Annotated in this window: 55 protein-coding genes (2 of these 55 cut by a window edge); 36 read left to right on the top strand and 19 right to left on the bottom strand. The window is 60.8% G+C overall.

Annotated features, from left to right (window positions below; genetic code table 11):
- Positions 1 to 712 carry the beginning of a peptidoglycan glycosyltransferase/peptidoglycan DD-transpeptidase MrcA gene (gene mrcA, locus ACJ8HN_RS22885; RefSeq protein WP_033654851.1) on the bottom strand. Its footprint begins 1,847 nt before the window's first position, so only the first 712 of its 2,559 coding nucleotides appear in the window; its start codon is at positions 710 to 712; its stop codon lies off the left edge, out of view.
- A 121-nt stretch (positions 713 to 833) separates the two neighbouring features.
- Between mrcA and pilM the strand changes: the two genes are divergently transcribed.
- From pilM to trpS, 12 genes are all read left to right on the top strand, one after another.
- On the top strand, positions 834 to 1,667 hold the full coding sequence (pilM, locus tag ACJ8HN_RS22890) for a pilus assembly protein PilM (RefSeq protein ID WP_060706871.1): 834 nt from the start codon (positions 834 to 836) through the stop codon (positions 1,665 to 1,667).
- Complete coding sequence (locus ACJ8HN_RS22895) at positions 1,667 to 2,206, top strand: PilN domain-containing protein (protein WP_033636303.1); 540 nt, start codon at positions 1,667 to 1,669, stop codon at positions 2,204 to 2,206. Before pilM ends, ACJ8HN_RS22895 begins: the two co-directional genes overlap by 1 nt.
- Positions 2,199 to 2,693: a hypothetical protein gene (locus ACJ8HN_RS22900; protein WP_442524006.1), complete on the top strand. Its 495-nt coding sequence runs from the start codon at positions 2,199 to 2,201 to the stop codon at positions 2,691 to 2,693. Before ACJ8HN_RS22895 ends, ACJ8HN_RS22900 begins: the two co-directional genes overlap by 8 nt.
- On the top strand, positions 2,686 to 3,048 hold the full coding sequence (locus tag ACJ8HN_RS22905; protein ID WP_342176683.1) for a HofP DNA utilization family protein: 363 nt from the start codon (positions 2,686 to 2,688) through the stop codon (positions 3,046 to 3,048). Before ACJ8HN_RS22900 ends, ACJ8HN_RS22905 begins: the two co-directional genes overlap by 8 nt.
- Positions 3,045 to 4,289, top strand: a complete 1,245-nt coding sequence (gene hofQ, locus ACJ8HN_RS22910) for a DNA uptake porin HofQ (protein WP_048322009.1) — start codon at positions 3,045 to 3,047, stop codon at positions 4,287 to 4,289. The genes ACJ8HN_RS22905 and hofQ overlap by 4 nt, the downstream gene beginning before the upstream one ends.
- A gap of 349 nt (positions 4,290 to 4,638) precedes the next feature.
- Positions 4,639 to 5,160: a shikimate kinase AroK gene (gene aroK / locus ACJ8HN_RS22915; RefSeq protein WP_004391482.1), complete on the top strand. Its 522-nt coding sequence runs from the start codon at positions 4,639 to 4,641 to the stop codon at positions 5,158 to 5,160.
- A gap of 106 nt (positions 5,161 to 5,266) precedes the next feature.
- On the top strand, positions 5,267 to 6,367 hold the full coding sequence (gene aroB / locus ACJ8HN_RS22920) for a 3-dehydroquinate synthase (protein ID WP_033649322.1): 1,101 nt from the start codon (positions 5,267 to 5,269) through the stop codon (positions 6,365 to 6,367).
- A 156-nt stretch (positions 6,368 to 6,523) separates the two neighbouring features.
- Positions 6,524 to 7,534, top strand: a complete 1,011-nt coding sequence (locus ACJ8HN_RS22925) for an SPOR domain-containing protein (RefSeq protein WP_442524008.1) — start codon at positions 6,524 to 6,526, stop codon at positions 7,532 to 7,534.
- An 84-nt stretch (positions 7,535 to 7,618) separates the two neighbouring features.
- A complete protein-coding gene (gene dam, locus ACJ8HN_RS22930; protein ID WP_004930319.1) occupies positions 7,619 to 8,431 on the top strand; it encodes an adenine-specific DNA-methyltransferase in 813 nt (270 codons plus the stop codon).
- 51 nt (positions 8,432 to 8,482) lie between these two features.
- Positions 8,483 to 9,160 carry a ribulose-phosphate 3-epimerase gene (gene rpe, locus ACJ8HN_RS22935; RefSeq protein ID WP_004930320.1) on the top strand — a complete coding sequence of 226 codons (678 nt, stop codon included), beginning with the start codon at positions 8,483 to 8,485 and terminating at the stop codon, positions 9,158 to 9,160.
- A complete protein-coding gene (locus ACJ8HN_RS22940) occupies positions 9,153 to 9,851 on the top strand; it encodes a phosphoglycolate phosphatase (protein WP_004930322.1) in 699 nt (232 codons plus the stop codon). Before rpe ends, ACJ8HN_RS22940 begins: the two co-directional genes overlap by 8 nt.
- A gap of 2 nt (positions 9,852 to 9,853) precedes the next feature.
- Positions 9,854 to 10,861, top strand: coding sequence for a tryptophan--tRNA ligase (gene trpS / locus ACJ8HN_RS22945; protein ID WP_025304534.1), 1,008 nt, complete (start codon positions 9,854 to 9,856; stop codon positions 10,859 to 10,861).
- Positions 10,862 to 10,911: 50 nt separating this feature from the next.
- Here trpS and cysG read toward each other — a convergent pair whose 3' ends face one another.
- The 4 genes from cysG to nirB are packed head-to-tail and all read right to left on the bottom strand — an operon-like array spanning position 10,912 to position 16,055.
- On the bottom strand, positions 10,912 to 12,315 hold the full coding sequence (gene cysG / locus ACJ8HN_RS22950) for a siroheme synthase CysG (RefSeq protein ID WP_442524010.1): 1,404 nt from the start codon (positions 12,313 to 12,315) through the stop codon (positions 10,912 to 10,914).
- A gap of 50 nt (positions 12,316 to 12,365) precedes the next feature.
- Positions 12,366 to 13,166 carry a nitrite transporter NirC gene (gene nirC, locus ACJ8HN_RS22955; RefSeq protein WP_442524011.1) on the bottom strand — a complete coding sequence of 267 codons (801 nt, stop codon included), beginning with the start codon at positions 13,164 to 13,166 and terminating at the stop codon, positions 12,366 to 12,368.
- A 16-nt stretch (positions 13,167 to 13,182) separates the two neighbouring features.
- Positions 13,183 to 13,509, bottom strand: a complete 327-nt coding sequence (gene nirD, locus ACJ8HN_RS22960; protein WP_063991685.1) for a nitrite reductase small subunit NirD — start codon at positions 13,507 to 13,509, stop codon at positions 13,183 to 13,185.
- Positions 13,506 to 16,055, bottom strand: a complete 2,550-nt coding sequence (gene nirB / locus ACJ8HN_RS22965; protein WP_442524012.1) for a nitrite reductase large subunit NirB — start codon at positions 16,053 to 16,055, stop codon at positions 13,506 to 13,508. Before nirB ends, nirD begins: the two co-directional genes overlap by 4 nt.
- Before the next feature lie 303 nt (positions 16,056 to 16,358).
- Between nirB and ACJ8HN_RS22970 the strand changes: the two genes are divergently transcribed.
- Both ACJ8HN_RS22970 and ACJ8HN_RS22975 read left to right on the top strand, forming a co-directional pair.
- Entirely contained in the window at positions 16,359 to 17,627 is a 1,269-nt protein-coding gene (locus tag ACJ8HN_RS22970; RefSeq protein WP_442524018.1) for a cytosine deaminase, read from the top strand.
- Between the two features lie 346 nt (positions 17,628 to 17,973).
- On the top strand, positions 17,974 to 19,542 hold the full coding sequence (locus ACJ8HN_RS22975) for a phosphodiester glycosidase family protein (protein ID WP_442524013.1): 1,569 nt from the start codon (positions 17,974 to 17,976) through the stop codon (positions 19,540 to 19,542).
- A gap of 48 nt (positions 19,543 to 19,590) precedes the next feature.
- Here the strand turns inward: ACJ8HN_RS22975 and ACJ8HN_RS22980 are convergent, their stop codons facing one another.
- The 5 genes from ACJ8HN_RS22980 to ACJ8HN_RS23000 form a co-directional block, all read right to left on the bottom strand.
- Positions 19,591 to 20,613, bottom strand: a complete 1,023-nt coding sequence (locus tag ACJ8HN_RS22980; protein ID WP_442524014.1) for a YdcF family protein — start codon at positions 20,611 to 20,613, stop codon at positions 19,591 to 19,593.
- Positions 20,614 to 20,968: 355 nt separating this feature from the next.
- A complete protein-coding gene (gene tsgA / locus ACJ8HN_RS22985) occupies positions 20,969 to 22,153 on the bottom strand; it encodes an MFS transporter TsgA (RefSeq protein WP_033636290.1) in 1,185 nt (394 codons plus the stop codon).
- Positions 22,154 to 22,344: 191 nt separating this feature from the next.
- Entirely contained in the window at positions 22,345 to 23,325 is a 981-nt protein-coding gene (locus tag ACJ8HN_RS22990) for a LacI family DNA-binding transcriptional regulator (protein WP_033654859.1), read from the bottom strand.
- Between the two features lie 73 nt (positions 23,326 to 23,398).
- Complete coding sequence (locus ACJ8HN_RS22995) at positions 23,399 to 24,706, bottom strand: 6-phospho-beta-glucosidase (protein ID WP_442524015.1); 1,308 nt, start codon at positions 24,704 to 24,706, stop codon at positions 23,399 to 23,401.
- Positions 24,703 to 25,041 carry a PTS lactose/cellobiose transporter subunit IIA gene (locus tag ACJ8HN_RS23000; RefSeq protein WP_047571717.1) on the bottom strand — a complete coding sequence of 113 codons (339 nt, stop codon included), beginning with the start codon at positions 25,039 to 25,041 and terminating at the stop codon, positions 24,703 to 24,705. The genes ACJ8HN_RS22995 and ACJ8HN_RS23000 overlap by 4 nt, the downstream gene beginning before the upstream one ends.
- A gap of 353 nt (positions 25,042 to 25,394) precedes the next feature.
- On the opposite strand from ACJ8HN_RS23000, the gene ppiA reads away from it, so the two are divergent.
- From ppiA to btsR, 3 genes are all read left to right on the top strand, one after another.
- Complete coding sequence (gene ppiA / locus ACJ8HN_RS23005; RefSeq protein WP_033636286.1) at positions 25,395 to 25,964, top strand: peptidylprolyl isomerase A; 570 nt, start codon at positions 25,395 to 25,397, stop codon at positions 25,962 to 25,964.
- A gap of 156 nt (positions 25,965 to 26,120) precedes the next feature.
- Positions 26,121 to 27,806 (top strand): sensor histidine kinase, encoded by a 1,686-nt coding sequence (locus ACJ8HN_RS23010; protein WP_033636285.1) that lies wholly within the window; start codon positions 26,121 to 26,123, stop codon positions 27,804 to 27,806.
- Entirely contained in the window at positions 27,806 to 28,531 is a 726-nt protein-coding gene (gene btsR, locus ACJ8HN_RS23015) for a two-component system response regulator BtsR (protein WP_033654861.1), read from the top strand. Before ACJ8HN_RS23010 ends, btsR begins: the two co-directional genes overlap by 1 nt.
- Before the next feature lie 116 nt (positions 28,532 to 28,647).
- Here btsR and ACJ8HN_RS23020 read toward each other — a convergent pair whose 3' ends face one another.
- Complete coding sequence (locus tag ACJ8HN_RS23020) at positions 28,648 to 28,809, bottom strand: type II toxin-antitoxin system RelE/ParE family toxin (RefSeq protein ID WP_223915493.1); 162 nt, start codon at positions 28,807 to 28,809, stop codon at positions 28,648 to 28,650.
- Between the two features lie 17 nt (positions 28,810 to 28,826).
- Positions 28,827 to 29,096, bottom strand: coding sequence for a hypothetical protein (locus ACJ8HN_RS23025; RefSeq protein WP_033654862.1), 270 nt, complete (start codon positions 29,094 to 29,096; stop codon positions 28,827 to 28,829).
- Positions 29,097 to 29,306: 210 nt separating this feature from the next.
- On the opposite strand from ACJ8HN_RS23025, the gene ACJ8HN_RS23030 reads away from it, so the two are divergent.
- The 3 genes from ACJ8HN_RS23030 to argD all read left to right on the top strand — a co-directional run bounded on the left by ACJ8HN_RS23030 (position 29,307) and on the right by argD (position 32,830).
- Positions 29,307 to 30,833 carry a helicase HerA-like domain-containing protein gene (locus ACJ8HN_RS23030; protein WP_039569209.1) on the top strand — a complete coding sequence of 509 codons (1,527 nt, stop codon included), beginning with the start codon at positions 29,307 to 29,309 and terminating at the stop codon, positions 30,831 to 30,833.
- A gap of 72 nt (positions 30,834 to 30,905) precedes the next feature.
- Positions 30,906 to 31,481, top strand: coding sequence for an aminodeoxychorismate synthase component II (locus ACJ8HN_RS23035; RefSeq protein ID WP_033654864.1), 576 nt, complete (start codon positions 30,906 to 30,908; stop codon positions 31,479 to 31,481).
- A 131-nt stretch (positions 31,482 to 31,612) separates the two neighbouring features.
- Entirely contained in the window at positions 31,613 to 32,830 is a 1,218-nt protein-coding gene (argD, locus tag ACJ8HN_RS23040) for a bifunctional acetylornithine/succinyldiaminopimelate transaminase (protein ID WP_033654865.1), read from the top strand.
- A 40-nt stretch (positions 32,831 to 32,870) separates the two neighbouring features.
- Here the strand turns inward: argD and ACJ8HN_RS23045 are convergent, their stop codons facing one another.
- Positions 32,871 to 34,949, bottom strand: coding sequence for a YccS/YhfK family putative transporter (locus ACJ8HN_RS23045; protein ID WP_197772260.1), 2,079 nt, complete (start codon positions 34,947 to 34,949; stop codon positions 32,871 to 32,873).
- Positions 34,950 to 34,999: 50 nt separating this feature from the next.
- Positions 35,000 to 35,632, bottom strand: a complete 633-nt coding sequence (crp, locus tag ACJ8HN_RS23050) for a cAMP-activated global transcriptional regulator CRP (RefSeq protein ID WP_004090925.1) — start codon at positions 35,630 to 35,632, stop codon at positions 35,000 to 35,002.
- Between the two features lie 382 nt (positions 35,633 to 36,014).
- Between crp and ACJ8HN_RS23055 the strand changes: the two genes are divergently transcribed.
- The gene (locus ACJ8HN_RS23055) at positions 36,015 to 36,422 is read left to right on the top strand and encodes an OsmC family protein (protein ID WP_033654867.1); all 408 of its coding nucleotides are present in this window, start codon (positions 36,015 to 36,017) and stop codon (positions 36,420 to 36,422) included.
- Between the two features lie 38 nt (positions 36,423 to 36,460).
- Here the strand turns inward: ACJ8HN_RS23055 and ACJ8HN_RS23060 are convergent, their stop codons facing one another.
- From ACJ8HN_RS23060 to ACJ8HN_RS23070, 3 genes are all read right to left on the bottom strand, one after another.
- Positions 36,461 to 37,330 (bottom strand): phosphoribulokinase, encoded by an 870-nt coding sequence (locus ACJ8HN_RS23060; protein WP_033636275.1) that lies wholly within the window; start codon positions 37,328 to 37,330, stop codon positions 36,461 to 36,463.
- A 151-nt stretch (positions 37,331 to 37,481) separates the two neighbouring features.
- On the bottom strand, positions 37,482 to 37,715 hold the full coding sequence (locus ACJ8HN_RS23065) for a YheU family protein (RefSeq protein WP_004930376.1): 234 nt from the start codon (positions 37,713 to 37,715) through the stop codon (positions 37,482 to 37,484).
- Positions 37,712 to 38,692 carry a hydrolase gene (locus ACJ8HN_RS23070; protein WP_033649307.1) on the bottom strand — a complete coding sequence of 327 codons (981 nt, stop codon included), beginning with the start codon at positions 38,690 to 38,692 and terminating at the stop codon, positions 37,712 to 37,714. Before ACJ8HN_RS23070 ends, ACJ8HN_RS23065 begins: the two co-directional genes overlap by 4 nt.
- Before the next feature lie 118 nt (positions 38,693 to 38,810).
- Here ACJ8HN_RS23070 and ACJ8HN_RS23075 point away from each other — a divergent pair, with 118 nt between their 5' ends.
- The 6 genes from ACJ8HN_RS23075 to tauD all read left to right on the top strand — a co-directional run bounded on the left by ACJ8HN_RS23075 (position 38,811) and on the right by tauD (position 43,771).
- Positions 38,811 to 39,413, top strand: coding sequence for a LysE family translocator (locus ACJ8HN_RS23075; RefSeq protein ID WP_041036974.1), 603 nt, complete (start codon positions 38,811 to 38,813; stop codon positions 39,411 to 39,413).
- Positions 39,414 to 39,423: 10 nt separating this feature from the next.
- A complete protein-coding gene (locus ACJ8HN_RS23080; RefSeq protein ID WP_033649305.1) occupies positions 39,424 to 40,206 on the top strand; it encodes a PhzF family phenazine biosynthesis protein in 783 nt (260 codons plus the stop codon).
- Positions 40,207 to 40,320: 114 nt separating this feature from the next.
- A complete protein-coding gene (gene tauA, locus ACJ8HN_RS23085) occupies positions 40,321 to 41,316 on the top strand; it encodes a taurine ABC transporter substrate-binding protein (protein WP_033649304.1) in 996 nt (331 codons plus the stop codon).
- A 9-nt stretch (positions 41,317 to 41,325) separates the two neighbouring features.
- Complete coding sequence (tauB, locus tag ACJ8HN_RS23090; RefSeq protein ID WP_038878069.1) at positions 41,326 to 42,093, top strand: taurine ABC transporter ATP-binding subunit; 768 nt, start codon at positions 41,326 to 41,328, stop codon at positions 42,091 to 42,093.
- Positions 42,090 to 42,926, top strand: coding sequence for a taurine ABC transporter permease TauC (tauC, locus tag ACJ8HN_RS23095; protein ID WP_442524016.1), 837 nt, complete (start codon positions 42,090 to 42,092; stop codon positions 42,924 to 42,926). The genes tauB and tauC overlap by 4 nt, the downstream gene beginning before the upstream one ends.
- Complete coding sequence (gene tauD / locus ACJ8HN_RS23100; RefSeq protein WP_033654872.1) at positions 42,923 to 43,771, top strand: taurine dioxygenase; 849 nt, start codon at positions 42,923 to 42,925, stop codon at positions 43,769 to 43,771. The genes tauC and tauD overlap by 4 nt, the downstream gene beginning before the upstream one ends.
- A gap of 3 nt (positions 43,772 to 43,774) precedes the next feature.
- Here the strand turns inward: tauD and ACJ8HN_RS23105 are convergent, their stop codons facing one another.
- On the bottom strand, positions 43,775 to 45,688 hold the full coding sequence (locus ACJ8HN_RS23105; RefSeq protein WP_197808081.1) for an ABC transporter ATP-binding protein: 1,914 nt from the start codon (positions 45,686 to 45,688) through the stop codon (positions 43,775 to 43,777).
- Positions 45,689 to 45,817: 129 nt separating this feature from the next.
- Here ACJ8HN_RS23105 and kefG point away from each other — a divergent pair, with 129 nt between their 5' ends.
- From kefG to ACJ8HN_RS23140, 7 genes are all read left to right on the top strand, one after another.
- Positions 45,818 to 46,369 carry a glutathione-regulated potassium-efflux system ancillary protein KefG gene (gene kefG / locus ACJ8HN_RS23110; protein ID WP_033645385.1) on the top strand — a complete coding sequence of 184 codons (552 nt, stop codon included), beginning with the start codon at positions 45,818 to 45,820 and terminating at the stop codon, positions 46,367 to 46,369.
- A 2-nt stretch (positions 46,370 to 46,371) separates the two neighbouring features.
- Positions 46,372 to 48,180 (top strand): glutathione-regulated potassium-efflux system protein KefB, encoded by a 1,809-nt coding sequence (gene kefB, locus ACJ8HN_RS23115; protein WP_033636264.1) that lies wholly within the window; start codon positions 46,372 to 46,374, stop codon positions 48,178 to 48,180.
- Between the two features lie 14 nt (positions 48,181 to 48,194).
- Positions 48,195 to 48,398, top strand: coding sequence for a YheV family putative zinc ribbon protein (locus tag ACJ8HN_RS23120; protein ID WP_041036966.1), 204 nt, complete (start codon positions 48,195 to 48,197; stop codon positions 48,396 to 48,398).
- Between the two features lie 112 nt (positions 48,399 to 48,510).
- Entirely contained in the window at positions 48,511 to 49,098 is a 588-nt protein-coding gene (slyD, locus tag ACJ8HN_RS23125; protein WP_033654873.1) for a peptidylprolyl isomerase, read from the top strand.
- A 92-nt stretch (positions 49,099 to 49,190) separates the two neighbouring features.
- Complete coding sequence (locus tag ACJ8HN_RS23130; RefSeq protein ID WP_033654874.1) at positions 49,191 to 50,219, top strand: LacI family DNA-binding transcriptional regulator; 1,029 nt, start codon at positions 49,191 to 49,193, stop codon at positions 50,217 to 50,219.
- A 122-nt stretch (positions 50,220 to 50,341) separates the two neighbouring features.
- Positions 50,342 to 51,781: a Na+/H+ antiporter NhaC gene (nhaC, locus tag ACJ8HN_RS23135; RefSeq protein WP_033636262.1), complete on the top strand. Its 1,440-nt coding sequence runs from the start codon at positions 50,342 to 50,344 to the stop codon at positions 51,779 to 51,781.
- A gap of 1 nt (position 51,782) precedes the next feature.
- On the top strand, positions 51,783 to 52,955 hold the full coding sequence (locus ACJ8HN_RS23140; RefSeq protein WP_033654875.1) for a MalY/PatB family protein: 1,173 nt from the start codon (positions 51,783 to 51,785) through the stop codon (positions 52,953 to 52,955).
- Between the two features lie 15 nt (positions 52,956 to 52,970).
- Here ACJ8HN_RS23140 and ACJ8HN_RS23145 read toward each other — a convergent pair whose 3' ends face one another.
- Entirely contained in the window at positions 52,971 to 53,198 is a 228-nt protein-coding gene (locus tag ACJ8HN_RS23145; RefSeq protein WP_004930414.1) for a SlyX family protein, read from the bottom strand.
- Positions 53,199 to 53,554: 356 nt separating this feature from the next.
- On the opposite strand from ACJ8HN_RS23145, the gene fkpA reads away from it, so the two are divergent.
- Both fkpA and ACJ8HN_RS23155 read left to right on the top strand, forming a co-directional pair.
- On the top strand, positions 53,555 to 54,394 hold the full coding sequence (gene fkpA / locus ACJ8HN_RS23150) for an FKBP-type peptidyl-prolyl cis-trans isomerase (RefSeq protein ID WP_016930330.1): 840 nt from the start codon (positions 53,555 to 53,557) through the stop codon (positions 54,392 to 54,394).
- A 373-nt stretch (positions 54,395 to 54,767) separates the two neighbouring features.
- Positions 54,768 to 55,426, top strand: partial view of a helix-turn-helix transcriptional regulator gene (locus ACJ8HN_RS23155; protein WP_004930418.1) — the 5' portion only. The gene runs 64 nt beyond the window's last position; the window shows 659 of its 723 coding nt (coding positions 1-659); it begins with the start codon at positions 54,768 to 54,770; its stop codon lies off the right edge, out of view.

Raw genomic sequence — 55,426 nt, forward strand, 5'->3', positions numbered from 1 at the left:
CCTGCGTGATGTAGTGTTCGTCCAGCATGCGCGACAGCACCACGTTGCGACGGGCAACGGCGCGATCGTGCGAATAGAGCGGGTTGAAGGTGGACGGCGCTTTCGGCAGGCCGGCGATGGTCGCCATTTCGCTCAGGGTCAGCTGACTGACGTCTTTGCCGAAATAGACCTGCGCGGCGGCGCCCACGCCGTAGGCGCGGTAACCCAGATAGATCTTGTTCAGATACAGCTCAAGGATTTCATCTTTGGTGAGCATCTGCTCGATGCGCACCGCCAGGAAAGCTTCCTTGATTTTACGCATCAGGGTGCGTTCCGGGCTTAAGAAGAAGTTACGCGCCAGCTGTTGGGTAATGGTACTGGCCCCCTGTGAAGCGTGGCCGGAGACCAGCGCGATGGAGGCGGCGCGGAAGATGCCGACCGGATCGACGCCGTGGTGATCATAGAAGCGGCTGTCTTCGGTGGCGATGAATGCGTGCACCATCACCGGCGGAATTTGATCCAGTTTCAGCGGAATGCGGCGCTTCTCGCCGTATTGGGCGATCAGTTCGCCATCGGCGCTGTAGACCTGCATCGGTATCTGCAGCCGCACATCTTTCAGCGTTGCGACGTCGGGCAGCTGTGGCTCGACATATTTGTACAAGCCAAAAATCGAGGCTGCTCCCAGCACGATGCAACATACTGCAAGGATTAGAAAATACTTTACGAACTTCACCTGAGATTTCCCATTTCTAAGTCATTTGGGCAGTTTATAAACAACCGCGCGGTAGTATAAAGGCAAGCCTGCGACATGGATATGTTCTTTTATCATCTGATGTTATGGAGGCTTGCGAAACATGTTCCCTCAAGCATGGCAGGTAGGGCTGGATATACAAATCGACTGCGTGCGGGCGGTGGCGGCCCAACGCCGCCGCAACGGCTGGCAGTTGCGCCACTGGTGGCAGCAGGCGCTGCCGCAGGCGGTTTTGCGCGATGGCTGCCTGCAACCTTCCGAATTCCTGATCCGGGCGCTGCGGCAATGGCGCGTCCAGCTGCCGCGACATATTTCCTTACGCATTGCTCTGCCGGCGCAACGCGTGTTACAGCAGCGCATGACGCAGCCGGACGCGCGGCTGCGCGAGCCGGAACGCAGCGACTATATCGGTGGCCACGGTTTGAAGCAGTTCCTGCTCGACGGCCAGACGTTGGTGCTCGACTATCGCGCCGCGCCGGCGGATGAGGCGGCGCTGCTGTTGACCGCTGCGCGGCGGCAGGAGCTGCAGCAGTGGCTGCATTGTCTGCGTCAGGCTGGCCTGCATCCGCAAGCGGTCGATATCACCCCCTGTGCGCTGCGGATGATGGCGACGGCGGCAGGCGTGCCGCCCGCTGCGGGGCTGATGCACCGTCTCGAACGAGAATGGCTGTGGGTGGCGCCGGCCGACGGCGCGTTCGCTTTTGGTCTGGCGCCGGGCGACGATGACGCGCAGGCGCTGCGGGCGCTGCAAGCCCAGATGCCGCTGGGCGACGATCGGCCGGTCTATGCCGGCGGCGTGCTGGCGGGAGCCTTGCCCGCCGGTTGCCTTGGTTGGTCGCCGCTCAGCGCCTTCACGCAGCTGCGTCCGCCGTTGCCTGCGCATCCTTCGGCGTTCGCGTTGGCCGGTGGTCTGGCACTGCGCGAGGAGGATCGCTGATGTATCAGGTCAACTTTCTGCCCTGGCGCCAGCGCCGCGAGCGGCGGCGCGGCTATTTCTGGCTGGGCGTGCTGCTGTTGCAGGTAGCGGCGCTGCTGCTGGCACTGTTCCTGATCGCCGGCCAGCTGCGGCATCAACAGGCGCAGCGGCAGGCGCGGCTGGCGATGCTGGGTGAAGAGCTGGCGGCATTGACGTTGCTCGTCCGCCAGCAGCAGCAAGAGCGGGCGCAGCGAGCGTTGCACAGTGTCCGCGCCGAACGGCAGGCGAGCAACGCCCAACATAACCGGCGTTATTTGCAGCTGCTGCAGCAATTGTCCTCCAGCGTTCCTCCCCCGCTGTGGCTCACGGCGCTGGACAGCGATGCGGCGAACGGCCTGCGGCTGCGTGGATTGAGCCGCTCTCCTGCGGCCATCACGCAGTTCGAACGACGGCTGGCGGGGATGCCTGCGTTGCCACGGCTGCGTTTGGCTGAGGTGGCGCAACGCGAAGACGGCCTGTACTCCTTTCACCTGGCGGCGCGCTGGGGGCGTGATGGATAGCCGTTTGTCATCCGGGCTGCGCTTCTGGCTGAGATTGCCGGGTTGGCTATTGCTGGTGGCACAAGGGCTGGGCATTGGCGCGTTGGCGCTGTTGGGCGGCGGCTGGATGCTGCAAGACGAATGGCGTCAGCGGGAAAGCGCGGCGGAGCGGCAACAGCGCCTGTTGCAACAGATCGCTATGGTGCAACGCCAACTGGACGAGGTGCCGCAAACCGCTATCCCTGCGGCGCCGCTTGCGCCGATCGCCACCGGCGATCTGGCGAGCGTGCTGCAACGAGCGGGGGGCGCCCTGTTGCGCTGGCAGCGGCAGGAAAAACCGCCGCGGCAAACGCTGAGCTTGCGCATTGACTACGCCGGTTTGCTGGTGCTGCTGGAGGCGCTGCCCGCCGATTTGCGCCTCCAGCAGCTGAGCGTGGAGACACCGCCGCAGGGCATGACGGCGCGGTTGGTTTTACAGGATACCGCCGAGGAGCAGGCCGATGAGTAAAAAACCTGGCCGTTGGTGGTGGCTGCTATGGCCGTGGGCCTTATGCGCTGAGCCGCGCGATCCGTTTGCGCCGCCTCCGCTGCCTGCTTGTGCCCAAACGGAGGCATCGCCGGCGGGCTGGCGACTGAAAGGCGTCATCGGGCACCCGGCGCTGCGCTATGGCTGGGTGGTGACGCCGGCGGGGCAATGGCTACGCCTGCGGCCGCAGCAGCGGGTGCTGGCCGAGCGCTGGCAGGTGACGCAGGTGCAGGCGCGCAGCCTGACGTTAACGGCGCTGGCGGCCGAACCGGATTGCCCGGCGAGCCAGGGTGACATCTCGCTCATGATGGACAACAACAAGGATGGCAAACCATGAAAGGACGCGCTGGATTGGGCGTGGCGCTGTGGTGCCTGGCGCTCGGCGCCGCGCAGGCGCAGGATAAACAGCGGGTTTCCCTGGAGTTTCAGGATGCGCCGGTGACGGTCATCCTGCAGGCGCTGGCGGATTATCGGCAGATGAACCTGATCGCCGCGCCCGGCGTGAGCGGCAACCTGACGCTGCGGCTGGAGAATGTGCCCTGGCCTCAGGCGCTGGCGCTGACTCTGCGTATGGGCAAGCTGACGATGACGCGGGAGGGGAGCGTGATGCTGATCGCCCCGGAGCCGGACGCGCAGGAAAAAAAACAGCAGCGAGAAGCGCTGGCGCAGCGGCAACCGCTGCACAGCCTGAGCCTGACGTTACAGAACGGCGATGCGGCGGAGATTGCCGAAAGCCTCAATGCCCAACGCGGCGCCTTGCTCAGCGAGCGAGGCAGCGTGCTGGCGGATAAGCGCACCAATACGCTGCTGCTGCGCGACACCGCGCCAATCCTGGCGCAGTTGAAAAAACGGGTGACGGAAATGGACGCGCCGCTGGCACAGGTGCAGCTGGCGGCGCATATCGTGACCATCAACAGCGAAAGCCTGCGTGAACTCGGCGTGCGTTGGGGATTGGCGCCCGACGACAGGCCGACGCGGCCGCTGCGGCCGGGCAATCTCGGCGTCAACCTGCCGCTGGAGCGCAGCGCGGTGAACGCCGGTTTCCACCTGGCGCGCATCAGCGGGCGTTTGCTGAGCCTCGAGCTGACGGCGCTGGAGCAGGAGAATCAGGTGGAGATCATCGCCAGCCCGCGCCTGCTGACGGCGCATCTGCAAACCGCCAGTATCAAACAGGGAACCGAGATCCCTTACGAAGTGTCGAGCGGCGCCAGCGGTGCGACCGCGATCGAGTTCAAAGAGGCGGTGCTGGGCATGGAGGTGACGCCCAAGGTGTTGCCGGACGGACGCATCACGCTGACGCTGCACATCAGCCAAAATATGCCGGGGCGCGCCATCAGCCGGGGCGCGGGGGAAGCGCTGACCATCGATAAACAGGAGATTAAGACGCAGATCACGGTGAAAAACGGCGAAACCCTGGTGCTCGGTGGTATTTTTCAACGGCATAGCGGCAAGACGGCGGACAAGGTGCCGGGATTGGGCGATGCACCACTGCTGGGGGGCTTGTTCCGGCAAAGCGGCGCGCAACAGAAAAAACGCGAGCTGGTGATCTTCATTACGCCGACCCTGATTAAGGGATAAGCGGCTGCCTGTCGGCCGGGCGGCAAATCTCCTAAAGTTGATGTGCAGATACACTTTTTTATCCCCTTGGGGGGATCTGCGTTTGACGCTGCGGCCGATTTAGCTTACAAGGGTTACCGAATTGAGCACCGAGGTTTTTTGTTAGCGTCAAGACGCCGTTAAAAACATATGGTTTCCCTCCCGCGGCGTGGATTGCGATTTATTCGGTTGCCAAACTACCAAGAGTGTTGAGATAATTTTTCGTCTGATCTCGCACTATCGCTCATGAGGTTTCAGTTTAGGTCCCGCCGCTGATTTGATTGGCGGGGCGGGTTAACATTAACGAATTGTCTTAGTAATACCGAAAAACATGGCAGAGAAACGCAATATCTTTCTGGTTGGGCCTATGGGTGCCGGCAAAAGCACTATTGGCCGTCAGTTAGCTCAGCAACTCAATATGGAGTTCTTCGACTCCGATCAAGAAATTGAGCGACGTACCGGAGCTGACGTGGGCTGGGTATTCGACGTGGAAGGGGAAGAAGGTTTCCGCGATCGTGAAGAAAAAGTCATTAATGAACTGACGGAAAAACAAGGGATTGTGTTGGCGACCGGCGGCGGTTCGGTGAAGTCGCGCGAAACGCGCAACCGTCTGTCCGCGCGCGGCGTGGTGGTCTATCTGGAAACCACGATCGAGAAGCAGCTGGCTCGTACCCAGCGTGATAAAAAACGCCCGCTGCTGCAGGTTGATTCTCCGCCGCGTGAAGTGCTGGAAGCCTTGGCGAAAGAGCGCAATCCGTTGTATGAAGAGATTGCCGATGTCACCATCCGCACCGACGATCAGAGCGCTAAAGTGGTTGCCAACCAGATCATCAACATGCTGGAAAGCAACTGATTGCCGATTTTCGCGTTCGCCGTCGGCCAATGCGGAAAACTGATTTGTGTTCCCCGCTGTTGCGGGGATCAACCACCGCCGCACCATACAGAGAACTGAGCGCGACATGGAGAGAATTACTGTAACGCTTGGGGAGCGCAGCTACCCGATTACCATCGCCGCCGGATTGTTTAACGATCCGGCTTCTTTTATGCCGTTGAAGGCGGGTGAGCAAGCGATGTTGGTCACCAACCAGACCCTGGCGCCGCTTTATCTGGAGCGTGTCCGGCAGGTGCTGGAGCAGGGGGGCGTCGTGGTGGATCAGGTGATCCTTCCCGATGGTGAGCAGTACAAATCTCTGGCGGTGTTGGAGCAGGTGTTTTCGGCGCTGCTTGAAAAACCGCACGGGCGCGATACCACGCTGATCGCCCTCGGCGGGGGCGTGGTCGGCGATCTGACCGGCTTCGCCGCCGCGTGCTACCAACGCGGCGTGCGCTTTATTCAGGTTCCCACCACGCTGTTGTCGCAGGTGGACTCCTCCGTAGGCGGCAAAACCGCCGTCAACCACCCGCTCGGCAAAAATATGATCGGCGCTTTCTATCAACCCGCTTCGGTGGTGGTTGATCTGGATTGCCTGAAAACGTTGCCGACGCGTGAACTCTCTTCCGGCCTGGCTGAAGTCATCAAATACGGGATCATCCTCGATCGCGAGTTCTTCGTCTGGTTGGAAAACAACATCGATGCGCTGATGGCGCTGGATATGCAGGCGTTGGCGTACTGTATCCGCCGCTGCTGCGAGCTGAAGGCCGAGGTCGTGGCCGCCGACGAACGCGAAAGCGGCCTGCGCGCCTTGCTGAATCTGGGCCATACTTACGGCCACGCCATCGAAGCCGAAATGGGCTACGGCGTATGGCTGCACGGCGAAGCGGTGGCTGCGGGCATGGTGATGGCGGCGGAAACCGCGCACCGTCTCGGCCAGTTCTCGGTTGAAGATATCGAACGCATCAAAGCGCTGCTGCTGCGGGCCGGCTTGCCGGTCTGCGGGCCGCAGGAAATGACGCCGGAATCCTATCTGCCGCACATGCTGCGCGACAAGAAAGTGCTGGCGGGTGAACTGCGTCTGGTGCTGCCGACCGCGATAGGTGCGGCGGAAGTGCGCGGCGGCGTAGGGCATGAGCTGGTGTTGGCGTCGATCGCCGCCTGCCTGCCTGAGCAGCAGCGTAATTAAATCGGACTAAGTAACAGTGGCTTAGCCGCCATTTGCATCTATATTAATACAGTGAGCAGAGCACGACGGGTGTCGCTTTGCCATCATCGGGTTAATCTGCCCGTGCCACGGTAGGTCTACGGTGGTGGGCTTTTGCCTCTAGTTGGAGGGTTTCAGATGGACGAGTTTAAACCGGAAGACGATCTCAGACCTGATAGCAGCGATCGTCGTCCTACGCGTTCGCGCAAGCCGGCCGCCGCGCCGCGCTTCGCCGTTTCGCGCCAGCATTTGATGATCGGCATCGGCATTTTGGTGCTGTTGCTGCTGATTATCGGCATCGGTTCCGCCTTGAAGGCGCCGACCAAGCATGAAGCGGCTCAGGATAGTGGCGCGCAAAACGGCGCGGCCCGCGATATCAACCTGTCCGGTTCTTCGTCGCTGACCACCGCCAATAACGGCGTGCCGGGCGGCACCACGGATACCCATGACAACAACGGCGTGAGCGCGACTCAGCCGCAGCAACCGCAGAACGTCAGCGTGCCGCCGATCTCCGGCACGCCGACCGAAGCGCAAACTCAGCCTCAGCAGGGCGGTGCGCAGCAGCGCGTCGATCTGCCTGGCAACATGGCGGATGCGCTGTCGCAGCAGCAAGGGCAGGTGGATGCCGCGACCCAGGGCATGACCGGCGCAGCCTCGACGCTGCCGACCGCACCGGCGACGGTGATGAGTGGCGCCGCGGCGCGCGAAACGACTCGCCCTGTGCAGGGCACCGCGCAGCAACAGCATAAAACGCCGGCGAAAACCGCCGCCAAGCCGAGCGCGACGCAGCATAAATCACCGACCACGGTGTATAGGCCACCTGCCAAGCCGTCTTCCACCGCGAAAGCGGGAGCGGTCGCCAGCAGCGGCAGTTCGCTGCAGTCTGCGCCAGGCAGCCACTATACCTTGCAGCTGAGCAGCGCTTCGCGTTCCGATACGCTGAACGCCTACGCCAAACAGCAGAAGCTGCAGAACTACCTGGTGTACGCCACCAAGCGTGACGGCAAACCGTGGTACGTGCTGGTAAGCGGCAACTATGCGTCTTCCGCAGAAGCGAAGCGCGCCATTGCTTCGTTGCCGGCGGATGTGCAGGCGAAAAAACCGTGGGTCCGACCTGTACACCAAGTGCAGCAAGATCTTAAAAAATAAATCATTTAAATTTGTGCGCTGATGTGCTGTCTGAAACAGAGTACAATCCGCCGCTCTGAATTGTATAAGTAGCTAATTGACGGCATGAAGAAAAACCGCGCTTTTTTAAAATGGGCTGGTGGAAAATACCCGCTGGTAGATGAGATTCGTCGCCATCTGCCGGCGGGAGACTGCTTAATCGAGCCCTTCGTGGGTGCGGGATCCGTCTTTCTGAATACGGATTACGACGCCTACATTCTCGCCGACATCAATAGCGATCTTATCAACCTGTATAACATCGTTAAGCTGCGCACGGATGACTTCGTGCGCGATGCCCGCACGCTTTTCGCCGATGAATTCAATAACTCGGATCAGTTTTACCTGCTGCGAGAAGAGTTCAATACTAGCACCGAGCCTTACCGCCGGGCGCTGCTGTTCCTGTACCTGAACCGCCACTGCTATAACGGCCTGTGCCGCTATAACCTGCGCGGCGAGTTCAACGTGCCGTTTGGCCGGTACAAGAAACCGTACTTCCCGGAAGAAGAGCTCTACTGGTTTGCCGAAAAATCGCGCAATGCCACTTTTGTCTGCGAGCATTACCGCGATACCATGGCGAAGGCCGTGGCCGGCGCCGTGGTGTATTGCGATCCGCCTTATGCGCCGCTGTCGGCGACGGCGAATTTCACCGCCTACCACACCAACAGCTTCAGCATCGCCGATCAGCAGAGCCTGGCGCATCTGGCGCACCAGCTCTCGGTAGAGAGCCAGGTACCGGTATTGATCTCCAATCACGATACCGAGCTGACGCGCGACTGGTACCAGCATGCCGCGCTGTATGTGGTGAAAGCGCGCCGCACGATCAGCCGCAACATTCTCGGCCGCAGCAAAGTGAACGAGCTTTTGGCGCTGTATCGCTAAGCCGGGGGCACCCCGGCGCATAACAACTCGACCCTACGTTTGGAGAAGCGGATGAAAAAGTTTTTGATTGCCCCGTCCATTCTGTCGGCAGATTTTGCCCGGTTAGGTGAAGATACCGCCAACGTGCTGGCCGCAGGCGGCGACGTGGTGCACTTCGACGTGATGGACAACCACTACGTGCCCAATCTGACCATCGGCCCGATGGTGTGCGAAGCGCTGCGCAACTACGGCATTACCGCACCGATTGACGTGCACCTGATGGTCAAGCCGGTGGATCGCATCGTGCCTGATTTCGCCAAGGCCGGCGCGTCTTATATCTCTTTCCACCCCGAAGCTTCCGAGCATGTCGATCGCACCATTCAGCTGATCAAAGAGCACGGCTGTAAAGCCGGCCTGGTGTTCAACCCGGCCACGCCGCTGAGCTACCTCGATTACGTGATGGATAAAATCGACGTGATCCTGCTGATGTCGGTTAACCCGGGCTTCGGCGGCCAGTCGTTCATTCACGGCACACTGGACAAGCTGCGCCAGGTGCGCAAGCTGATTGACGACAGCGGCCGCGATATCCGCCTGGAAGTCGACGGCGGGGTGAAGGTGGACAACATCGCCGAAATCGCCGCCGCGGGCGCCGATATGTTCGTCGCCGGTTCCGCCATCTTTGGCCAGCCGGACTACCGCAAGGTGATCGACGAGATGCGCAGCGAGCTGGCGAAGGTTACCCATGGCTGATTTCGGCGCGATCCGCGCATTGGCCTTCGATCTGGACGGCACGCTGGTCGACAGCGCGCCGGGTCTGGCAGCCGCCATCGATATGGCGCTGGAAGAGACGGGCCTGCCGCAAGCGGGTGAGGAACGGGTCGGCACCTGGATCGGCAACGGCGCCGACGTGCTGGTGCAACGCGCGCTGCGCTGGGCGGAAGCGGAAGGCACGCCGGAGCAGTGCAGCCGGCTGCGTGAACGCTTCGACCATTTCTACGCGCAGACCGTCGACAGCGGCAGCCGCCTGTTCCCGCAGGTGCAAGAGACGCTGGCCCGCCTGGCCGCGCACGGTTACCCGATGGCGTTGGTGACCAATAAGCCGACGCCGTTCGTGGCGCCGCTGCTGGCATCGTTGGGCATTGGCGACTATTTCTCGCTGGTGATCGGCGGCGACGACGTGACGGAAAAGAAACCGCACCCGGCGCCGCTGTACCTGGTGCTCGGCAAGCTGGGGCTGCGCGCGCATGAACTGCTGTTCGTCGGCGACTCGCGCAACGATATTCAAGCCGCGCAGGGTGCCGGTTGCCCAAGCGTCGGCTTTACCTACGGTTATAACTATGGTGAATCGATCGCCCTGAGCCACCCCGATCGGGTGTTGGAGCGCTTCGCCGATTTGTTGCCCGCTCTTGGGCTGTCATCTTTAGAGAATCAGGAAATTTAAACATGAGTAAGCCCATCGTATTTAGCGGCGCGCAGCCGTCCGGCGAACTGACCATCGGCAACTACATGGGTGCGCTGCGTCAGTGGGTGCAGATGCAGGACGACTACGACTGCATCTACTGCATCGTCGATCTGCATGCCATCACCGTGCGCCAGGACGCCGAGAAACTGCGCAAGGCCACGCTGGATACGCTGGCGCTGTACCTGGCCTGCGGTATCGATCCGGAAAAAAGCACTATCTTCGTGCAGTCGCACGTGCCTGAGCACACGCAGCTGAGCTGGGTGCTGAACTGCTACACCTATTTCGGCGAACTGAGCCGCATGACGCAGTTCAAGGACAAATCCGCGCGCTACGCGGAGAATATCAACGCCGGGCTGTTCAGCTATCCGGTGCTGATGGCGGCGGATATCCTGCTGTATCAAACCAACCAGGTGCCGGTGGGCGAAGACCAGAAACAGCACCTGGAACTGAGCCGCGACGTGGGCCAGCGTTTCAACGCGCTGTACGGCGACGTGTTCAAAGTGCCGGAGCCGTTTATTCCTAAATCCGGCGCGCGCGTGATGTCGCTGCAGGAGCCGACCAAGAAGATGTCCAAGTCGGACGATAACCGCAACAACGTGATCGGCCTGCTGGAAGATCCGAAAGCGGTGACCAAGAAGATTAAGCGCGCAATGACCGACTCGGAAGAGCCGCCTGTCGTGCGTTACGACGTGGTCAACAAAGCGGGCGTCTCCAACCTGCTGGATATTCTCGCCGGCGTGACCGGCAAGAGCATCGCGCAGCTGGAAGCCGAGTTCGAAGGCCAGATGTACGGCCACCTGAAAGGCGCGGTGGCGGAAGCCGTTTCCGGCATGCTGGGCGAGCTGCAGGAGCGTTATCACCGCTTCCGTAACGACGAAGCCTATCTGCAGCAGGTCATGCGCGACGGTGCCGCCAAGGCCCGCGCACGCGCGCAGGAAACCCTGGCGAAGGTCTATCAGGCCGTCGGTTTCGTACCGCCGCAGGCATAATGCCGGCGCAAATAAAAAAGCGGCCACAGGCCGCTTTTTTTATGTCGGGATCACGCCATTTGCGCCAGGTCGGCGGGCGGTGCCTCGCTGGCGAACCAGTTGAGCTTGCTGCGCAGGCCGACCACGCTGCCGACGATGATCAGGCTGGGGCTGGCGGCCTGCAGGGACAAGGCGCCCAGTTGGCCGAGCTCGCCTTCGATCACCCGCTGGCGGCAGGAGGTGCCGTTTTCCACCAGCGCCACCGGCGTGTCGGCCGGCAATCCGTGTGCGATCAGCTGGCGCTGGATTTCCGCCGCTTGCGACAGCCCCATATAGAACACCAGCGTCTGTTGCCCGGCGGCCAGCGTCGCCCAATCCAATCCACCGTCGGTCTTGGCGTGGCCAGTCACCAGGCGGACGCTTTGCGCATGGTCGCGATGGGTGAGCGGGATGCCGCTGTAGGCGGAACAGCCGGAGGCGGCGGTAATGCCCGGTACCACCGAGAACGGCACGTTGGCGTCTGCCAGCGTCTCCAGCTCTTCGCCGCCGCGGCCGAAGATAAAGGGATCGCCGCCCTTCAGGCGCACTACGCGTTTGCCTTGCTGCGCCTGCTGCAGCAGGATTTGGTTGATTTGCTCTTGCGGCACGCAGTGGTGCCCGGCGCGTTTGCCGACGAAGATACGCTCGGCATCGCGGCGCACCAGCGTCATGATCTCTTCGGAGACCAGCCGGTCGTAAACCACCACGTCGGCCTGCTGGATCTGCTGCAGCCCTTTCAGCGTCAGCAGGCCGGCATCGCCCGGCCCGGCGCCCACCAGCACCACTTCACCGCGATCTTCCGGCTGTTCGCTGAACAACTGCTCGAGCTGGCGTTCGGCCTGCGTGGTATCGTCGTTGGCCAGCGACTGCGCCAGCCGATCGTGGGCGAATAATCGTTCCCAGAAGCGACGGCGCGCGCCGAGGCTGCTGAAGCGTTGTTTTACCCGCTGCCGCAGCGAGCCGCCCAACTGGGCCAGCTTGCCGAGGTGCTGCGGCAGCATCGCTTCCAGCTTCTCGCGCAGCAGCCGCGCCAGCACCGGTGCTTTGCCGCCGGAGGACACCGCGACCATGATCGGCGAACGATCGATAATCGACGGCATGATAAAGCTGGCGCGTTTCGGATCGTCCACCACGTTGCAGAACACCCGTTGCTGGTTGGCGCACTGATACACCAGTGCGTTGACCTCCAACCGGTCGGTGGCGGCGATCACCAGCCATTTTTCCGCCAACAGGGCCGGGCTGAATTCGCCTTCGGCCAGCGTCAACCGGCCTTCTTCCGCCCACAGGCGGAACTGCGGGGTGAAGTCCACGGCGTTGACGGTCAGCGCTGCGCCGGCGTCCAGCAGCAGGCGCGCCTTGCGTTCGGCGATCTCGCCGCCGCCCACCAACAGGCAGGCTTTATGTTGCAGTTGGCAGAAAATCGGCAGGTAGTCCATCGGCACTCCTCGGGATAATCAGTGTGGGGGCGAAGTGCGCCCCCGAAAACTCAGGCGGTCTGACGTGCGGCGGCTTTCGCCGCCTGCGGGCGTTCGGCGCGCGGCATGGCGTACCAATACCCCAGACCCATCAGCACCGAGCCGGACAGGATATTGCCCAGCGTCACCCACAGCAGGTTGTGGCCGATGCCGGCGAGGGTGTAGGCCTCGCTGTGGTTGCCGAACCAGGAGAGGGCGAACAGCGTCATGTTGGCGACGGAGTGTTCGTAACCCGAGGCGATAAAGGCCAGCAGGCACCACCAAATGGCGATGAACTTGGCGGCGCCTTCTACGCGGATCGCCATCCAAATCGCCAGGCAAACCAGCCAGTTGCACAGCACCCCCTTGAAGAACAGCACTTCGGCCGGCGCGGTGGTTTTCGCCAGCGCGGCGCTGTGCACCAGGCTGGTATCCACCGGCAGCAGGCTGCCGCCGCCGTAGTAATACATCAGCGCCACCAGCACCGAGCCGAGCAGGTTGCCGAGCCAGGTTTGCGGCAGCACCGCCCACATCTGGCTCTGGCGGATGGTGCCGGCCTTGACGCCAAGCGTCAGGAACATCGTATGGCCGGTGAACAGCTCGGAACCGGCGATGATCACCAGCGTCAGCGCGATGCCGAAGGTGGCGCCCATCACCAGCGGCCGCACGCTTGGGTCGACCAGGTTGCCGAGGGTGAAGATCAGGATGATGCCGAGGCCGACGTAGGCGCCGGCCATCGCCGAGCTGATCCAGAAGCCGAGCGGGCTCTCCTTCGCCAGGCGGACGATGCGCGCCGCGTTGGCGGCGCATTTGTTGATCGTGTCGGTAAACATGTTGCCCCCCGAAAGGTTATGCCGCGACTTGCACGATACCGTCGACCACCCGGCTGGCGAAGCGGGCGACGGAACGGCTGTCGTCTTCCAGACAGTGGCCGTCGTACAGGCGGAAATGCTGTTTTTTCAGCGGGCTGGCGACCCACAGCTCGCCCTGATGCTCGGCGATGAGGCCGCGCGACAGCACGCTGGCCTGGGCGAACGGGTCGATATTGCTGATGGCGAACACCTGTTCGTCGGCATAGGGGCGGAACACCGCCACCTGCCGATCGCCGATCAGGGCGCACACGCCGGTGCCGGGCAGAATGTCGGCGACGGGACAAACGGTAATCCACTGGCTCATGCGTGGCTCTCCTCGGTATCGATCAGGGTGACGGGAATGCGCTCGTCCGGGCGCGCCGGGCGGTGCTGGTCGCGTTCGGCCACCACCTGCACATTCGGATCGCGCAGCGGGCTGTTGATGAAGTGGGCGAAGCGCAGCTGCGTTTCCGGATGCTCGACGGTCTCTTTCCACTCGCAAATCACCGCATCGCGCAGGCGGGCGATCTCCGCTTCCAGCTGGTCGTTGATGCCGAGCTTGTCGTCGACGATCACCTTGCGCAGGTAATCGATGCCGCCTTCCAGGCTCTCCAGCCACACCGAGGTGCGCTGCAGCTTATCGGCGGTGCGGATATAGAACATCATGAAGCGGTCGAGGTAGCGCACCAGCGTCTCGCGATCGAGGTCGGCGGCCAGCAGGTCGGCGTGGCGCGGTTTCATGCCGCCGTTGCCGCAGACATACAGGTTCCAGCCGTTCTCGGTGGCGATGATGCCGACGTCCTTGCCCTGCGCCTCGGCGCATTCACGGGTACAGCCCGAGACGCCGAACTTCATTTTGTGCGGGGTGCGGATGCCTTTGTAGCGATGTTCCAGCGTGACGCCGAAGCCGACGCTGTCGCCGACGCCATAGCGGCACCAGGTGCTGCCGACGCAGGTTTTCGCCATGCGCAGCGCCTTGGCATACGCGTGGCCGGTTTCAAAGCCGGCGGCGAGCAGCTTGCGCCAGATGGCCGGCAGATCGTCTTTCTGCGCGCCGAACATGCCGATGCGCTGCGAGCCGGTCATTTTGGTGTAGAGGTTGTACTCCTTGGCGATCTGGCCGATGGTCAGCAGGCCGTCCGGGGTGATTTCGCCGCCGGCGGAGCGCGGGATCACCGAGTAGGTACCGTCTTTCTGGATATTGCCGAGGAAGTTGTCGTTGGTATCCTGCAGCGGCGTATGCTGCGGCTTGAGGATGTATTCGTTCCAGCACGAGGCCAGCAGCGAGCCGACGGTGGGTTTACACACTTCGCAGCCGTAACCTTTGCCGTATTTGGCCAGCAGCGCCTCGAACGACTTGATGCCTTCGACGCGGATCAGGTGGAACAGCTCCTGGCGCGAGTAGGCGAAGTGTTCGCACAGGTGATGGTTGACCTCGATGCCTTGCTTGCTCAGCTCGGCGTTCAACACCTGGGTGAGCAGCGGGATGCAGCCGCCGCAGCCGGTGCCGGCCTTGGTTTCTGCCTTCAGTGCCGCCACGGTGTGGCAGCCTTTGTTGACCGCCTGGATGATGTCGCCTTTGCTGACGTCGAAGCAGGAGCAGATCTGCGCGCTTTCCGGCAGCGAATCCACGCCGATGGCCGGTTTGCTGCCCGCATGGGCCGGCAGGATCAGGCCGTCCGGGTTTTCCGGCAGTTCGATACCGTTCAACGCCAGCTGCAGCAGGTTGCCGTAGTCGCTGGTGTCGCCCACCAGCACCGCGCCGAGCAGGGTTTTGTTGTCGGCGCTGACCACGATGCGTTTGTAGACTTCTTTGCTTTCATCCAGATAAACGTAGCTGCGGGCGCCCTCGGTGCGGCCGTGGGCATCGCCGATGCCGCCGACGTCCACGCCCAGCAGCTTCAGCTTGGCGCTCATGTCGGCGCCCTGGAAGCCGTTTTCGCGGCCCAGCAGGTGATCGACGGCCACCTGCGCCATTTTGTAACCCGGCGCCACCAGGCCGAAGGTGCGATCGCGCCAGGCGGCGCACTCACCGATGGCGTACACGTCCGGATCCGACGTCTGGCAGCTGTCGTTGATGGCGATGCCGCCACGGCGGCCAATCTCCAGCCCGCATTGGCGCGCCAGCTTGTCCTGGGCGCGGATGCCGGTGGAGAACACGATGAAATCCACTTCCAGCAGGCTGCCGTCGGCGAAATGCATGGTTTTGCGCGCCGTGCCGCCGCCGTTGACGATCTCCTGGGTATTTTTGCCGGTGTGTACCTTGACGCCCATGCGCTCGATCTTGCGGCGCAGCTGGTCACCGCCCATCGGGTCGAGCTGTTCGGCCATCAGCACCGGAGCGAACTCGATCACGTGCGTTTCCACCCCCAGGCTTTTCAGGGCGCCGGCGGCTTCCAGCCCCAACAGCCCGCCGCCGACCACCGCACCACGTTTGCTGCGGCGTGCGCAGGCTTCGATGGCGTTCAGGTCTTCGATGGTGCGGTAAACGAAGCAGTCCTGGCTATCCGAGCCTTTAATCGGCGGGATCCACGGATAGGAGCCGGTGGCCATGATCAGCTTGTCGTAATAGACGGTGCGGCCGGTGTTGGAGTGGATCACCTTCTCGTCGCGATTGATGGTGATGGCGCGTTCGCCGACCAGCACTTTCACGCCGTGTTTTTCGTAAAAGCCTTCGCGCACCAGCGACAGCTCTTCGGCGGTGTGGTGCGAGAAGTAAGAGGAAAGGTGCACGCGATCGTAAGCGATGCGCGGTTCTTCGCAAAATACGGTGATTTCGAATTGGTCTTTGTTTGCTTTATCCAACAGATCTTCGATGAACCGGTGGCCGACCATGCCATTGCCGACGACGGCAAGTTTGACTCTGCTCATTATTGCCTCAAAATTCTGGTTTCCTAGGTTTACCTTATCCCTCTCGATGGGCAATTTATTGATGCAAATCAAGGACACCCTTATATACCTCTAACGTGGTATGTGGATGATTTTTCAGGTTTTTTGATAAGTTGCGGATTTTATTCACCTTTAGCTGAAGCGAGTCAGTTTGCCTGCAAATTACCCCGCAGGGAGTAAACGCAGGGGGTAGGCATGAAACGGCGACTTTGTCAGCGCGATCCGCTGCCAGTATGATGAAGAAAACCAGCGCAACGGCAGAGGTGAAGGGTGGCGACACGTCCATTGAAGTTTATCGACAACCTGCGTTTAAGCGGGCATGAAGGGTTGTGGCAACTGGCGATCGAACAGGGGCGCATCGCGCATCTGGTGCCGCAGCCGGAAGGGCAGGAGTGGCGCAGCGACGTGTTGGATGCGCAGGGCGGGCTGGCGTTGCCGGCGTTCGTCGAACCGCATATCCACCTGGATACCACGCAAACCGCCGGTCAGCCGGCCTGGAACCAGTCCGGCACGTTGTTCGAGGGCATTGAGCGCTGGGTCGAACGCAAAGCGTTGCTGACCCATGAAGACGTCAAACAGCGCGCCTGGCAAACGCTCAAGTGGCAGATCGCCAACGGCGTGCAATATGTGCGCACCCACGTCGACGTTTCCGATCCCTCACTGACCGCGCTGCGCGCCATGCTGGAGGTGAAACAGGAGGTGGCGCCCTGGGTGACGCTGCAGATCGTCGCCTTCCCGCAGGAGGGGATCCTTTCCTATCCCAACGGCGAAGCGCTGCTTGAAGAGGCGCTGCGGCTGGGGGCCGACGTGGTGGGCGCCATTCCGCACTTCGAATTCACCCGCGAATACGGCGTGGCGTCGCTGCACAAGGCGTTCGCGCTGGCGCAAAAATACGATCGGCTGGTGGACGTGCACTGCGACGAAATCGACGACGAGCAATCGCGCTTCGTCGAGACCGTGGCGGCACTGGCGCTGAAGCTGGAGATGGGGGCGAAAGTCACCGCCAGCCACACCACGGCGATGCATTCTTACAACGGCGCTTACGCCTCGCGGCTGTTCCGCCTGCTGAAAATGTCCGGCATCAACTTCGTCGCCAACCCGCTGGTGAATACTCACCTGCAGGGGCGTTTCGACAGCTACCCAAAACGGCGCGGCGTGACGCGGGTGAAGGAGATGCTGGAGGCGGAGATCAACGTCTGCTTCGGCCATGACGACGTGTTCGATCCCTGGTACCCGCTCGGCACCGCCAACATGCTGCAGGTGCTGCATATGGGGCTGCACGTGTGCCAGCTGATGGGCTATGGCCAGATCGACGACGGGCTGAAACTGATCACCAGCCACAGCGCGCGCACCCTGAACCTGAGCGACTACGGCCTGGCGGCCGGCAACAGCGCCAACCTGGTGATCCTGCCGGCGGAAAGCGGCTTCGACGCGGTGCGCCGCCAGACGCCGGTGCGTTATTCGATTCGCCAGGGGGCGGTGATCGCCGAAACGCGGCCGGCGGAAACCACGCTGTATTTGCAGCAGGATGAGAGGGTGGATTTTCGGCGTTAGCCGGTTCCTTTGCCCGCGACAATGAGGGTGAACATTATATGTCGTGGGCGCCCCTCTCGCGATAATTCCGGCAACGCGAGGTACATTATCGTTCGGCCGGTTAATGATTCTCTTTATAACCTGGAGTATCTAATAATTAATCGTTGAAATAATTTTAAGTGTGTTTTTTACCATGGAATGCGACTCATTAGTTATTTTTATCCTATATTTTCACTTCTTGTCGGATAATTGGTTGTTGATATTGATTTTAGTCAACGATTTGAGGGTTTTTATTTAATTCTGTGGATATTCATTGGGTTGTAATCTAATTTCCAGGGATTGGTGATTAACTTTATTGGTGTCTGACATGCAAGGATTGATGATGATTTTACGCCGCGTAGCATTGTTTAGTTTCCTGGTTTTTGGCGGGGCATGTTATGCGGCGCCTGCTGGCGAAGGTAGCGTTACGGATCCGACCAATGATTTTGATGACATAAACATTCAGGATCCCAATTGTGATAAGCGTGCCACAGAGAAATATTCGGCTAATGAATATAGGTATGCCATGTTCACGATGTGTGAAAAATATGTCGATGGGAAGATGGTTTTAATTCTATGGGTGAACAAGTATCAAGATTATAGTACGGGTTTTTGGTACGACTGGGAAGATCCTTATAAGTTGAGCCTGTTGGTTGGCATAAAACATGACGAAACAGGGCGAGAAAGTCAGCAGCTCTTTCAGTTATATGGATTTGGCAGGGATAAACGATTCGTCAGGGTGATACCAACACCAAGGTCTGGGAAATATACGTTTACTCTCAACGCGACCGTACATTCTGATAAAATAGGCAGCGGTAATGATATCTATGTTCGTCTAAGTAAAGTCGTAAATATTGGTCCCGATGGCGCTAATGTTTTAATGGAGCTGACGGATGCGATAGAAAAAAACAAAGATGCGCCATTCGTATACACTTTTGATAAAGACCATCAGATACCAATGCGCTCAGGCATTGACGAGTACTATGCCAATAACCAAAATGGGACACTGCTGGTTATTCCCAATGTGAGTAAATTGGTGCCGTCATTGCTGTTGGACATGAAAAAGCGGACATCGCTACGGTGCGAAAAGAATGACAATGCGTCAACGGACGATGGGGTTAAACAATCTAATGAAATTTATTACCCTGTTGGCGCATGGGGAAGGTTGGCTTTTCCCGATATTGTGCTGAACGTTAACTATTTTGATATCAGGCCGCAAAGACGTGGCAGTACCTGGATAAGTAACGGTTGTGCAACGCCGCTTGGTATGTACTATGACAATGTTAAAGACGGTGCAACGCAGCCGGAGCTGGAAACCGGTGACTATTTCCCCGGGCTGCGCCATTTCGTCGATGAGCATAATAAAGCCGCGCCGGTCGACACACTTTTTTGGGAAATGAATCAGCTTGGTATTCCGTTGCACATTGTAAATAACACCGATCGGTTTAGTACTGAAGCCACGCGTTTTGCCGATAGGCTAAGCAATATGAGGGCTCAGTTTGTGGCCTTTTCTGGAACCTCGCTGATTCCACGGCGTGATGACGGCCCAGAAGGTCAGCCGGATAACGGGCCGGCTCAAACGACCCGGATTGCCCTGGGTTACCATAACAAGCAGGATCGTCTCTATATTTTTCACGGCGGTGCCTACCGTGACGGCGTCGACCGCGGGGATCTGACCGCGTTGTTCCGGGCATTGGAAGCCAAGATGGCGGTAGAACTGGACGGCGGTGGTTCCGCCGCATTGGTTATCAAAAACGGCATTGCAAAATGGGGCGGCGGCGAAGCGCCCAAGAGCAGCTGCCCTAACTCTGGCGCTTGGTGCTCGCCGATAAAACAACCCGACGGGAATGCCCGACCGGTGCCTTCCTGGTTGGGAATCGAACTGAACCAGCCCTGAACAGTGATATAACTCCCGGCGGGCAGCGAGTCATCCGGGAGCGCGCCATCAGTTTAACGAAAATTCAGGTGCGGCCGAAATCATATACAATCCATAGGCGCGCAGCGCATCACGATAGATACCCAGTTTGCGTTTCCCTTCGAATTTCATCTCTTCTTCGGAGGCGTCTGGGGCCGCGACGGTTGTGATGTTATAGTGTTCTCCTTTGGCCAGGGCGAGGGATTGCAAAATGACATGGCACCTGCGCACATGGGTTGCGGAACTGACGATGACAATGTCATTTCGTTTTGCTTGTTTGATGATGTAACGTGAATAAATAAAGTTTTCTACGGTATCTGTCGCGTAGTTTTCGGCAATTATCCTGTTTTCGTCTATTCCTTGGGCAATCAGCCATTGCTTCATTTCGATACCTTCACTTTTGTCATTTCTCGGCACACCGCCCGTTACGATAATTTTAGCCTCAGGCAACATTTTCGCCATGGCTAAGGTTTTTTTCAGCCGGTCTATCAATATATTATCCATGACGCCATCCTCTTTTAATGCATAGCCTAAGGTGAGTATTAGCGCTGGCTTGTCTGTGTTGTAGCCGGCGGGGAGTGTTTCCGCTATTGGCATAGCTAATTGCTCATTGATATTGCCGATTATGGTCGCCACATCTTTTGCTCGCTGCGCACTGATTTTCTTTAGGGCCGACATTTCGTTGGTAATTGATTGCCCCAGGTAGTGTTTGTACATCACCAGATAGCTCAGCGCATCAATATCACCACCGGTTTGGGTATTTATTCCGGCGTAGACGTCCAGTGCTTTATTAATATTTCCTTGCAGTATGTAGGTGTTTCCCAGGCTAAATAGGACGTCCAGGCGTTGTGGTGCACTCTGGTGAGCCGAGGATAGCGCATTTTCCAATTTTTCCAGGTTATAAATCTCATAGGCGTTTTTCGCAGTTAAGAGAAATTGGTGCGTTGCGTTACGCGCATTAATGGCTGAAGCCGTTGTGAATGACGCATTTTTACCATAGACGGGAGCATGGCTTATCAAAGATAAGAGCAAGGCATAAAATATAATCTTCATTTATGATATTCCTTTATATATATTTGATGGTAATATTTTAGAGCCGAATGAGTGAAAATGATAAGTGAAATGGCTAAGTGAGCGATATTCGCCGGTAGGCCAGTGTTGTTTTTTATTAATCGGAGTTTTCAAATATAAAGGGTGCTGGCATTTTATACAATGCCAATTTAATCACGCTCCGTCACCCCGCGAATTGGAGATGAAATTCGGTTATGCCGCCGGCCCAGGGCGCGTTGGCCCAGCTTATGGAAAAGAGGAGAGAATAAAAAATGCCGGCCAGGTAGAAGCGGCCGGCATTTATCTAAGGAGAGGGGCATTATCAGTCAACGACGATGAATTCAGCCCTGTGTGCGGATCAGTGCGTCACGTGGCCGTGGCTGCGGTGCTTGGTCACGAAGCCCAGCAGCAGGCACATCACGAACACCGCCAAATACAGGCCGTTGGCGGTGGTCAGCGCCGCGTGCGCGCCGCCTTTCGCCACGATCGGGCCGGTAACCACGAAGGTCAACATGGTGCCGATGGTGCCGCAGGTCAGGATAAAGTTGACCAGCTTCGGCGAGGAGACCTTGGTCTGCAGCGAGCCGAGGGTGATCAGCGTGGTGTAGATGGCGCTGGAAACGAAGCCCAGGGCCATGATGTAGTAGCCCAGGTGCTCCGGGTTGTCGGTGCTGACGAACAGGTACATCGCGCCGGTAGCCAGTGCGGCCAGCACGGTCACGATGCGCTGCAGATCGAAGAAGCGCAGGATGAAGCTGAACACCCACATGCCGACCATGTAAGAGGTCCAGAAGTCGCTCACCAGCTTACCGGCCTGGCCGATGTCCATGTTGAACGACTTGGTGGCGTACTCAGGCACCCACTGAATGAAGCCCAGCTGGCCGAGAATGTAGCACAGCGCGGCGATCGACAGGAACAGCACGCCGATGCCCCATTTTTCTTTCTCGACCGGCTGGCCGGCGTCGGCGCCTTTCTTGCCCAGCACCGGGAATTCGGAGCACAGGGTCAGCACGAAGATCCCCACGTACAGCAGGCCGATGCAGGCATAAACCCAGTACCAGCCGATATGGCGGGCCAGCAGCATCGCGGCGACGATCGGGAAGATCATCCCGGCCATGCTGAAGAAGGAGTCGGTGAACAACAGGCGCGAACCGCGCTGGCGGCCGGCATACATGTGGGTGATCAGGAAGGTGCCGATCGACATGGTGATACCGCTAACCACGCCGAGGATAAACATGCACAGCGAGAACATGGTCAGGCTCTTGCCGAGCATCAGCCCGGCGACCGCCAGCACCATCAGGACAAAGCCGAAGATCAGCTGACGCTTCAGCGGGATGATTTCCATCAGCCAGGCATTGAGGAAGATCGAAATCAAAATACCGGCGTTGAGGAAAGTAAAGGTGTTGCTCATGCTGGAAACCGGCAGGTTAAAGTACTCTGCAATGTTTCCCATCACCATCCCTGTGACGATCACTAAAGCACCGGTCAGCGCGTACGAAAAGAAGCTGATCCAGGTAAGCCGTATGCGGTTACTGTCATTCATTGTATAGGCCTGAATATGTCTGTTAGAGGTTTTAACGCTGGCATAAGGCCGCTGGCTTTTCCTGGCAAACGCAGAAAAAAGTCCCGATCAGGCCACCAGGGGGCGGATCCTAGCACAGACAACGGGATTTTTTGTGATGGCTGTCGATTTTTTGATGTAACCCATGAAGGGCCGGTGTGCATTATTGTGATCTATTTGCGTACCGTCACAACGGAATCACGGTTGACGATCGTCGGCTCAAACCGGTGCGCCGGGGTGGCGGGGTCGATCAACCTGCGCGCCGCGTATTGGGCCATCTCGCTGATGGGAAAATGTACGCTGCTCAACGCCGGGCGCACGAAAGGCGCGCGTTCGCCGCTGTCGTAGCAGATCAAGGAGATATCCTGCGGCACCCGCAGGCGGTGTTCGTTGATCGCCAGCAGCGCGCCGATCGCCATCTCTTCGTTGCAGCAGTAGATGGCGCTGGGCCGCGCGGCTTGCCGCAGTAGCCGATCGGCGCAGCGGTAACCGCTTTCCAGATCGTAGACGCCCTCCAGGCAGGCCACCGGATCGATATTCGCCGCCTGCATCGCCTCTTCAAATCCCTGCAGCCGCAGGCGGCTCGACGGGCGTTCACGCGGGCCGCTGATGCAGGCGATGCGCCGGTGCCCGGCATCGAGCAGCTGCTGCGTCGCCATGCGGCTGGCGAGCGGGTGATCGAAGGTGACGCAGCGGTCTTCCAGCCCCGGCACCAGACGATCGAGCAATACGAAATCACGTTGCTCCGCCGCCAATTGGCGCAGCCGATCGTCGCTGAGAAAACGCACGTGCAGGATCACGCCGTCGCAGCGCAGGCTAAATAGCCGCTGCACCGCCTGCCATTCGTTTTCGGCGCTGTTGCGGCCCTGGGTCACCAGCAGCTGTTTGCCGTGGGATTCGGCCTCGGTCTGCACGAAGTCCATCAGCGCGCCGAAAAAGCCGCCGCGGTACGAGGTGGTGACCAGCCCAAGGGTATTGCTGTGGCTGGAGGCGAGCGCGCGGGCCGCCGGGTTGGGGGTGTAACCGAGCTGGGCAACGGCGCGTTCAACCTTCTCGCGGGTCGGCGCCTTGACGTTGCTGTCGCCATTCACCACGCGCGATACGGTGGCGCGCGAAACGCCCGCCAGCGCTGCGACATCTTCCAGTGTCACCATCGTCCCACTCCTGAATTACGGCTAAAAAAATGGGTTCGGCGCGCCGAACCCCTGTCTGGCTGCGTATAGCCGCTTACCTGAACTGCGGCAAATACGGCGCGTTTATCGTCAACACTTCTTCCAGCAGCGGCTGCGCCAGGTTGGCGTTGCCCACCAACGGGTTGGCGATCAGCGCCAGCAACCCGCTGCGGCGATCGCCGTGCACCGCCGCCTCGATGGTCAGGCGTTCGTAGGCTTTCACCTGCTGCGTCAGGGCCTGCATCGGCTCCGGCAGCGGGCCGAAGGTCAGCGGGTGCGCGCCCTGAGCATCAACGATACAGTTGATTTCTATCACAGCATCGTCCGGCAGGCCATGGATTGCGCCGCGGTTTGCGGTGTTGACCACTAATTGCGTGCCGAGATTATTATGGATAGCACGAATCAGCTCCAGCGCAACTTCGGAATAGAAAGAACCGCCGCGGAAGCTGAGCTGCTCCGGTTTCGTGTTCAGCTGCGGATCGGCATACAGCTCGAACAGCTCTTTCTCCACCTGCATCACCTGCTCGGCGCGGGTGCCGCGCTCGCCGGCGGCGGCCATCTCTTCCGCCAGCATCTCGCGGGTCTGGTAAAAATAGCGGTGGTAGGGGCAGGGGATGGCGCCGAGCGCGCGCAGGAAGTCCGGCTGCCAGGGCTCTTCCTTGATGTTGTTCATGGTCAGCGCCGCGCCGTCGCACAGCATGTCGATCACCTTGGCGGTGACGTCGCGCCCCTGCTGCGTGACCTGATGCACCCAGACCATGTGGTTCAGGCCGGCGAAGCGCAGCTGCACGTCGGCGTAAGGCGCCTGCAGCATGTTGGCGATCATGTGATGCATGCTGATCGGCACGTTGCACAGGCCGATGATCTTCGCTTTGGTAAAGCGGGACACCGCCTCGGTGACGATGCCGGCCGGGTTGGTGAAGTTGATGATCCAGGCGTCCGGCGCCAGTTTTTCCACCCGGCGAGCGATGTCCAGCATCACCGGGATGGTGCGCAGCGCCTTGGCGAAGCCGCCGACGCCGGTGGTCTCCTGGCCGAGCAACTGGTATTTCAGGCCCAGCCGTTCGTCGGCGGCGCGCGCCGGCAGTTGCCCGACGCGGAACTGGGTCAGCACGAAGGCGGCGCCGCGAATGGCGTTGTCCAGCGCAAAGTGCACGCTGACCTTCACCTGCTCCAGCCCGTGGCGCGCCAGCATGCGGCGGGTCAGGGCGGCGATGGTTTCCACTTTTTGCCGGCCCGGTTCGACGTCCACCAGCGCCAGCTCGGTGACCGGCAGCTCCTCAATGCGCTGGATCAGCCCATCGACCAGCTCTGGAGTGTAGCTGCTGCCGCCGCCGATCACGGCGATTTTGAGTACGCTCATGGGCGGCCCTCCGTCTGCGACTGACGGCGATAGAGCTCGATCATGTCGTCGGCCAGATCCTGGATCACCATGGCGTTCATCAGATGATCCTGCGCATGCACGGTGATCAGGTTGATCGCCAGTTTGCCGCAGCCTTCGTCCAGGCCGATCAGCTCGGTCTGGATCAGGTGTGCTTTCTTCACCCACTCTTTGGACTCGGCCATGTGCCTGGCCGCGGCGGCGAAGTCGCCGGCGCGCGCTTGCCGCAGCGCCGTCAACGCATTGCTGCGCGCGCTGCCGGAGAACACCAGCAGTTCCATGATGGTGCTTTCAAACTCGGGGCTGACTTCAGTCATCAGTTCACTCACGTCATTTCTCCAGGGGTTGCGCGGCGACGCCGCCGTGGGATGCTTCAGTATCCGCTCTTTTTATTATGAGAGCGCTCTCATTTATATAGAGTAACGGCAATGCGTGTGCAAACTGGGAGGCAGATCGCAAAAATCAACCCAGGGCGGCGCGGGGCAAAAAATGCGTGATGCGGTTGGCAAAAAAGCCTTCTGCGCCCATACTTTCCGCAGCAAAATTCAGGGCCGCCTAGGATATGTCCCGTAATTGGGTAAATATAGGTAAATGGCTGGTACTTGCCGATACAGCTCTTTAGAATCAAAGCGCTTTTCCGTTGTTTGTCTCTCAGAGAAAGGACCCGTTAATGTTCAAACGTACTTTAGTGACCTTCGTCGCGCTGTGTTCCCTCACAGCGATGGCGCCAGCCGCACTCGCCGCCGGTGAGACCCACGTCATGCTGACGACCTCGGCGGGGAATATCGAGTTGGCGCTCGACAGCCAGAAGGCACCGGTTTCCACCCAGAACTTCGTCGATTACGTGAACAGCGGGTACTACAACAACACCATTTTCCATCGCGTGATCCCGGGCTTTATGATCCAGGGCGGCGGTTTCACCGCTGACATGCAGCAAAAATCCACCAAGGCGCCGATCAAGAACGAAGCCGACAACGGCTTGCGCAACCTGCGCGGCACCATCTCGATGGCGCGCACCGCCGACAAGGACAGCGCCACCAGCCAGTTCTTCCTGAACGTGGCGGATAACGCCTTCCTGGATCACGGCCAGCGTGACTTCGGCTACGCGGTGTTCGGCAAAGTGGTGAAAGGCATGGACGTGGTGGACAAAATTGCCCAGGTGCCGACCGGCAACGTCGGCCCTTACCAGAATGTGCCGACCAAACCGGTGGTGATTCTGTCGGCCAAGGTGCTGCCGTAAGTTTTTTGGCCGATCCCGTTGGGGTCGGCCGCTCCTTCCTCCCGAAGCCTTGCCTTCATCACTGTTTTCTCCCGCGCCTCATGCTCTAATCGGCAGACAATAATCAGACCGGAAATCCGGCGTTCGCCCTTTGTTGTCTCTGGATGAGTTGCTGCCATGTATGAATTTAACCAGGTGCTGTTGCTGTTGCAGCAGATGTGCGTCTATCTCGTTATCGCCTATCTGCTGAGCAAAACCCCGCTGTTCATCCCGCTGATGCAGGTGACCATCCGCCTGCCGCACAAGCTGCTGTGCTACGTGATCTTCTCGGTGTTCTGCATCATGGGCACCTACTTCGGGCTGCACATTCAGGATTCGATCGCCAACACCCGCGCGATAGGCGCGGTCCTGGGCGGTCTGCTGGGCGGGCCGTCGGTGGGCTTTCTGGTCGGGCTGACCGGCGGCCTGCACCGGTATACGCTCGGCGGCATGACCGATGTGGCCTGCGCGATTTCCACGGTGTCGGAAGGCCTGGTCGGCGGCATCGTACACAGCATCGCCATGCGCCGCGGGCGCATCGAGCTGCTGTTCAATCCGCTGTTTGTCGGCGGCGTGGCGCTGGTGGCGGAAGTGCTGCAGATGGCGATCATCCTGGCGGTGGCGCGCCCCTACGACGAAGCGTTGCAGCTGGTGGAGCACATCGCGCTGCCGATGATGATCGCCAATACCGTCGGTGCGGCGATGTTCATGCAAATCCTGCTGGATAGGCGCGCGATGTTCGAAAAATACACCAGCGCCTTCTCTTCCAAGGCGCTGAAGATCGCCGAGCGCACCGAGGGCATCCTGCGGCAGGGCTTCGATCAGGAGAACAGCATGAAGGTCGCCCGGGTGATCTATCAGGAGCTGGGCATCGGCGCGGTGGCGATCACCGATCGCGACAAGCTGCTGGCGTTTATCGGCATCGGCGACGACCACCACCTGCCGGGCACGCCGATCGCCTCGGTGCATTCGCATCGCGCCATCGACAACAACGAGGTGGTGTACGCCGACGGTAATCAGCTCTCTTACTGCTGCTCGATCAATCCTGCCTGCAAGCTGGGATCGACGCTGGTGATCCCGCTGCGCGGCGAAAATCAGCGGGTGATCGGCACCATCAAGCTGTATGAGCCGAAAAGCCAGCTGTTCAGCACCATCAACCGTACGCTGGGCGAAGGCATCGCCAGCCTGCTGTCGGCGCAGATCATGGCCGGACAGTACGAGCGCCACAAGCAGCTGCTGGCGCAGTCGGAGATCAAGCTGCTGCATGCGCAGGTCAATCCGCATTTCCTGTTCAATGCCTTGAATACTCTGGTGGCGGTGATCCGCCGCGATGGCGAACGCGCCTGCGATCTGGTGCAGTCTCTCTCGACCTTCTTTCGTAAAAACCTCAAACGTTCCGATGACGAAGTCAGCCTGGCGGACGAGATTGAACACGTGAACGCCTACCTGCAGATCGAGAAAGCGCGCTTCGCCGATCGGCTGGAGATCGCGGTATCGCTGCCGGAGGCGCTGTTGGCGGTGCGGCTGCCGGCGTTCTCGCTGCAGCCGATCGTCGAGAACGCCATCAAGCATGGCACCTCGCATCTGCTGGGCGTGGGCCGCATCGAAATCGGCGCCTGCTGCGAAGGGGAGCATCTGCTGCTGCAGGTGACGGACAACGCCGGGCTGTTCCAGCCGAAACCGAACTGCAGCGGGCTGGGGATGAACCTGGTGGATAAACGCATTCGCGTGCGCTACGGCGAAGGCTATGGCGTGCAGGTGGATTGCCGACCGGACGCCTACACCCGCATTACGCTCAATGTTCCCATGGAGAGGGCCGCCTGATGTTAAACGCACTGATTGTTGACGATGAACCTTCCGCGCGCGACAACCTGCGCCACCTGCTGGAAGCTGAAGCGGGGATCGCGATTATCGGCGAGTGCGCCAACGCCATTGAAGCCATCAGCCAGATCCACCGGCTGCAGCCGGACGTGGTGTTTCTCGATATCCAGATGCCGCGCATCAGCGGGCTGGAAATGGTCGGCATGCTGGATCCCAACCGCATGCCGCACATCGTGTTTCTGACCGCCTACGACGAATACGCGGTGCAGGCGTTCGAGGAGCACGCCTTCGACTACCTGCTGAAGCCGGCGGAGCCGAAGCGGCTGAGCAAGACGCTGCAACGTCTGCGGCAGCGCAGTGCGCCGCAGGACGTGACGGCGCTGGAAGAGAGCGCCGGTTACCTGAAATACATTCCCTGCACCGGCCACAGCCGCATCTATCTGCTGCGCTTCGACGAAGTGCTGGCGATCCGCTCCAAACTGAGCGGGGTCTTCGTGGTGCGCAGCGACGGCATGGAGTGTTTCACCGAGCTGACGCTGCGCACGCTGGAAAGCCGCACGCCGCTGGTGCGCTGCCATCGGCAGTATCTGGTCAATCTGGAGCAGGTGCGCGAGATCCGCTTCGAAGAGGGCGGCGCGGCGGAGATGATCATGTCGGCCGGCGATCCGGTGCCGGTCAGCCGGCGCTATTTGAAGACGCTGAAGGAGCAGTTGGGGCTGCGGGGGTGACTATGCCGGCGGCCACCGACGGCGAGTATGCACGATGGCCAATACGATGACGCGTTGAGCCGCCCATTCATAGACCAGCAAATAGGACGGGGAGATGACCAGCTCGCGCGTACCGGCTATCCGCCCCGTTTTCCCGCTGGCGGATGATGCACGAGGCGTGCCGCCGCGTCAGCGATTTTTGCATCATTTTCTGCGGCGGCGGCCGGATTTTTAAGTTCCAACCATTCATAAATCGCCAGACGATCGGCGATGGCGGGTTCCGTCCATGTCAGTTTCACAAAAGTCCTTTTGTGTTTTATCGCGTTGATTTGGCTCTGCGTTCGGCGAAATAAGCGGCCACCTCTTCATCGTCGGCGAATTTGCCTTCACGCAACGCCTTACGGCTTACCTCGACCTTTTCCTTTAACCACTGGTTGTACTCTTCCTGTTGCGCCTGGCGGCTGACAAACTCGCGCATGAAATCACGCAGCAGTTGCGAAGCCGTGCGATCGGCGGCCTTTGCCGCGCTGGCGAAAGCGGTTTTTAACTCTTCATCCACGCGGATTACCACGGTAGATTCAGACATGGTATTTACCTCGTATATACAGCGTAATGCTCACTATAGCACTGGTGCTTTATTGTTCAAGCAAAGGCGCTTTGACGCTAAGCGCAATCTGAATTCATCAGGCCCCGACGGCGCCCATTTTGTTTGTCCTTGACGGGGTTACGCGGCGCTTATAGCTTTATTGCATCCACAGGCGCGTTTCGCGCCGCGTCAGCGTCAAAGGAACAGAAAATGAGTGAACCACGGATTATCGCCAAAGCGATGAAAGACGGAAAACCGGAGCAGGATCTGGTGATTTTGCCGGCGTTGGCCAACCGCCACGGGCTGATCACCGGGGCAACCGGCACCGGCAAGACGGTGACGCTGCAGAAAATGGCCGAACAGTTCTCGCGCATCGGCGTGCCGGTGTTCCTGGCGGACGTGAAGGGCGATCTGTCCGGCATCGGCGCCGAGGGCGTGCCTTCCGAGAAACTGCAGGCGCGCCTGGCGGCGATCGGCGTCAGCGACTGGCAGCCGCAGGCCTGCACCATTATCCCGTGGGATATTTACGGTGAAAAGGGGCACCCGATCCGCGCCACGATTTCCGATCTCGGGCCGCTGCTGCTGGGGCGCCTGTTGGATCTGAACGAGGTGCAAAGCGGCGTGCTGCAGCTGGTGTTCAAGATCGCCGATGACAACGCGCTGCTGTTGCTGGACATGAAGGATCTGCGCACCATGCTGCAGTTCGTCGGCGACAACGCCAAACAATTCCAGACCCAGTACGGCAATATCTCTGCCGCGTCGATCGGCGCCATTCAGCGCGGGTTGCTGACGCTGGAAGAGCAGGGCGCTGACCAGTTCTTCGGCGAGCCGATGCTCGACATCAACGATCTGATGAAAACCGACGCCAACGGCCACGGCGTGATCAACCTGCTGGCGGCGGACAAGCTGATCAATCAGCCGAAGCTGTATTCGGTGTTCCTGCTGTGGCTGCTGGCCGAGCTGTTCGAGCACCTGCCGGAAGTGGGCGACCCTGAACAGCCGAAGCTGGTGTTCTTCTTCGATGAGGCGCACCTGCTGTTCAACGACGCGCCGGCGGCGCTGCTGACCAAGATCGAACAGGTGGTGCGCCTGATCCGCTCCAAAGGCGTCGGCATTTACTTTGTCACCCAGAACCCGCTGGACATCCCGGACAGCGTGCTGGGCCAGCTGGGTAACCGCGTGCAGCATGCGCTGCGCGCCTTCACGCCGCGCGATCAGAAGGCGGTGAAGACGGCGGCGCAAACCCTGCGCGCCAATCCGGCCTTCGATGCCGAAACGGCGATCACCGAGCTGGGCGTGGGTGAAGCGCTGGTGTCATTCCTCGACGAGAAGGGCCGGCCGAACGTGGTGGAGCGGGCGATGGTGATCGCGCCGGAATCCAAAATGGGCATGCTCGGCGCGGAAGGGCTGAACAGTGCGATCAACAAGTCGCCGCTGTATGGCCGCTATGAGGATATGATTGACCGCGAGTCCGCCTACGAGAAGCTATCGTCGGGCGGTTTTGCCACCGTCGGCACCCCGCAGCAGGGGCAGCAACCGCAGGCGCAACAGCAACAACAGCAGGCGGGCGGCGGCCTGATGGACGGCCTGAACGAGCTGCTGTTCGGTTCCACCGGCCCGCGCGGCGGCAAGCGCGACGGCATTGTCCAGACCGCCGCCAAGAGCATGGCGCGCGATCTCGGCCGCCAAATCTTGCGCGGCGTGCTGGGCTCGATCACCGGCGGCCGTAAAAAGTAAGCGGAAATTATCGTCGGCAGCGGCGGGTTAAATCAGTACACTGTGGCGGCATTTTTCTCTGCCGGACCTAACATGCTGCTGCTGATCGATAACTACGACTCCTTTACCTATAACCTTTACCAGTACTTCTGCGAATTGGGCGCCGAGGTGCTGGTGAAGCGCAACGATGAGCTGCAGCTGGCCGATATCGAGCGGCTGGCGCCGCAGCATCTGGTGATTTCCCCTGGCCCCTGCACCCCGAACGAAGCGGGTATCTCGCTGGCCGCCATTCGTCATTTCGCCGGCAAACTGCCGATCCTCGGCGTGTGCCTGGGGCACCAGGCGCTGGGGCAGGCGTTCGGCGCCGAGGTGGTGCGCGCCCGCGCGGTGATGCACGGCAAAACCTCGGCGATTCGTCATCTGGGCGTCGGCGTGTTTCGCGGCCTGAGCGATCCGCTGACCGTGACCCGCTACCACTCGCTGGTGCTGAAAGCCGATACGCTGCCGGACTGTTTTGAAGTGACCGCCTGGAGCGAACGCGACGGCGTGCGCGACGAGATCATGGGCATCCGCCACCGCACTTTGGCGCTGGAAGGCGTGCAGTTCCATCCGGAAAGCGTGCTCAGCGAGCAGGGCCACCAGCTGCTGGATAATTTCCTTCAGCGTTAATCCCGATGCGTTTTTTTCGCTCGCCAGGCGTTTTGCGTTTGCGCTCGATTGGTTTTTTATGCATATTTAGTGATTATGTTTTCAATATGACATTACGATAGCGCTGAAAAACCTTCAGGGTGGAGCCGAAAATGACTGAAAAATCCGCAGTGAGCCGCAGCACCTTTGACCAGGTGATCCTGCCTGTTTATGCACCTGCCCAGTTTGTGCCGGTGCGCGGCCAAGGCAGCCGGGTCTGGGATCAACAGGGAAAAGAGTACATCGATTTTTCCGGCGGCATCGCGGTGACGGCGCTGGGGCACTGCCATCCGGCGCTGGTCGAGGCGCTCAAACGCCAGGGCGAAACCCTGTGGCATACCAGCAACGTCTTCACCAATGAGCCTGCGCTGCGCCTGGCGAGCAAACTGATCGACGCCACCTTCGCCGATCGGGTGTTCTTCGCCAACTCCGGCGCAGAGGCCAACGAGGCGGCGTTCAAACTGGCGCGTCATTACGCCATCACCCGCCACAGCCCCTACAAAACCAAAATCATCGCCTTCTATAACGCGTTTCATGGCCGCACGCTGTTCACCGTGTCGGTGGGCGGGCAGGCCAAATATTCCGACGGGTTCGGGCCGAAGCCGGCCGACATCGTGCACGTGCCGTTCAACGACTTGGCGGCGGTGAAGGCGGTGATGGACGACCACACCTGCGCGGTGGTGATGGAGCCGATTCAGGGCGAGGGCGGCATTACGCCGGTCGATGCCGGCTTCCTCAAAGGCGTGCGCGAGCTGTGCGACCAACATCAGGCGCTGCTGGTGTTCGACGAAGTGCAAAGCGGCATGGGGCGCAGCGGCAAACTGTTCGCCTATATGCATTATGGCGTGACGCCGGATATTCTCACCACCGCCAAGGCGCTGGGCGGCGGTTTCCCGGTCAGCGCCATGCTGACTACCGAAGAGATCGCGTCGGTGATGCAGGTGGGCACCCACGGCACCACCTATGGCGGCAACCCGTTGGCCTGCGCGGTGGCGGAGGCGGCGCTGGACGTGATCAATACGCCGGAGGTGCTGAGCGGCATCGAGCAGCGTCATGCGCTGTATGTGCAGGCTTTGCAGCATATCGGCGATAAATACGGTATTTTCACCGCGATTCGCGGCATGGGGTTGCTGATTGGCGCCGAGCTGACGCCGCATTATCACGGCAGAGCGCGCGACTTCCTCACCGCCGCCGCCGCGCGCGGGTTGATGATCCTCAACGCCGGGCCGAACGTGATTCGTTTCGCGCCGTCACTGGTGGTGGAGCTGCAGGATATCGAGGCCGGCATGGCGCTGTTCGAGCTGGCGGTGCAGGATGTGATCAACGCCTGACGCCCGCGCGGCATATAACGGGGCGCGGCATGCCGCGCCCTTATTGATCGCGCAGTTTGCGCTTGAGCCAAATGCCGTGGTGCGGGCGCTGGCGCCAGGCCAGCGAAGAAATGGTGTGCATCACGCTCAGGTGCGACAGAATGCGCCGCAGATGGCGCTCCATCTCGGTAACGGGCATCTCCGGATGCAGATCCGGCGGCTGCATGATGCCGCTGTTGCCGCTGCTCGGGCCGTCGTATTCCAACCGCTGTTGGCAGCTTTGCAGCGCGATTTCACAGGCCTGCAGATACGCTTCCGCCAGTTTTGGCGTCAGCATGTAGTGTTCGCGCGCCAGAATGGTCATGGCGTTCAGGTGCTCGACGATGAACTGGCTATGCGTGACCCACAGCCGCATGTCCGCCAGATAGTCCGACGCGAACCCCGGCTCCTGCATCGCCTGATTGAGCGAGGTGAATAGCGCATTGTGCGCCTGGTTGACCTGCATGCGGGTATAGGCCAACGCGGTGGCGTCCGGTTCCGGCTGTTCCAGCATCAACCGCAGCGCGGTTTGATCGTGCTCCAGCGCCTGATGGGCATTCTTGCGCAGCAGCCCGCTTTGCCACTGCGGCCACAGCCAAATGGTGCCGCCGAACGCCAGCACGCAGCCGATCAGCGTATCGATCAGGCGCGGCACCAGGAAATGCGAGCCGTTCAGCGCCAGCAGCTGCAGGGTGTAAACCGCCGTGACCGTAAAGCCAATCACCGACAGCCCGTAGTTCTTGCGCGAAACCAGGTAGGCCAGCAGCGTGATCACCAACATGATGCTCAGCGTTTCGCCTTCCGGCAGCTGCAGCTGCAGCAGCCCGGCCGCCAGCAAAAGCCCGGCAATCGTGCCCAGCGCACGGTGCTGAATACGCACTCGGGTGGCGTTATACCCGTTTTGGCTCACCAGCATGATGGTGAGCAGGATCCAGTAAGGCTTCGGCAGATTGAACACCGCACCCAGGCTGCTGCCGACTGCCAGCGTCACGCCCAGCCGCGCGGCGTTGCGCAGGGCGGTGGACTTGAACGACAGATAGCTGGCCAGCGCCGGCCAAAACGGCAGGCGGTGCTGGCCGGGCATCAGGTCGCGGCGGTACAGCGGATGCTGGGTGCGCAGCAGGCGGGCGATGCGGCTGAAGTGGTAATAACAAAACTGGCCGACCGGGTTATCGGGATGCTGCGCCGCCATTTTTTCCAGCGCCGCCAGCTCGTGGGCCATGGAGAAGCGCTTCGAATGTTGATGATAGAGAATATCGTGCGCCACTACGCGCAGCCGGCCGGCGATCACCTGAGCGTTGCGGCGAATGATTGCTTCGGCCTGGCTCTGCTCCACCAGTTTTTGCACCTCCTCCGGCAGATGCAGGCTGACGGTGATGTGCTCCTGCAGGTCCATCGCCACCTGAAAGGCGCGCTGCAGGCGCTTTTGCTCGAGGTTGTTGGCGTGCGGCAGGAAATTAAGCTGTTGGTACAACAGGCTGATCAGATCCATCACCTTTTGCTGGCGCACCAGCAGCGGTGGCAGCGCGGTTTGCGGATCGGTGTGCTGGGTCAGCAGCGAGTATTTGGCTTCGAAATAGTCCGCCAGTTCCAGGTAGAGCTGGCTCAGGGTCTCGCGCATCGGCTGCTCTTTCCACAGCTTGAACCAGAACCAGGTGAATAAGCCGTACCAGACGGTGCCGATGGCGTACAGCAGCGGTGCCTGCCAGAGAGGCACCGTGCCGGCCGTGCTGAGGGCGAAGATGGCGGCCACCAGCGCCGCCGGCAACAGCCGGGCGTGCAGCGGGCTGATTTCACCGGTGACGCCGAGCAGCAGCGCCAGGCCCAGCATCAGCGCCGGCAGCGGCACGTGCCACAGCAGTGCCTGTTGCAGCAGCACGCTGCTGAAGGCGAACAGCGAGCCGCCAACCACCAGCCGTTTAAAGAAGCGCTTATGCGGCGTGTCCAGACCGGCGATATTGCAGCAGGCGGGCACCAGAGAGAACATCAGGCCGAGCTGCAGCTGGCCTATCAGCAGGCCGAACAGCACCGGCAGGCACAACACCAGCGTTTGTCGCAGTGCGTAGTTGATTTCCGGGTGGTAGATCAGGCGGCGCCACATGGCAGAGAGCAGATAAAAAAACGGCGCAGATTGCGCCGTTTCTTCAGGGATTAACGGGTGCCGTAGACGACAATGGTTTTGCCGTGGGCGGAAATCAGGTTTTGATCTTCCAGCATTTTCAGAATACGGCCAACGGTTTCGCGCGAGCAGCCGACGATCTGGCCGATCTCCTGGCGGGTGATCTTGATCTGCATGCCGTCCGGGTGAGTCATGGCGTCGGGTTGCTTCGCCAGATTCAGCAGGGTTTGCGCGATGCGGCCGGTAACGTCCAGGAAGGCGAGGTTGCCCACTTTTTCGGAGGTGACCTGCAGGCGGCTCGCCATTTGGGCGGACAGACGCATCAGGATGTCCGGGTTCACCTGGATCAGCTGGCGGAATTTCTTGTAGGAAATTTCGGCCACTTCACAGGCGGTTTTCGCGCGAACCCAGGCGCTGCGCTCCTGGCCTTCTTCGAACAATCCGAGCTCGCCGATGAAATCCCCCTGGTTGAGGTAGGACAGGATCATCTCTTTACCTTCTTCATCCTTGATCAGCACCGCGACGGAGCCTTTCACGATGTAGTAAAGCGTTTCGGCCTTTTCACCTTGGTGAATCAGCGTACTCTTCGATGGATATTTGTGGATATGGCAATGAGACAGGAACCATTCGAGAGTAGGGTCTGTTTGCGGTTTGCCGAGAACCATTCGCTGTTATCCTCTGTTGTTATCGCTGCCTTGTGTCACAGGGGTCAGAGTTCCCTGTAAAACCCGCCTGTAGCCGCAGTCATGAGCGAGGGCTACCGGCAAGTTTTGAGGCGTGTCATAAAAATACGCTGTCGCTCTAGCATATTAACTTGCCGTAAGCGCTGCAAGCTACATTCTGTTAACATACCGGTAAAGGAGCCTTTCTCTGGGCGTTTCCCTGAAATTCAGTGTCCCGGAAAGATTTATTGCGGCTCTGTTTGTAGCACAGAGTAAGGCGGGTGTCTCGTGTTGTCTCGCTTCAGCATGATTAGCATCAGGTTACGTTGCCTGTTTCTATGCGAAAGCGTACTCTGATTTTAAGAAATCAACCGGAGTGACCAGAATGCAGGCAAGAGTTAAATGGGTGGAAGGGTTAACGTTTTTGGGTGAATCGGCCTCCGGCCACCAGGTGCTGATGGACGGCAACGCCGGCGATAAAGCACCCAGCCCGATGGAGATGGTGCTGATGTCGGTGGGCGGCTGCAGCGCGATCGACGTGGTGTCCATCCTGCAAAAAGGGCGCAACGACGTGCGCGACTGCGAGGTGAAGCTGACCTCCGAGCGCCGCGAAGAAGCTCCGCGGTTGTTCACCCATATCAACCTGCATTTCATCGTTACCGGCCAGGACCTGACCGACAAGATCGTCGAGCGTGCGGTGAACCTGTCGGCGGAGAAATATTGCTCGGTGGCGCTGATGCTCAACAAGGCCGCCACGGTGACCCACAGCTTCGAGATCCGCCAAGCGGCGTAATCGAGGCGGAGCGCGGCCCGGCGCCGCGCTCAACGCGTTTATTCGATCTTCTTGCCTTCCAGCAACCGCTGCACCAGCGGCGCCATGATCAGTTCCATCGCCAGCCCCATCTTGCCGCCCGGCACCACTAACGTATTGATGTGCGAGATAAACGAGCCCTGCAGCATCGCCAGCAAATAGGGGAAGTCAATTTGATCCAGCCCGCGGAAGTGGATCACCACGAAGCTTTCGTCCAGTGAGGGAATCGCCTTGGCGGCGAACGGGTTGGAGGTGTCCACCGTCGGCACGCGCTGGAAGTTGATGTGGGTGCGCGAGAACTGCGGCGTGATGTAGTTGATGTAATCTTCCATCGAACGCACCACCGAGTCCATCACCGCTTCGCGAGAGTGACCGCGCTCGCCGGTATCGCGGATCAGTTTCTGGATCCATTCCAGGTTGACGATCGGTACCACGCCAACCAGCAGATCGACGTGGTTGGCTACGTCGTGGTGCTCGGTGACCACGCCGCCGTGCAGCCCCTCGTAAAACAGCACGTCGGTCGGCGCCGGCAGCGGTTCCCACGGGGTGAAGGTGCCCGGCACCTGATTGTAGGGCACCGCTTCGTCGTAGGTGTGCAGATACTTGCGCGAGCGGCCGGTGCCGTTCTTGCCGTAGTCGATGAAGCTCTGCTGCAGCAGGCCGAAGTCGTTGGCCTCGGGGCCGAAATAGCTGATGTGTCTGCCCAGATCGCGCGCCTTGCGGATCGCCGCGTCCATTTCCGGCCGGGTGTAGCGGTGGAAGCTGTCGCCCTCCAGCTCGGCGGCGCGGATGTTGAGTTGTTGGAATATTTTGCGGAACGCCACGCTGGTGGTGGTGGTGCCGGCGCCGCTGGAACCGGTCACCGCGATAACGGGATGTTTGGCAGACATGGTGGTTGTCACTCCGTGTTGAATGCGCCGGCGTCAGGGGATTATTGTGGCTCTTGTTGACGCTCTCTATCTCGGGAAAAAATGGCGCGCGCTGGTTTGCAATGCCCCATTGTTACCTGATTTTTTCCGTCAGTCATAGAACCGATCGCCACTAAATTTCTTCCTGCCCGGCGCGGAACTGGCCGCGCGGCATGATGTTGACGCTCTCGTGCAGTTCCGACCACACCAGCACCACTTCGCCGTTTTTCAGCTGGCGGCGCACGTCCTCCACCTTCTGTTCCAGCGAGCGTTCGTGCTCGCCGTAATCGGTGCCTTCGCGCAGTACAAAAGATTCGATCAGGCTGTTGAGGGTGTCGGTTGCCAGTTCTTGCCAGGGAATGATCACGTCGGGATGTCCAGATAAGGGGAAAGCCAGGCCGGAATGCGATGCTCCAGCCACATGTATGGTTTTTTCAGCGTGCCGCCGACGAAGCCGACGTGGCCGCCGAACTCGGTCAGCTGATATTCGATATTGCGCGGCAGGCCGGCGACGTCGGGGATCACCTCAGGGGTCATGAAGGGATCGTCCTTCGCATGGATGATCAGCAGCGGCGTCTGGACAGCCGGCAACAGCGGCAGGGCGCTGCAGCGGCGATAATAGTCGGTAGCGTCGCTGAAGCCGTGAATGCGCGAGGTGATGGCGTCGTCGAATTCGCGGATGCGCCGCAGACCGTTCAGTTGGGACAGCTTGAGCGGCAGGGTGTCCGGGTAGTGCAACAGCTTGCGGGTGGCGTTTTGTTTCAGCTGCCCCAGCAGGTAGCGCTGATAAACGCGGGAAAAGCCTTGCTCCATGCGGTAGGCGCAGGGCTCCAGCATCAGCGGCGCCGAGACCACCACGGCCGCCTGCAGCAAGCTGTCGGCGCCTTGCTGCGCCAGGTAGCAGGCCAGCATGTTGCCGCCGAGCGAAACGCCGACCGCCGCGGTCGGCACCTCGCCGTAGCGGTCGCGCAGCCAGCGCAGGAAGAAGCGCGCGTCTTCGGTTTCACCGGAGTGGTAGATGCGCTGCTTGCGATTGGGCACGCCGCTGCAGCCGCGAAAGTGCATCACCACGCCGAGCCAGCCGCGCTCGCGCCAGGCGTTGAGCAGGCCATGCGCGTAGGGGCTGTAGAAGCTGCCCTCCAGGCCGTGGAACAGCACCGCGCGCGGTTTGTCGCGCGCCTGCGCCGGATCCTCGCTCCAGGCGAGATCGACGAAATCGCCGTCGGGCAATTCCAGCCGCTGCCAATGCGGTTTCAATAATACGCGGCGGCGCACCAGCCGCGGCAACAGCGTTTGCAGGTGCGGGTTACTGGCCCCGGTCAGAGGGCGAAAGGTGTTAGGCATAGGCTGAGTAAAATGTTGTGGGCGGCTATTGTGAGATCCCTAGCGCACTGTTAGCTTCAATACCAAGAATTAACAATGATACTGCAAAAAAGCGCCTTGGGTGAGGAGCACCCGTGCCATGGAACCGAGTTTATTCCTTTCGATGCTGGGCTTCCTGTGGGTCGCCGCCATCACGCCCGGCCCCAATAACCTGCTGCTGACCACTTCCGGCGCCAACTTCGGCTTTATGCGTTCGCTGTGGCTGATGATCGGCATTATGCTCGGCATGCAAAGCATTTTGCTGCTGGTGGCCTTCGGCGTCGGCAGCCTGATCCTGGTTTATCCGTCGCTGCACCTGATCCTGAAAATCCTCGGCAGCCTGTACCTGCTGTGGCTGGCATGGAAAGTCGCCACCGCCGCCTATGAAAAACTGGAAACCGACGTGGCGCCGCCGCAGCCGGTGCGGCTGTATCAGGGTTGGCTGCTGCAGTTCCTCAACCCGAAAGCCTGGCTGATGGCGCTGGGGGCGGTGGCCAGCTTCAGCCTGGCGGGCGATAAGTACAACGGTTCCATTGCGGCGATCGCGCTGGGCATTTTGGCGGTCAACATCGTCGCCGGCATTATCTGGCTGGCGTTCGGCACCGTGATTGGCCGCCTGCTGCGCAGCAAAAAGGCCTGGGTTATCTTCAACGTTTCCATGGGGTTGTTGACCGCAGCCTGTGTGTTACTGATCTGGCATTAAGGAGCGAACGATGGCGGAAAATTATTATCACGTGGTTGCCTTTACCGGCGAAGGGCTGCGCGGCAACCCGGCCGGGGTGTGCCTACTGACGCAGCCGCTGCCGGCGGCGCGGCTGCAGGCGATCGCCAACGAGATCGGCCTGCCGGAAACCAGCTTTGTCTGGGATGACGGCGACATGACCGCCATCCGCTGGTTTACCCCGCAGCGCGAGGTCGATCTCTGCGGCCACGGCACCCTGGCGGCGGCGCATGTGATGTTCAGCGTGGTTAACCCGGCGCTGCAGGATATTCGCTTCCGCTCGGCCGGCGGCGAACTGTTCGTCAAGCGCGATGCGCAGGACGGGGAACGGCTGGTGCTCGACTTCCCCGCTCGGCCGCCGCAGAAGGTGGCTGAGCCGGCGGGCCTCGCGGCGCTGCTGGGCGTGCAGCCGCAGGAGGTGTGGCAGGCGAAAGCGCTGCTGGTGGTGCTGGAAAACGAGGCGCAGGTGCGTGCGCTGCGGCCGGACATCCCGGCGCTGATCGCGCTGGCCGGGTGTGCGGTGATCGTCACTGCGCCGGGTGACACCGTGGACTTCGTGTCGCGCTATTTCACGCTCGACGGCGGTGAAGATCCGGTTACCGGCTCCGCGCACTGCACGCTGATGCCTTACTGGACGGCGCGTCTCGGCCGCCATCGGCTGCAGGCGCAGCAGGTCTCGGCACGCGGCGGCGAACTGTTCTGCGAACTGCAAGGGGATCGTACGCTGCTCGGCGGCTATGCTCACGTGTTCCTGCACGGGACGATCGCGCTGTAATCCGCGTTTATATTACGCAGGGTAATAAAGAAGACTTTTTTATTCTTTTATCGCCCGTCACCGCTCAGATAAAACTGTCAGCAACTGAACAGATTTTTATCAACGGAGCGGAACATGGCGGGCAAACTCTTTTCCTTACGCAACGCGGCGCTGTTGGCGCTGGCGCTCAGCGCAGCCAGCGCCTACGCGGTGGACGTGACCGTGGCGTACCAGACGTCGGCGGAGCCGGCCAAGGTGGCGCAGGCGGAAAACAGCTTCGCCAAACGGTCCGGCGCGACCGTCGACTGGCGTAAGTTCGACAGCGGCTCCAGCGTGCTGCGTGCGCTGGCCTCCGGCGACGTGCAGATCGGCAATATCGGCTCCAGCCCACTGGCGGTGGCCGCCAGCCAGAAACTCCCCATCGAAGTGTTCCTCATCGCTTCGCAGCTCGGCAGCTCCGAAGCGCTGGTGGTGAAAAATGACATCAAAAGCCCGCAGGATCTAATCGGCAAGCGCATTGCGGTGCCGTTTATCTCCACCACCCATTACAGCCTGCTGGCCTCGCTCAAGCATTGGGGCATCAAGCCTGAGCAGGTGAAGATCCTCAATCTGCAGCCGCCGGCCATCGCCGCCGCCTGGCAGCGCGGCGACATCGACGGCGCTTACGTCTGGGCGCCGGTGGTCAACGAACTGGCCAAACAGGGCAAGGTGTTGACCGACTCCGCGCAGGTGGGCGAATGGGGCTCGCCGACGCTGGACGTGTGGGTGGTGCGCAAAGACTTTGCCGAGAAACATCCCGACGTGGTGACCGCCTTTGCCGCCAGCGCCCTACAGGCGCAAAAGGCCTACCTGGCGGCGCCGGAGCAGTGGCTGAAAGATCCGAGCCACCTCAGCACGCTGGCGCGCCTGAGCGGCGTGCCGGAAGCGCAGGTGCCGGAGCTGGTGAAGGGAAACCGTTATCTGCCGGTGGCGGATCAGGTTGCCCAGCTCGGCCAGCCGGTGGACAAGGCGATCCGCGATACCGCCGAATTCCTCAAGCAGCAGGGCAAGATCCCGCAGGTCGACAGCGACTACAGCGCTTACGTGACCGACCGTTTTGTGAAACAGGTGCAGGCTGCGCCGCAGTCGTAAGGAAGCAGGATGCTAAACGTCAATCATCTTTCAGCAGAGTATCAGGGGCGGCCCGCGCTGCGTGACGTGTCGTTCCAGATTGCCGCCGGGCAACTGGTGGTGGTGCTCGGCCCGTCGGGCTGCGGCAAGACCACGCTGCTGAATTTGATCGCCGGGTTTATCGAGCCTTCAGCTGGCAGCATCACGCTGGATGGAACGCCCGTTCACGGCCCGAGCGCCGAACGGGGCGTGGTGTTCCAGCATGAGGGCTTACTGCCGTGGCGCAACGTGGTGGACAACGTCGAGTTCGGCCTGCAGCTGGCCGGCGTCGGCAAGGCGCAGCGCCGCCAGGTGGCGGAGCAGATGCTGCAGCGCGTGGGGCTGGCGGGCTATGAACAGCACTTTATCTGGCAGCTTTCCGGCGGCATGCGCCAACGCGTCGGCATCGCCCGCGCCCTGGCCGCCGATCCGCGGCTGTTGTTGCTGGACGAACCGTTCGGCGCCCTGGACGCGTTCACCCGCGAGCAGATGCAGGAGCTGTTGCTGACCATTTGGCGCGATACCGGCAAACAGGTGCTGCTGATCACCCACGATATCGAAGAGGCGGTGTTCCTCGCCAGCGAGCTGTTGCTGCTGTCGCCGGGGCCGGGGCAGGTGGTGGAGCGGCTGTCGCTGAACTTCGGCCAACGCTATGCCGACGGCGAAGCCTGCCGCGCCATCAAGTCCGATCCTGAATTTATCGCGCAGCGCGAATACGTGCTGGGCAAAGTTTTCCAACAGCGCGAGGCCTTGCTATGAGCCTGCATTCCACTCTGAAGGCCGCGGCGCAGCCGCAGGGCAAAGCGGCGCGCCGTTTCAGCGTGCCGCGCAACGTTTGGCTGAGCGGCGCCACGCTGTTGACGGTGTTGATCGTCTGGTGGGGCGTGACGGCGCTGCAGCTGATCAGCCCGCTGTTTTTGCCGGCGCCGCAGCAGGTGCTGCACCAGCTGATCACCATCGCCAGCCCGCAAGGCTTTATGGACGCCACGCTGTGGCAACACCTGGCGGCCAGCCTGGGGCGCATTCTGGTAGCGCTGTTGGCGGCGGTGATCGTCGGCATCCCGGTGGGCATCGCCATGGGGCTGAACGACACGGTGCGCGGCATTCTCGATCCGCTGATTGAAATCTATCGCCCGGTGCCGCCGCTGGCCTATCTGCCGCTGATGGTGATTTGGTTCGGCATCGGCGAAACCTCGAAGATCTTGCTGATTTATCTGGCGATCTTCGCGCCGGTGACGCTGTCTGCCGTGGCCGGCGTGCGCAGCGTGGCGCAGGTGAGGGGGCGTGCCGCCCGGGCGTTGGGCGCCACGCGTTGGCAGGTGCTGCGTTTCGTGGTGCTGCCGAGCGCGCTGCCGGAGATCCTGACCGGCATTCGCATCGGGCTGGGCGTCGGCTGGTCGACGCTGGTGGCCGCCGAACTGATCGCCGCCACGCGCGGCCTGGGATTTATGGTGCAATCCGCCGGTGAGTTTCTGGCGACCGACGTGGTGTTGGCCGGCATCGGCGTGATTGCGGTGATTGCATTTGGGCTGGAGCTGGGGCTGCGTGCCCTGCAGCGCCGATTGACCCCGTGGCATGGAGTACAGCAATGAACGAACGTCTGAATATCACCCCGCTGGGGCCTTACATCGGGGCGCTGGTGGAAAACGTCGAGTTGGCCCGGCCGCTGGGCGACGGCCAGTTTGAGCAGCTTTATCACGCCTTGCTGAAGCATCAGGTGCTGTTCTTCCGCAATCAGCCGATCACCCCGCTGCAGCAGCGCGATCTGGCCGGCCGCTTCGGCGATCTGCATATCCATCCGGTCTATCCGCACGCCACCGACGTGGAAGAGATCATCGTGCTCGATACCCACGACGACAACCCGCCGGACAACGATAACTGGCACACCGACGTGACCTTTATCGACAACCCGCCGCTGGGGGCGATCCTGGCGGCCAAGACCTTGCCTTCCACCGGCGGCGATACGCTGTGGGCCAGCGGCATCGCGGCCTACGAGGCGCTGTCGGCGCCGTTCAGAACGCTGTTGGCGGGGCTGCGTGCGGAGCATGACTTCACCAAGTCGTTCCCGGAGCACAAACATCGCGGCAGTGTAGAGGAGCATCAGCGCTGGCAACAGGCGGTGCAGAAAAACCCGCCGCTGCTGCATCCGGTGGTGCGCACCCACCCGGTCAGCGGCCGGCAGGCGCTGTTCGTCAATGAAGGGTTTACCACGCGGATCGTCGATCTGGCGCCGAAAGAGAGCGACGCTTTGCTGAACTTCCTGTTTGCTCACATCACCAAACCGGAGTTTCAGGTGCGCTGGCGCTGGCAGGAAAATGACGTGGCGATCTGGGATAACCGCGTGACGCAGCACTACGCCAACGCGGATTATCTGCCGCAGCGGCGCATCATGCACCGCGCGACCATTCTGGGGGATAGGCCTTTTTATAAGGCCTGAGGCTTAGGCTTCGAACGCCTGCGTTAACTGTTCCAGCTGTTCCTGCGCATCCAGCCAGGTCATTTCCGTCTCTTCCAGCGCGGATTTGGCCTGGCTTTGCTTTTGCAGGCAGTCGGTCAACTCGGCCTTGCGGTTGATGTCGTACAGTGCGGGATCCGCCAGCTGTTCCTCCACCGCCGCCAGTTCGGCGCCCAGTTTTTCCATCTGCTGTTCCAGCTTGGCGATCTGCTTGCGCAGCGGCTGGGTCTGCGTACGGAACTCCGCCTCGCGGCGTTTTTGATCCTTGCGCGCCTGCGCGCTGTTGCCGCCGCTCTCTTTTTCCGGCGCGTCCTGCTGGCTTTCCTGGCGCTGCAGGTCGACAAGCCACTGCTGGTAGTCGTCGAGATCGCCCTCGAAAGGCTCGACCTGGCCGTCGTGCACCAGGTACAGATCGTCGGTGGTGGAGCGCAGCAGGTGACGGTCGTGCGAGACCACCACCAACGCGCCTTCGAAATCGATCAGCGCTTCGGTCAGCGCCTGACGCATGTCGAGATCCAGGTGGTTGGTCGGTTCATCGAGCAGCAGCAGGTTAGGGCGCTGCCAGACGATCAGCGCCAGCACCAGCCGCGCCTTCTCGCCGCCGGAGAAGCGTTCGGTCACTTCGCTGACCTTGTCGCCCTGGAAACCGAAGCCGCCCAGATAGTCGCGCAGCTGCTGTTCCAGCACCCGTGGTGCGATGCGGCTCAGGTGCTGCAGCGGCGATTCGTCGGCGCGCAGGAATTCCAGCTGGTGCTGGGCGAAGTAACCCAGCTTGATGCCTTTCGCCAGGCCAATCTCGCCGCTCAGCGGTTCCAGGGTGCCGGCCAGCAGTTTGATCAGCGTGGATTTACCGGCGCCGTTGCGGCCGAGCAGGCCAATGCGCGAGCCGGGCACCAGGTTCAGCTTGATTGACTTCAGGATCACTTTATCGCCATACCCGGCGCTGACTTTGTCCATGCGCAGCAGCGGGTTCGGCAGGCTTTCCGGCGGACGGAAGCTGAAGGTGAACGGGTTGTCGACGTGTGCCGGGGCGATCAGCTCCATGCGCTCCAGCATCTTGATGCGGCTCTGCGCCTGCTTGGCCTTGGTGGCCTGCGCGCGGAAACGGTCGATATAGCTTTGCAGGTGCGCCACTTTCTCTTGCTGGTGCTGATACAGCGACTGCTGCTGCGCCAGTTTGGTGGCGCGCTGGCGTTCGAACGACGAATAGTTACCGGTGTATTCATTGATCGTCTGCTGTTCGATATGCAGGATCTTGTCGACGATCGGATCGAGGAAGTCGCGGTCGTGCGAGATCAGCACCAGCGTGCCGGGATAGCTTTTCAGCCAGCGCTCCAGCCAGATCACCGCATCGAGATCCAGGTGGTTGGTCGGTTCGTCGAGCAGCAGCAGATCGGAACGGCACACCAGCGCCTGCGCCAGGTTGAGGCGCATGCGCCAGCCGCCGGAGAAGTCGCGCACCGGGCTTTGCAGCTGTTCGTTGGAGAAGCCGAGGCCGTGCAGCAGGCTGGCGGCGCGGGAACGGATGGTCCAGGCGTCGATGGCGTCCAGCTTGCCGTGCAGGGTGGCGATGGCGTGGCCGTCGTTGCGATCGTTGGCCGCCTGCAATTCGGCTTCGAGTTGGCGAAACTCGCGGTCGCCGTCGATAACATACTCGATTGCCGGCACGTCCAGCGCCGGCGTCTCCTGGTTGACCCAGGCCAGCGCCCAGTTGCCGGGGAAGGTGAAGCTGCCGCCGTCCGCCGCGATCTCGCCCTTCAGCAGCGACAGCAGCGTGGATTTGCCGCAGCCGTTTTTGCCCACCAGGCCGACCTTCTGACCTGGATTAACCGTCGCCGTGGCGTTGTCCAGCAGGACGCGGATGCCGCGTCGGATTTGTAGCGAGGAGAATACAATCATAAAGCGCCGTATGTTCAGAGTATGTTAAATTATCATTAAGGTAACAGAACGCGCACCGCGCGCTGTTTTTGTCTTTGCGATGCATGGTAACGGAAAACCGCTACCCTGACGACGCTTTGGAGGGGAATGATGTCGCAGCCGCCCAAGGTCTTGCTGCTGTATGCCCATCCGGAATCCCATGACTCGGTGGCGAACCGGGTTTTGCTTCGACCGGCGCAGCAGTTGGAACATGTCACCGTGCACGATCTCTACGCGCACTACCCTGATTTTTTTATCGATATCCATCACGAACAACAGCTGCTGCGTGAGCATCAGGTCATCGTGTTTCAGCATCCCCTGTACACCTACAGCTGCCCGGCGCTGCTGAAGGAGTGGCTGGATCGCGTGCTGTCGCGCGGCTTTGCCAGCGGCGTGGGCGGCAATGCGCTGGCGGGCAAATACTGGCGTTCGGTGATCACCACCGGCGAACCGGAAGGCGCCTACCGCACCGGCGGTTATAACCACTACCCGATGGAAGATATTCTGCGGCCGTTCGAGCTGACCGCCGGGATGTGCCATATGCATTGGCTGACGCCGTTCGTGGTGTATTGGGCGCGGCGGCAAAAGCCGGAGGTGCTGCGCAGCCATGCGGACGCCTACGGCGAGTGGCTGAGCCACCCGCTGCCGCGCGGAGGGCGGTGAGCATGGAAGGATCGACCTTACTGACCGCCATTTTACTGTTCCTGTTCGCCGCGGTGGTGACGGTGCCGATCGCCCGTCGCCTGGGGATCGGCGCGGTGCTGGGCTATCTGATCGCCGGCATCGCCATCGGCCCCTGGGGATTGGGCTTCATTCGCGACGTCGACGAGATCCTGCACTTCTCCGAGCTGGGCGTGGTGTTCCTGATGTTCATCATCGGCCTGGAGCTGAACCCCAGCAAGCTGTGGGAGCTGCGGCGCTCGATCTTCGGCGCCGGCGCCGGCCAGGTGTTGATCACCGCTGCGGTGCTGGGCGCGTTGCTGTATCTGACGCACTTCGCCTGGCAGGCGGCGGTGATCGGCGGTATCGGCCTGGCGATGTCTTCCACCGCCATGGCGCTGCAGCTGATGCGCGAGAAGGGCATGAACCGCAACGAAGGGGGGCAGCTCGGCTTCTCGGTGCTGCTGTTCCAGGATATGGCGGTGATCCCGGCGTTGGCGCTGATCCCCATTCTGGCCGGCGCCGGCGGAACCAGCGACGACTGGGCGAAGATCGCGCTCAAGGTGGCGGCGTTCGGCGGCATGCTGATCGGCGGCCGCTTCCTGCTGCGGCCGCTGTTCCGCTATATCGCCGCTTCCGGCGTGCGCGAGATCTTCACCGCCGCGGCGCTGTTGCTGGTGCTCGGCTCGGCGCTGTTTATGGAGACGCTTGGCCTGTCGATGGCGCTCGGCACCTTCATCGCCGGGGTGCTGCTGGCGGAGAGCGAATACCGCCACGAACTGGAGATTTCCATCGAGCCGTTTAAAGGGCTGCTGCTGGGGCTGTTCTTTATCTCGGTGGGCATGGTGTTGAATATCGGCGTGCTCTACACACATCTGGCTGAGGTGTTGATCGGCGTGCTGGCGCTGGTGGCGATCAAATCCGGCGTGCTCTACGGGGTGTCGCGTTTGTTCGGCCTGCGCAGTTCGGTGCGCCTGCAGTTCGCCGGGGTGCTCAGCCAGGGCGGCGAGTTCGCCTTCGTGCTGTTTTCTGCGGCGGGCGCGCAAAAGGTGCTGCAGCCGGATCAACTCTCCTTGCTGCTGGTGGTGGTGACGCTGTCGATGATGACCACGCCGCTGCTGATGCAGGCCATCGACCGCATTTTGGCGCGTCGCTATAACGCCAAGGGCGAAGAAGAGGAAACGCCGTACGTAGAGGACGACGATCCGCAGGTGATCATCGTCGGCTTCGGGCGTTTCGGCCAGGTGATCGGCCGCCTGTTGATGGCCAACAAAATGCGCATTACCGTACTGGAGCGCGATGTCAGCGCCGTCGGCGTGCTGCGGCGTTACGGTTACCAGGTTTATTACGGCGATGCCACCGAGCTGGAGCTGCTGCGCGCGGCGGGCGCCGAAAAAGCCAAGTCGATCGTGATCACCTGCAATGAGCCGGAAGACACCATGGAGATCGTGCGGCTGTGCCAGCAGCACTTCCCGAATCTGAGCATTCTGGCGCGGGCGCGCGGCCGCGTGGAGGCGCATGAGTTGCTGCAGGCGGGCGTGAAGCAGTTCAGCCGCGAGACCTTCTCCAGCGCGCTGGAACTGGGGCGCAAAGCGCTGATGGAGTTGGGCATGCACCCGCATCAGGCCTTCCGCGCCCAGCAGCATTTCCGCCGCCTGGATATGCGCATGCTGCGTGAACTGATGCCGCCGCATCAGGGCGACGTGGCGCAAATTTCCCGCGTGAAAGAGGCGCGGCGCGAGCTGGAAGAGCTGTTCCATCGCGAAATGCAAAAAGAAAGTCGCCAGTTCGACGGCTGGGACGAATACGAATAAGCGGGAGCATAACGATGTCTGTAACACGTAAGAGATTTATCGCCGGGGCGGTGTGCCCGAGCTGCAGCGCCATGGATACGCTGGCGGTATGGCGGGAGGATCAGGTGGAGGTGGTGGAGTGCGTCAAGTGCGGCCACCATCAGCGCCAGACCGAACAACAGGTGGAAAAACACGTTCGCCCGCAAGAGCAGGTGATCGGCATTTTCCAGCCGAAGTAGCGTTTTTTTATCCCGGAGGGTACAGCGAGGCAGATTTCCGTTACAATCTGTCCGGAAAAGGCGCGCATCCCGATAACGGTGCGCGTCCTAGTAGCCAACGGTAGGAGATATCATGAAAGTAGCAAAAGACTTGGTGGTCAGCCTGGCTTACCAAGTACGTACAGAAGACGGTGTTTTGGTTGATGAGTCTCCGGTGAGCGCACCGCTGGACTATCTGCACGGGCATGGTTCTCTGATCGCAGGTCTGGAAAAAGCACTCGAAGGCCACGACGTTGGCGATCGTTTTGACGTTCACGTCGGCGCGAACGACGCGTACGGCAACTACGACGAAAACCTGGTGCAGCGCGTACCGAAAGACGTCTTCATGGGCGTTGATGAACTGCAGGTCGGCATGCGTTTCCTGGCTGACACCGATCAGGGCCCGGTACCGGTTGAAATCACCGAAGTTGACGGCGACCACGTGGTGGTTGACGGCAACCACATGCTGGCCGGCCAAAACCTGAACTTCAACGTGGAAGTTGTCGCGATCCGCGAAGCGACCGCAGAAGAACTGGCGCACGGTCACGTACACGGCGAGCACGACCATCACCACGAACACGGTGACGGCTGCTGCGGCGGTCACGGCCACAGCCACGATCACGACCATGGTCACGACCACGGTAAAGGCGGTTGCGGTAACGGCGGCTGCGGCTGCCACTAAGCAGATCGCAGTGACGAGACAAGAGGGCGGCCATCGGCTGCCCTTTTTTATGCGCGGCGCACCGGGCGCCGAACGGCACAACAGGACATGCCATGGCCACCATGAAAGACGTGGCGCGGCGCGCCGGCGTTTCCACGGCCACCGTCAGCCGGGTGATCAATAATACCGCCTACGTTGAACCGGTGACCCGCGAACGCGTCGAGAAAGCGATGCGCGAGTTTAACTACCATCGCAACGCCGCCGCGCTGGCGCTGGCGAAAAGAAGCGGCAATATGCTGGGATTGCTGACCGGCAATCTCGACGATCCGTTTTTTTCACGCCTGGCGCGGGGCGTGGAAGACATCACGCGGCAGGCCGGCGTGCGGTTGATGTTGTGCAGCGGCGGGCATCAGGCCGAGCTGGAAAAAAGCGGCCTCGATTTTCTCATCAATCAGGGATGTGAAGCCATCGTGGCGCACGTCACGCGCATGGGGGAGGAGGCGCTGCTGCGCTACGCCGCCCATACGCCCGCGCTGGTGCTGATCAATCGTTACCTGCCCGCGATCGCCAACCGTTGCATCTGGCTCGACAACGCCAATGCGGCGCAGACGGCGACCGAGCTGCTCATACGCCAGGGGCATCGAAGAATTGCCTGCGTGACGGCGGATCTGCCGATCGACGATCGCGCGCAGCGGCTAGCGGGTTACCGCCAGGCCATGGCCGCCGCCGGCATTGAGGTGCCCGGCAGCTGGATCATCAGCGTGCCCTTCAACGAACGAGGGGGCGAACTGGCGGCCGAGCGCGTTCTGGCCAGCGACCAACGCTTCACCGCTGCAGTGACGTTCAACGACGTGATGGCCGCCGGCATGATGCGCACCTGCCATCAACGGCAAGTTCAACTGCCCCAGGCGCTGTCGATCGTCGGCTTTGACGACATTGCCCTGGCGAAATATCTCCATCCTTCGTTGACCACCGTGCATTACCCGATCGAGAAAATGGCCCGACGCGCCGCGCGCTTGGCGCTGCAGATCCACAGCGGCAGCGACGTCGCGCCGCAGAACAACCGCTTTTCGGCCGAACTTATCCTGCGAGACTCCGTAACCGACGGTGAGGCGCATGCGCAAAGCAAGCGCGGCGAATGAGAGACGGCTCACACAACGCTACCTCATGAAACCGATTACATGGCCGATTGCCTGCGCTCACATCCTCCGATTATCGAAGCCATTACGCTGTTGCAGTACCCCATCTTCAACAGGAGCCGTATATGGATAATAAGAAAACGCTCAACCTTGGGTTGGCGACGCTGCCGATTGTGGCCATGCTGTTGCTGCTCATCATCGGCTATGGCCAGTTTGGCCTGCGCATTGAACCGCTGCTGCTGGTTTCCGCCGCCATCGCCGCCGCGTTGGCCTGGTGGCAAGGCTACCGCTGGGACGACATCATCGAGGCCATCGTGGCCAAACTGGCGAAGGCGATGCCGGTTATTCTGATCCTGATCTGCGTGGGCGGCCTGATCGGCACCTGGATGATCAGCGGCACAATCCCTTACATGGTGTACTGGGGGCTGAAGCTGATCAGCCCGCAATACATTCTGATCGCCGCATTCTTCATCACCAGCGTGATCTCGGTGTGCACCGGCACTTCCTGGGGAGCGGCCGGCACCGTGGGCGTGGCCCTGATGGGCGTGGCCGCCGGTCTGGACGTGCCGCTGGCCGCCGCGGCCGGGGCGGTGGTGTCCGGCGCTTACTTCGGCGACAAAATTTCGCCGTTGTCCGATTCGACCAACTTCGCGGCCATCGTCGCGGATACCGATCTCTACAGCCATATCCAGCATCTGATGTACACGACGCTGCCGAGCTTCATCCTGGCCGCCGTGGTGTACCTGATCGCCGGCCACACCGGTGCGGTGGGCAGCGTGGCAACGCCGGAAAAAGTGACCGAAATCGTCGGCGCGCTCGAGGGGCTGTACCACTTCAATCTGCTGCTGATCCTGCCGCCGGTGCTGGTGCTGTGGGGCGCGGTGACCAAACGGCCGGTGATCCCCGTCATGCTGGCCGCCTGCGCGCTGGCGATCGCCATCGGCGTCGCGCTGCAGGGCTTTAGCCTGCAGCAGGGGCTGAATGCGTTGATGGACGGTTTCAATCTGTCGATGTTCGCCGCTCAGGGCCATAACGTCGAAGGGATCGTCGCCGATGTGCCGCGCCTGCTGAACCGCGGCGGCATGTTCTCGATGATGAGTACGATCCTGCTGGTGTTCTGCGCCTTTTCCTTCGCCGGCGCTCTGACGCTGACCGGCGCGCTGACGGTGATCATCAGCCGGCTGCTGAAAGTGGTGCACACCACCGGCCAGCTGATCGCCGCCACCGTTGCCACCACTATCCTGGTGACCGGCGCGACCAGCGACGGCAAGCTGGCGCTGCTGATCCCGGCGGAGCTGTTCAAAGGGGCCTATCGACGCATGGGGCTGGACAACAAAAATCTGTCGCGCACCGTCGAAGATGCGGGCACCGTCATCGAACCGCTGATCCCGTGGACGGCCGCCGGCATTTACATGGCCACCACGCTGGGGGTCAGCACCCTCGATCTGCTGCCGTGGGCGATCCAATGTTATGCCGCGGTGGTGTTCGCCCTGATTTATGGGTTCACCGGCTTCGGTATCGCCAAACTCCAACCTCAGAACGACTTGCAGCGTAAGGAAGCCTGACATGACGAGTCATTTCAACGCCATCATCGATCGCCACAACACCGGCTCCGTGAAGTGGGACTTCATCGACCGCTATCTGCAACTGGACGGCAGCGAACTGTTGCCGATGTGGGTGTCCGATTTCGATTTTCCGTGCCCGCCAGAGGTGCAGCAGGCGCTGCATCAGCGGGTGGACCACGGCGTCTTTGGCTACAGCGAACGCGACGACGCTTACTATGAGGCGGCGATCGACTGGTTTGCCAAGCGGCACGGCTTGCCGCTGCGGCGCGAGTGGTTCACGTCGATTGAAGGGGTGGTGCCGGGGCTGGCGATGCTGATCCAACTGCTCAGCAAGCCGGGGGACGGGGTGGTGGTGCAGGGGCCGTATTATGGCTCGTTCGCCAAGATAGTCACCATGAACGGCAGAGAGGTGATTGAAAACCCGCTGCGGGAAACCCCGCAGGGATACCGGATCGATTTCGACCAGCTGGCCGCCTGTCTGGCGCTGCGTAAACCGCCGCTGTTGTTGCTGTGCAATCCGCACAACCCGACCGGCCGTTGCTGGCGTCGTGATGAACTGGAGCGGCTCATGGCGCTCTGCCACGCCCACGACGTCACGGTGATCTCCGATGAAATTTGGGCCGATCTGCTGCTGCCCGGCGAGACGTTTACGTCGGTGTTGCATCTGGGCGAGGAATATCGCGATCGGGTGATTGCGGCGACGTCCGCCAGCAAAACGTTCGGCCTCTCCTCGCTGCGCATTTCGAATTTCCTGATCCCCAACGCCCGGCTTCGGCAGGCGTTTGTCGATCGGCTGAACGCCCACGGGCTGGATGTATTCAACGCGCTGTCGATGACGGCGGCGACCGCGGCCTATCAACGGGGCGCTGCCTGGCTTGATGAGCTGCTCGACTACCTGGCGGAGAATCGGCGTTGGTTTGAGCAGGCGCTGGCGGCCGCCGCGCCCTGGTGCGCGATGACCCAGGCTGAAGGGACCTATCTCGCCTGGCTGGATTGCCGCTCGCTGGGTTTGAGCGATACAGACTTGCAGCAGGCGCTGGTGGCGGTGGCGAAGCTGGCGCCGTCGATGGGCAGCGGTTTCGGCCCGCAGGGGCGCGGTTTTATCCGTATCAACCTGGGGTGCCCGCGCCGGTATCTCGAGCGTGCCGTCGAAGGGTTGGCACGCCTGAAATAACCGCATGGCGAGCCCTCAATAGTGCGGCGGAGGGGTTTCTTCCGATTGCGAGGCGATCATTGAGGTTTGGGTCGAGCGCAGCTTGTCGGTCAACATGCGCAGGTGTTCGCGCATCTTCAGCATTTCCATTTGATGCTGGATGACGGTCTGGTTGAGCTCTTCGATGGTGAGCTCTTGGAAGGCCTGACGGCTTTCCAGTTCTTCAAGCCGCTGTAGCAGGCGTTGAATGTCGGCGTTGTGCATGAGGCTACCTCTGACGCGATAAAATCCTGATTCGGCGCTATGGTAACAGCTGGCGCCGGGTTTGCTCGCGCTATTTCTCCAGACGGCGCGCAACGTTGCGATCGACAGTGTAAAGTGCTGAAAAGTTGCACGCGCGATCTGCCGTTTTTTGCGAGCCTGGCCGAATATCCCGCAAGAAAAATCTGATTTATCATGGGAGTAGCACTCAGGGGGAAACTTCTTGGCAAAGCGGGAGTCACACTTTGACTCGATTGGTTACCTGTGCGACTGTTTTGTTTTGTTTCAGGCAGCTATAGTAGCCCGGTTATCTTACCTAATGATTGTTTGGGGCATTGCTTCAGACACTGGAGAAATGGATGAAATCTTTGTTTAAAGTCACGCTTCTGGCAACCACCATGGCTTTTGCTCTGAATGCGACCCAGGTCATGGCAGCCGATGCCGCCAAACCGGCAGAAGCCGCTAAACCAGCGGACGCGGCAGCAGCACCGAGCACCGGCAAGTTCAAAAACGACGACGAGCAAGCGGCCTACGCATTGGGCGCCTCTCTCGGCCGTTACATGGACAACTCTCTGAAAGAGCAAGAGAAGCTGGGCATCAAGCTGGACAAAGATCAGCTGATTGCCGGCGTTCAGGACGCGTTCGCCAACAAGAGCAAGCTGAACGACGCCGACATCGAGAAGACCCTGCAGGGCTTCGAAGCGCGCGTGAAGGCTTCCGCTCAGGCGAAGATGGAGCAGGACGCCAAGGACAACGAAACCAAAGGCGCCAAGTACCGCGATAGCTTCGCTAAAGAAAAAGGCGTGAAGAAAACCGAATCCGGCCTGCTGTACCAGGTAGAGAAGCCGGGCGCGGGTGAAGCGCCGAAAGACAGCGACACCGTGGTGGTGAACTACAAAGGCACCCTGACCGACGGTACCGAGTTCGATAACTCCTACACCCGCGGCGAGCCGCTGTCGTTCCGTCTGGACGGCGTGATCCCAGGCTGGACCGAAGGCCTGAAGCACATCAAGAAAGGCGGCAAAATCAAGCTGGTGATCCCACCGGCGCTGGCCTACGGCAAAACCGGCGTTCCGGGCATCCCGGCTAACTCCACGCTGGTCTTCGACGTTGAGCTGCTGGACGTGAAAGCGGCGCCGAAAGCCGACGCTAAAGCCGAAAAACCGGCGGACGCGAAAGCCGACGCCAAAGCGAAATAACATCGCCGCTTTGTTTGCCACCGCCGCGGATGCCCTCCGCGGCGGTTTTCATTTCGGCCCCCGCCGCCTCTCTCTCCATTGAACGCTTGACGCCTGCCGGGCATCGGGCTTAACGTCAATACCACGCGCAAACGCAAGGACTTTGCTCCGGCCGCTTTGCTAGACTAATAATTCTGACTTATCAGTCATGCGTCTGCCCCTTAGGGCGTGTACCTAAAATTGTTCCCGGCCGCCTCGCCCGCGGATGTCATCGTGCCGTTTGATGGCGCTCTCAGCCGGCCGCGCTGCGGCGTGCCGACGACGGCAGCGATCCGGTTCGAGCGGTTTTAGCTGCGCCCCCTGGCACAGGCGATCTATGAGGGTGGTATCTTCGATGTCGAATTCGCTTTTATCCAGCGAAGCCAGCGAACTTGATTTGCTGAATGAACGTCCGTTTACTCAAACGGATCATGAAATCCTGAAATCCTATGAAGCGGTGGTCGACGGGCTGGCGATGTTGATCGGCGGCCACTGCGAGATCGTACTGCACGCGCTGGAAGACCTGAACAGCTCAGCGGTACGCATCGCCAACGGTGAACATACCGGGCGTAAAATCGGCTCGCCGATCACCGATCTGGCGCTGCGCATGCTGCACGACATGGCCGGCGACGACAGCAGCGTGTCGAAAGCCTACTTTACCCGCGCCAAGAGCGGCGTGTTGATGAAGTCGGTGACTATCGCCATTCGCAATCGCGAGCAGCGGGTGATCGGCTTGCTGTGCATCAACATGAACCTCGACGTACCGTTTTCGCAGATCATGCAGACCTTTATGCCGCCGGCCACGCAGGACGTGCCGTCGTCGGTGAATTTTGCGTCTTCCGTCGACGATCTGGTGGCGCAGACGCTGGAGTTCACCATCGAAGAGGTGAACGCCGACCGCTCGGTGTCCAATAACGCCAAGAACCGCCAGGTGGTGCTCAACCTCTATGAGAAAGGCATCTTCGACATCAAGGATGCGATCAACCAGGTGGCGGATCGCCTGAACATCTCCAA

Origin of the sequence: Serratia sp. CY29653 (genome assembly GCF_052169255.1) — a bacterium.
Classification (GTDB): domain Bacteria; phylum Pseudomonadota; class Gammaproteobacteria; order Enterobacterales; family Enterobacteriaceae; genus Serratia; species Serratia sarumanii.

Coding starts and splice junctions, on each gene's coding strand:
- ACJ8HN_RS23060 (WP_033636275.1), bottom strand. CDS start 37,330: ATGTCTGCCAAACATCCCGTTATCGCGGTGACCGGTTCCAGCGGCGCC.
- tauB (WP_038878069.1), top strand. CDS start 41,326: ATGCTAAACGTCAATCATCTTTCAGCAGAGTATCAGGGGCGGCCCGCG.
- ACJ8HN_RS22990 (WP_033654859.1), bottom strand. CDS start 23,325: ATGGTGACACTGGAAGATGTCGCAGCGCTGGCGGGCGTTTCGCGCGCC.
- nirB (WP_442524012.1), bottom strand. CDS start 16,055: ATGAGCAGAGTCAAACTTGCCGTCGTCGGCAATGGCATGGTCGGCCAC.
- ACJ8HN_RS23045 (WP_197772260.1), bottom strand. CDS start 34,949: ATGTGGCGCCGCCTGATCTACCACCCGGAAATCAACTACGCACTGCGA.
- crp (WP_004090925.1), bottom strand. CDS start 35,632: ATGGTTCTCGGCAAACCGCAAACAGACCCTACTCTCGAATGGTTCCTG.
- ACJ8HN_RS23030 (WP_039569209.1), top strand. CDS start 29,307: ATGAGTGAACCACGGATTATCGCCAAAGCGATGAAAGACGGAAAACCG.
- pilM (WP_060706871.1), top strand. CDS start 834: ATGTTCCCTCAAGCATGGCAGGTAGGGCTGGATATACAAATCGACTGC.
- aroB (WP_033649322.1), top strand. CDS start 5,267: ATGGAGAGAATTACTGTAACGCTTGGGGAGCGCAGCTACCCGATTACC.
- ACJ8HN_RS23140 (WP_033654875.1), top strand. CDS start 51,783: ATGACGAGTCATTTCAACGCCATCATCGATCGCCACAACACCGGCTCC.
- ACJ8HN_RS22900 (WP_442524006.1), top strand. CDS start 2,199: ATGGATAGCCGTTTGTCATCCGGGCTGCGCTTCTGGCTGAGATTGCCG.
- aroK (WP_004391482.1), top strand. CDS start 4,639: ATGGCAGAGAAACGCAATATCTTTCTGGTTGGGCCTATGGGTGCCGGC.
- ACJ8HN_RS23000 (WP_047571717.1), bottom strand. CDS start 25,041: ATGACTGAAGTCAGCCCCGAGTTTGAAAGCACCATCATGGAACTGCTG.
- ACJ8HN_RS23145 (WP_004930414.1), bottom strand. CDS start 53,198: ATGCACAACGCCGACATTCAACGCCTGCTACAGCGGCTTGAAGAACTG.
- slyD (WP_033654873.1), top strand. CDS start 48,511: ATGAAAGTAGCAAAAGACTTGGTGGTCAGCCTGGCTTACCAAGTACGT.
- kefB (WP_033636264.1), top strand. CDS start 46,372: ATGGAAGGATCGACCTTACTGACCGCCATTTTACTGTTCCTGTTCGCC.
- ACJ8HN_RS22925 (WP_442524008.1), top strand. CDS start 6,524: ATGGACGAGTTTAAACCGGAAGACGATCTCAGACCTGATAGCAGCGAT.
- tauD (WP_033654872.1), top strand. CDS start 42,923: ATGAACGAACGTCTGAATATCACCCCGCTGGGGCCTTACATCGGGGCG.
- ACJ8HN_RS22980 (WP_442524014.1), bottom strand. CDS start 20,613: ATGAAGATTATATTTTATGCCTTGCTCTTATCTTTGATAAGCCATGCT.
- argD (WP_033654865.1), top strand. CDS start 31,613: ATGACTGAAAAATCCGCAGTGAGCCGCAGCACCTTTGACCAGGTGATC.
- ACJ8HN_RS22895 (WP_033636303.1), top strand. CDS start 1,667: ATGTATCAGGTCAACTTTCTGCCCTGGCGCCAGCGCCGCGAGCGGCGG.
- tsgA (WP_033636290.1), bottom strand. CDS start 22,153: ATGAATGACAGTAACCGCATACGGCTTACCTGGATCAGCTTCTTTTCG.
- cysG (WP_442524010.1), bottom strand. CDS start 12,315: ATGGACTACCTGCCGATTTTCTGCCAACTGCAACATAAAGCCTGCCTG.
- ACJ8HN_RS23010 (WP_033636285.1), top strand. CDS start 26,121: ATGTATGAATTTAACCAGGTGCTGTTGCTGTTGCAGCAGATGTGCGTC.
- tauA (WP_033649304.1), top strand. CDS start 40,321: ATGGCGGGCAAACTCTTTTCCTTACGCAACGCGGCGCTGTTGGCGCTG.
- ACJ8HN_RS22940 (WP_004930322.1), top strand. CDS start 9,153: ATGGCTGATTTCGGCGCGATCCGCGCATTGGCCTTCGATCTGGACGGC.
- trpS (WP_025304534.1), top strand. CDS start 9,854: ATGAGTAAGCCCATCGTATTTAGCGGCGCGCAGCCGTCCGGCGAACTG.
- ACJ8HN_RS23080 (WP_033649305.1), top strand. CDS start 39,424: ATGGCGGAAAATTATTATCACGTGGTTGCCTTTACCGGCGAAGGGCTG.
- ACJ8HN_RS22975 (WP_442524013.1), top strand. CDS start 17,974: ATGCAAGGATTGATGATGATTTTACGCCGCGTAGCATTGTTTAGTTTC.
- nirC (WP_442524011.1), bottom strand. CDS start 13,166: ATGTTTACCGACACGATCAACAAATGCGCCGCCAACGCGGCGCGCATC.
- btsR (WP_033654861.1), top strand. CDS start 27,806: ATGTTAAACGCACTGATTGTTGACGATGAACCTTCCGCGCGCGACAAC.
- kefG (WP_033645385.1), top strand. CDS start 45,818: ATGTCGCAGCCGCCCAAGGTCTTGCTGCTGTATGCCCATCCGGAATCC.
- ACJ8HN_RS23070 (WP_033649307.1), bottom strand. CDS start 38,692: ATGCCTAACACCTTTCGCCCTCTGACCGGGGCCAGTAACCCGCACCTG.
- ACJ8HN_RS23075 (WP_041036974.1), top strand. CDS start 38,811: ATGGAACCGAGTTTATTCCTTTCGATGCTGGGCTTCCTGTGGGTCGCC.
- tauC (WP_442524016.1), top strand. CDS start 42,090: ATGAGCCTGCATTCCACTCTGAAGGCCGCGGCGCAGCCGCAGGGCAAA.
- ACJ8HN_RS23120 (WP_041036966.1), top strand. CDS start 48,195: ATGTCTGTAACACGTAAGAGATTTATCGCCGGGGCGGTGTGCCCGAGC.
- ACJ8HN_RS23055 (WP_033654867.1), top strand. CDS start 36,015: ATGCAGGCAAGAGTTAAATGGGTGGAAGGGTTAACGTTTTTGGGTGAA.
- dam (WP_004930319.1), top strand. CDS start 7,619: ATGAAGAAAAACCGCGCTTTTTTAAAATGGGCTGGTGGAAAATACCCG.
- ACJ8HN_RS23130 (WP_033654874.1), top strand. CDS start 49,191: ATGGCCACCATGAAAGACGTGGCGCGGCGCGCCGGCGTTTCCACGGCC.
- nirD (WP_063991685.1), bottom strand. CDS start 13,509: ATGAGCCAGTGGATTACCGTTTGTCCCGTCGCCGACATTCTGCCCGGC.
- fkpA (WP_016930330.1), top strand. CDS start 53,555: ATGAAATCTTTGTTTAAAGTCACGCTTCTGGCAACCACCATGGCTTTT.
- ACJ8HN_RS23025 (WP_033654862.1), bottom strand. CDS start 29,096: ATGTCTGAATCTACCGTGGTAATCCGCGTGGATGAAGAGTTAAAAACC.
- ACJ8HN_RS22905 (WP_342176683.1), top strand. CDS start 2,686: ATGAGTAAAAAACCTGGCCGTTGGTGGTGGCTGCTATGGCCGTGGGCC.
- hofQ (WP_048322009.1), top strand. CDS start 3,045: ATGAAAGGACGCGCTGGATTGGGCGTGGCGCTGTGGTGCCTGGCGCTC.
- ACJ8HN_RS23105 (WP_197808081.1), bottom strand. CDS start 45,688: ATGATTGTATTCTCCTCGCTACAAATCCGACGCGGCATCCGCGTCCTG.
- ACJ8HN_RS23035 (WP_033654864.1), top strand. CDS start 30,906: ATGCTGCTGCTGATCGATAACTACGACTCCTTTACCTATAACCTTTAC.
- ppiA (WP_033636286.1), top strand. CDS start 25,395: ATGTTCAAACGTACTTTAGTGACCTTCGTCGCGCTGTGTTCCCTCACA.
- ACJ8HN_RS22995 (WP_442524015.1), bottom strand. CDS start 24,706: ATGAGCGTACTCAAAATCGCCGTGATCGGCGGCGGCAGCAGCTACACT.
- rpe (WP_004930320.1), top strand. CDS start 8,483: ATGAAAAAGTTTTTGATTGCCCCGTCCATTCTGTCGGCAGATTTTGCC.
- nhaC (WP_033636262.1), top strand. CDS start 50,342: ATGGATAATAAGAAAACGCTCAACCTTGGGTTGGCGACGCTGCCGATT.